The 56805-nt window shown below is 52.6% G+C and carries 58 protein-coding genes, 1 other RNA gene and 3 pseudogenes (2 of these 62 running past the window's edge); 39 read left to right on the top strand and 23 right to left on the bottom strand.

Annotated elements, in window-relative coordinates:
• From DBY86_RS05715 to DBY86_RS05725, 3 genes are all read right to left on the bottom strand, one after another.
• On the bottom strand, positions 1-58 hold the 5' end (the start) of the coding sequence (locus DBY86_RS05715; protein WP_107819252.1) for a TrmH family RNA methyltransferase. 728 nt of this gene lie to the left of the window's left edge; 58 of the gene's 786 nt are visible here — the first part of the coding sequence; it begins with the start codon at positions 56-58; the stop codon falls past the left edge of the window.
• A 73-nt stretch (positions 59-131) separates the two neighbouring features.
• Complete coding sequence (gene tilS / locus DBY86_RS05720) at positions 132-1442, bottom strand: tRNA lysidine(34) synthetase TilS (RefSeq protein ID WP_199901057.1); 1311 nt, start codon at positions 1440-1442, stop codon at positions 132-134.
• Positions 1443-1509: 67 nt separating this feature from the next.
• The gene (locus tag DBY86_RS05725; protein ID WP_061733144.1) at positions 1510-2469 is read right to left on the bottom strand and encodes an acetyl-CoA carboxylase carboxyltransferase subunit alpha; all 960 of its coding nucleotides are present in this window, start codon (positions 2467-2469) and stop codon (positions 1510-1512) included.
• 211 nt (positions 2470-2680) lie between these two features.
• On the opposite strand from DBY86_RS05725, the gene DBY86_RS05730 reads away from it, so the two are divergent.
• Positions 2681-3082, top strand: a complete 402-nt coding sequence (locus DBY86_RS05730) for an RNA-binding S4 domain-containing protein (protein ID WP_014582432.1) — start codon at positions 2681-2683, stop codon at positions 3080-3082.
• Positions 3083-3149: 67 nt separating this feature from the next.
• Here DBY86_RS05730 and iscX read toward each other — a convergent pair whose 3' ends face one another.
• Positions 3150-3347, bottom strand: a complete 198-nt coding sequence (iscX, locus tag DBY86_RS05735) for a Fe-S cluster assembly protein IscX (protein ID WP_002248850.1) — start codon at positions 3345-3347, stop codon at positions 3150-3152.
• 212 nt (positions 3348-3559) lie between these two features.
• Between iscX and DBY86_RS05745 the strand changes: the two genes are divergently transcribed.
• Complete coding sequence (locus DBY86_RS05745; protein ID WP_107819254.1) at positions 3560-4147, top strand: amino acid permease; 588 nt, start codon at positions 3560-3562, stop codon at positions 4145-4147.
• A 76-nt stretch (positions 4148-4223) separates the two neighbouring features.
• On the opposite strand, the pseudogene DBY86_RS13665 reads toward DBY86_RS05745, so the two are convergent.
• The 5 genes and pseudogenes from DBY86_RS13665 to hscA form a co-directional block, all read right to left on the bottom strand.
• Positions 4224-4404: pseudogene (locus DBY86_RS13665) on the bottom strand (IS5/IS1182 family transposase); the annotation flags it as partial.
• A 30-nt stretch (positions 4405-4434) separates the two neighbouring features.
• Positions 4435-4776 carry an ISC system 2Fe-2S type ferredoxin gene (gene fdx, locus DBY86_RS05755; protein WP_002219289.1) on the bottom strand — a complete coding sequence of 114 codons (342 nt, stop codon included), beginning with the start codon at positions 4774-4776 and terminating at the stop codon, positions 4435-4437.
• A 54-nt stretch (positions 4777-4830) separates the two neighbouring features.
• On the bottom strand, positions 4831-5592 hold the full coding sequence (locus DBY86_RS05760) for a DUF2314 domain-containing protein (protein ID WP_107819255.1): 762 nt from the start codon (positions 5590-5592) through the stop codon (positions 4831-4833).
• Positions 5593-5627: 35 nt separating this feature from the next.
• Positions 5628-6284, bottom strand: a complete 657-nt coding sequence (locus DBY86_RS05765) for a GIY-YIG nuclease family protein (RefSeq protein ID WP_107819342.1) — start codon at positions 6282-6284, stop codon at positions 5628-5630.
• Positions 6285-6360: 76 nt separating this feature from the next.
• On the bottom strand, positions 6361-8223 hold the full coding sequence (hscA, locus tag DBY86_RS05770; protein ID WP_107819343.1) for a Fe-S protein assembly chaperone HscA: 1863 nt from the start codon (positions 8221-8223) through the stop codon (positions 6361-6363).
• A 170-nt stretch (positions 8224-8393) separates the two neighbouring features.
• Between hscA and hpnD the strand changes: the two genes are divergently transcribed.
• The 10 genes from hpnD to DBY86_RS05825 all read left to right on the top strand — a co-directional run bounded on the left by hpnD (position 8394) and on the right by DBY86_RS05825 (position 17274).
• Positions 8394-9266 (top strand): presqualene diphosphate synthase HpnD, encoded by an 873-nt coding sequence (hpnD, locus tag DBY86_RS05775; protein ID WP_107819256.1) that lies wholly within the window; start codon positions 8394-8396, stop codon positions 9264-9266.
• A 78-nt stretch (positions 9267-9344) separates the two neighbouring features.
• Positions 9345-10658 carry a hydroxysqualene dehydroxylase HpnE gene (hpnE, locus tag DBY86_RS05780; RefSeq protein WP_107819257.1) on the top strand — a complete coding sequence of 438 codons (1314 nt, stop codon included), beginning with the start codon at positions 9345-9347 and terminating at the stop codon, positions 10656-10658.
• A gap of 83 nt (positions 10659-10741) precedes the next feature.
• Positions 10742-11461 (top strand): SDR family oxidoreductase, encoded by a 720-nt coding sequence (locus DBY86_RS05785; protein WP_107819258.1) that lies wholly within the window; start codon positions 10742-10744, stop codon positions 11459-11461.
• A 190-nt stretch (positions 11462-11651) separates the two neighbouring features.
• Positions 11652-12323: a CsgG/HfaB family protein gene (locus tag DBY86_RS05790; RefSeq protein ID WP_025458375.1), complete on the top strand. Its 672-nt coding sequence runs from the start codon at positions 11652-11654 to the stop codon at positions 12321-12323.
• Between the two features lie 9 nt (positions 12324-12332).
• Positions 12333-12701 carry a DUF4810 domain-containing protein gene (locus DBY86_RS05795; RefSeq protein ID WP_025458374.1) on the top strand — a complete coding sequence of 123 codons (369 nt, stop codon included), beginning with the start codon at positions 12333-12335 and terminating at the stop codon, positions 12699-12701.
• On the top strand, positions 12698-13345 hold the full coding sequence (locus tag DBY86_RS05800) for a DUF799 domain-containing protein (RefSeq protein ID WP_025458373.1): 648 nt from the start codon (positions 12698-12700) through the stop codon (positions 13343-13345). The genes DBY86_RS05795 and DBY86_RS05800 overlap by 4 nt, the downstream gene beginning before the upstream one ends.
• A gap of 287 nt (positions 13346-13632) precedes the next feature.
• Positions 13633-15402, top strand: coding sequence for an ABC transporter ATP-binding protein/permease (locus DBY86_RS05810; RefSeq protein WP_107819259.1), 1770 nt, complete (start codon positions 13633-13635; stop codon positions 15400-15402).
• Between the two features lie 104 nt (positions 15403-15506).
• Positions 15507-16199: a DnaA regulatory inactivator Hda gene (gene hda, locus DBY86_RS05815; protein WP_107819344.1), complete on the top strand. Its 693-nt coding sequence runs from the start codon at positions 15507-15509 to the stop codon at positions 16197-16199.
• A 111-nt stretch (positions 16200-16310) separates the two neighbouring features.
• The gene (locus DBY86_RS05820; RefSeq protein ID WP_107819260.1) at positions 16311-16979 is read left to right on the top strand and encodes a histidinol-phosphatase; all 669 of its coding nucleotides are present in this window, start codon (positions 16311-16313) and stop codon (positions 16977-16979) included.
• A 4-nt stretch (positions 16980-16983) separates the two neighbouring features.
• The gene (locus DBY86_RS05825) at positions 16984-17274 is read left to right on the top strand and encodes a ubiquitin-activating enzyme (RefSeq protein WP_107819261.1); all 291 of its coding nucleotides are present in this window, start codon (positions 16984-16986) and stop codon (positions 17272-17274) included.
• 435 nt (positions 17275-17709) lie between these two features.
• Here the strand turns inward: DBY86_RS05825 and argB are convergent, their stop codons facing one another.
• Positions 17710-18606, bottom strand: coding sequence for an acetylglutamate kinase (argB, locus tag DBY86_RS05830; protein WP_107819262.1), 897 nt, complete (start codon positions 18604-18606; stop codon positions 17710-17712).
• Positions 18607-18775: 169 nt separating this feature from the next.
• On the opposite strand from argB, the gene DBY86_RS05835 reads away from it, so the two are divergent.
• Positions 18776-19906, top strand: coding sequence for a M14 family metallopeptidase (locus tag DBY86_RS05835; RefSeq protein ID WP_107819263.1), 1131 nt, complete (start codon positions 18776-18778; stop codon positions 19904-19906).
• 75 nt (positions 19907-19981) lie between these two features.
• Positions 19982-20830: a prolipoprotein diacylglyceryl transferase gene (gene lgt, locus DBY86_RS05840; protein WP_107819264.1), complete on the top strand. Its 849-nt coding sequence runs from the start codon at positions 19982-19984 to the stop codon at positions 20828-20830.
• Between the two features lie 70 nt (positions 20831-20900).
• Here lgt and DBY86_RS05845 read toward each other — a convergent pair whose 3' ends face one another.
• Entirely contained in the window at positions 20901-21563 is a 663-nt protein-coding gene (locus DBY86_RS05845) for a YecA family protein (RefSeq protein ID WP_107819345.1), read from the bottom strand.
• 97 nt (positions 21564-21660) lie between these two features.
• Complete coding sequence (locus DBY86_RS05850) at positions 21661-23454, bottom strand: 2-isopropylmalate synthase (RefSeq protein ID WP_159068554.1); 1794 nt, start codon at positions 23452-23454, stop codon at positions 21661-21663.
• A 238-nt stretch (positions 23455-23692) separates the two neighbouring features.
• On the opposite strand from DBY86_RS05850, the gene proB reads away from it, so the two are divergent.
• Complete coding sequence (gene proB / locus DBY86_RS05860) at positions 23693-24802, top strand: glutamate 5-kinase (protein WP_107819265.1); 1110 nt, start codon at positions 23693-23695, stop codon at positions 24800-24802.
• Between the two features lie 12 nt (positions 24803-24814).
• Positions 24815-26077, top strand: a complete 1263-nt coding sequence (locus DBY86_RS05865; RefSeq protein WP_107819266.1) for a glutamate-5-semialdehyde dehydrogenase — start codon at positions 24815-24817, stop codon at positions 26075-26077.
• A gap of 222 nt (positions 26078-26299) precedes the next feature.
• Here the strand turns inward: DBY86_RS05865 and DBY86_RS05870 are convergent, their stop codons facing one another.
• Complete coding sequence (locus tag DBY86_RS05870) at positions 26300-29368, bottom strand: DNA translocase FtsK (RefSeq protein ID WP_107819267.1); 3069 nt, start codon at positions 29366-29368, stop codon at positions 26300-26302.
• Positions 29369-29532: 164 nt separating this feature from the next.
• Here DBY86_RS05870 and DBY86_RS05875 point away from each other — a divergent pair, with 164 nt between their 5' ends.
• The gene (locus DBY86_RS05875) at positions 29533-30213 is read left to right on the top strand and encodes an energy-coupling factor ABC transporter permease (RefSeq protein ID WP_107819268.1); all 681 of its coding nucleotides are present in this window, start codon (positions 29533-29535) and stop codon (positions 30211-30213) included.
• A 28-nt stretch (positions 30214-30241) separates the two neighbouring features.
• Complete coding sequence (locus DBY86_RS05880) at positions 30242-30601, top strand: fluoride efflux transporter CrcB (protein WP_107819269.1); 360 nt, start codon at positions 30242-30244, stop codon at positions 30599-30601.
• Positions 30602-31253: 652 nt separating this feature from the next.
• Here the strand turns inward: DBY86_RS05880 and DBY86_RS05890 are convergent.
• The gene (locus tag DBY86_RS05890; RefSeq protein ID WP_107819270.1) at positions 31254-31790 is read right to left on the bottom strand and encodes an NUDIX hydrolase; all 537 of its coding nucleotides are present in this window, start codon (positions 31788-31790) and stop codon (positions 31254-31256) included.
• Positions 31791-31823: 33 nt separating this feature from the next.
• Complete coding sequence (locus DBY86_RS05895; protein ID WP_002251344.1) at positions 31824-32180, bottom strand: dihydroneopterin aldolase; 357 nt, start codon at positions 32178-32180, stop codon at positions 31824-31826.
• 55 nt (positions 32181-32235) lie between these two features.
• Between DBY86_RS05895 and plsY the strand changes: the two genes are divergently transcribed.
• Together plsY and DBY86_RS05905 are read left to right on the top strand one after the other, a co-directional pair.
• A complete protein-coding gene (gene plsY / locus DBY86_RS05900) occupies positions 32236-32838 on the top strand; it encodes a glycerol-3-phosphate 1-O-acyltransferase PlsY (protein WP_107819271.1) in 603 nt (200 codons plus the stop codon).
• Positions 32839-32925: 87 nt separating this feature from the next.
• Complete coding sequence (locus tag DBY86_RS05905) at positions 32926-33771, top strand: 23S rRNA (adenine(2030)-N(6))-methyltransferase RlmJ (RefSeq protein WP_107819272.1); 846 nt, start codon at positions 32926-32928, stop codon at positions 33769-33771.
• A gap of 108 nt (positions 33772-33879) precedes the next feature.
• Here the strand turns inward: DBY86_RS05905 and DBY86_RS05910 are convergent, their stop codons facing one another.
• The 3 genes from DBY86_RS05910 to DBY86_RS05920 are packed head-to-tail and all read right to left on the bottom strand — an operon-like array spanning position 33880 to position 34723.
• Complete coding sequence (locus tag DBY86_RS05910) at positions 33880-34212, bottom strand: NGK_0946 family protein (RefSeq protein WP_107819273.1); 333 nt, start codon at positions 34210-34212, stop codon at positions 33880-33882.
• 50 nt (positions 34213-34262) lie between these two features.
• A complete protein-coding gene (locus DBY86_RS05915; protein WP_107819274.1) occupies positions 34263-34505 on the bottom strand; it encodes a hypothetical protein in 243 nt (80 codons plus the stop codon).
• Positions 34502-34723: a hypothetical protein gene (locus DBY86_RS05920; protein ID WP_107819275.1), complete on the bottom strand. Its 222-nt coding sequence runs from the start codon at positions 34721-34723 to the stop codon at positions 34502-34504. The genes DBY86_RS05915 and DBY86_RS05920 overlap by 4 nt, the downstream gene beginning before the upstream one ends.
• A gap of 24 nt (positions 34724-34747) precedes the next feature.
• Between DBY86_RS05920 and DBY86_RS05925 the strand changes: the two genes are divergently transcribed.
• Positions 34748-35722 carry a class 1 fructose-bisphosphatase gene (locus DBY86_RS05925; protein ID WP_107819276.1) on the top strand — a complete coding sequence of 325 codons (975 nt, stop codon included), beginning with the start codon at positions 34748-34750 and terminating at the stop codon, positions 35720-35722.
• Positions 35723-35880: 158 nt separating this feature from the next.
• On the opposite strand, the gene DBY86_RS05930 is transcribed toward DBY86_RS05925, so the two are convergent.
• On the bottom strand, positions 35881-36099 hold the full coding sequence (locus DBY86_RS05930; protein WP_003754814.1) for a YdcH family protein: 219 nt from the start codon (positions 36097-36099) through the stop codon (positions 35881-35883).
• 210 nt (positions 36100-36309) lie between these two features.
• Here DBY86_RS05930 and glyA point away from each other — a divergent pair, with 210 nt between their 5' ends.
• Positions 36310-37560 (top strand): serine hydroxymethyltransferase, encoded by a 1251-nt coding sequence (gene glyA, locus DBY86_RS05940; RefSeq protein WP_107819277.1) that lies wholly within the window; start codon positions 36310-36312, stop codon positions 37558-37560.
• A 72-nt stretch (positions 37561-37632) separates the two neighbouring features.
• Here glyA and DBY86_RS05945 read toward each other — a convergent pair whose 3' ends face one another.
• A complete protein-coding gene (locus tag DBY86_RS05945) occupies positions 37633-38022 on the bottom strand; it encodes a helix-turn-helix domain-containing protein (RefSeq protein WP_107819278.1) in 390 nt (129 codons plus the stop codon).
• 133 nt (positions 38023-38155) lie between these two features.
• Here DBY86_RS05945 and DBY86_RS05950 point away from each other — a divergent pair, with 133 nt between their 5' ends.
• The 15 genes and pseudogenes from DBY86_RS05950 to DBY86_RS06025 all read left to right on the top strand — a co-directional run.
• Positions 38156-38878, top strand: a complete 723-nt coding sequence (locus tag DBY86_RS05950) for a hypothetical protein (protein WP_234403400.1) — start codon at positions 38156-38158, stop codon at positions 38876-38878.
• Between the two features lie 84 nt (positions 38879-38962).
• Positions 38963-39754, top strand: a complete 792-nt coding sequence (locus DBY86_RS05955) for an outer membrane beta-barrel protein (RefSeq protein WP_107819279.1) — start codon at positions 38963-38965, stop codon at positions 39752-39754.
• A gap of 163 nt (positions 39755-39917) precedes the next feature.
• On the top strand, positions 39918-40562 hold the full coding sequence (locus DBY86_RS05960) for a DedA family protein (RefSeq protein WP_107819280.1): 645 nt from the start codon (positions 39918-39920) through the stop codon (positions 40560-40562).
• 18 nt (positions 40563-40580) lie between these two features.
• Complete coding sequence (locus tag DBY86_RS05965; protein ID WP_107819281.1) at positions 40581-42491, top strand: ATP-binding cassette domain-containing protein; 1911 nt, start codon at positions 40581-40583, stop codon at positions 42489-42491.
• Between the two features lie 23 nt (positions 42492-42514).
• Positions 42515-42880: a hypothetical protein gene (locus DBY86_RS05970; RefSeq protein WP_107819282.1), complete on the top strand. Its 366-nt coding sequence runs from the start codon at positions 42515-42517 to the stop codon at positions 42878-42880.
• Between the two features lie 110 nt (positions 42881-42990).
• Entirely contained in the window at positions 42991-44466 is a 1476-nt protein-coding gene (gene trpE / locus DBY86_RS05975; RefSeq protein ID WP_107819283.1) for an anthranilate synthase component I, read from the top strand.
• Positions 44463-45008: a DUF1643 domain-containing protein gene (locus DBY86_RS05980; protein ID WP_107819284.1), complete on the top strand. Its 546-nt coding sequence runs from the start codon at positions 44463-44465 to the stop codon at positions 45006-45008. The genes trpE and DBY86_RS05980 overlap by 4 nt, the downstream gene beginning before the upstream one ends.
• Positions 45005-46141 (top strand): 5-(carboxyamino)imidazole ribonucleotide synthase, encoded by a 1137-nt coding sequence (locus DBY86_RS05985; RefSeq protein WP_107819285.1) that lies wholly within the window; start codon positions 45005-45007, stop codon positions 46139-46141. Before DBY86_RS05980 ends, DBY86_RS05985 begins: the two co-directional genes overlap by 4 nt.
• 46 nt (positions 46142-46187) lie before the next feature.
• Complete coding sequence (locus DBY86_RS05990) at positions 46188-46670, top strand: GNAT family N-acetyltransferase (protein ID WP_107819286.1); 483 nt, start codon at positions 46188-46190, stop codon at positions 46668-46670.
• A 104-nt stretch (positions 46671-46774) separates the two neighbouring features.
• Positions 46775-47829, top strand: a pseudogene (locus tag DBY86_RS05995) (sulfate ABC transporter substrate-binding protein).
• A gap of 128 nt (positions 47830-47957) precedes the next feature.
• Positions 47958-48365 (top strand): hypothetical protein, encoded by a 408-nt coding sequence (locus DBY86_RS13670; protein WP_234403401.1) that lies wholly within the window; start codon positions 47958-47960, stop codon positions 48363-48365.
• Between the two features lie 43 nt (positions 48366-48408).
• The gene (locus tag DBY86_RS06010; RefSeq protein ID WP_107819287.1) at positions 48409-49014 is read left to right on the top strand and encodes a Smr/MutS family protein; all 606 of its coding nucleotides are present in this window, start codon (positions 48409-48411) and stop codon (positions 49012-49014) included.
• Positions 49015-49076: 62 nt separating this feature from the next.
• Positions 49077-49439: a transfer-messenger RNA gene (ssrA, locus tag DBY86_RS06015) on the top strand.
• 447 nt (positions 49440-49886) lie between these two features.
• On the top strand, positions 49887-50072 hold the full coding sequence (locus DBY86_RS06020) for a hypothetical protein (protein ID WP_234403402.1): 186 nt from the start codon (positions 49887-49889) through the stop codon (positions 50070-50072).
• Between the two features lie 161 nt (positions 50073-50233).
• Positions 50234-50650, top strand: a pseudogene (locus tag DBY86_RS06025) (DUF2513 domain-containing protein); the annotation flags it as partial.
• A gap of 52 nt (positions 50651-50702) precedes the next feature.
• Here the strand turns inward: DBY86_RS06025 and DBY86_RS06030 are convergent.
• The 3 genes from DBY86_RS06030 to DBY86_RS06040 are packed head-to-tail and all read right to left on the bottom strand — an operon-like array spanning position 50703 to position 53631.
• Positions 50703-52157 carry a LutB/LldF family L-lactate oxidation iron-sulfur protein gene (locus tag DBY86_RS06030; RefSeq protein ID WP_107819289.1) on the bottom strand — a complete coding sequence of 485 codons (1455 nt, stop codon included), beginning with the start codon at positions 52155-52157 and terminating at the stop codon, positions 50703-50705.
• Entirely contained in the window at positions 52154-52855 is a 702-nt protein-coding gene (locus tag DBY86_RS06035; protein ID WP_107819290.1) for a LutC/YkgG family protein, read from the bottom strand. Before DBY86_RS06035 ends, DBY86_RS06030 begins: the two co-directional genes overlap by 4 nt.
• On the bottom strand, positions 52852-53631 hold the full coding sequence (locus tag DBY86_RS06040) for a (Fe-S)-binding protein (protein WP_107819291.1): 780 nt from the start codon (positions 53629-53631) through the stop codon (positions 52852-52854). The genes DBY86_RS06035 and DBY86_RS06040 overlap by 4 nt, the downstream gene beginning before the upstream one ends.
• A gap of 283 nt (positions 53632-53914) precedes the next feature.
• On the opposite strand from DBY86_RS06040, the gene DBY86_RS06045 reads away from it, so the two are divergent.
• Positions 53915-55321 carry an MFS transporter gene (locus DBY86_RS06045; protein ID WP_107819292.1) on the top strand — a complete coding sequence of 469 codons (1407 nt, stop codon included), beginning with the start codon at positions 53915-53917 and terminating at the stop codon, positions 55319-55321.
• Positions 55322-55430: 109 nt separating this feature from the next.
• Positions 55431-56805 carry the 5' portion of a phospholipase D family protein gene (locus tag DBY86_RS06050; protein WP_107819293.1) on the top strand. 140 nt of this gene lie beyond the right edge of the window, so the window shows 1375 of its 1515 coding nt (coding positions 1-1375); the start codon lies at positions 55431-55433; its stop codon lies off the right edge, out of view.

A 56805-nucleotide genomic window follows, 5' to 3' on the forward strand; every position in this document is an offset into this window, starting at 1 on the left:
ACAACAGGCGGTGCAGGTGCCTGATGTGTTCATTATTGGTCGAACTGATGTGTTTCACTTCACAAGCCTTTTAGAAATATGCAACCAGACAATACCCGACTGAACGCCGCCGAAATCTGTTTGCGATATTATCAAAATAAAATGGGAAAGTCAGGATGGATGGGCAAAATGCCGTCTGAAACCGAGATTTGAAAATCCGCACAACAGTTTGCCAACGCCAATGGACGGTTTCCGCTGTCGGCAACAAGCGGCCAGATTGGGCGCAGGGCAGGCAAAACCCGTTTCCCCTGAAGGATTTTTTTCACATTTTTATGGATGCCGCCCACGGCCAACGTATCCGATGCCGCTACCGTCCTCAAAATCCCGTCCTGTTCCAAAAGATGCCCGGGAAGCCCGAACGGATGGCGTTTTAAAACAAATCCCTGATCCGTCAATATTTCCCTTAAATTTCCGCTTACCTGCCTGTCTTTCAAAAACCGTAATTTATCCGTTTTTTCCAATCGGAACACAAACAGCCTGTCCGCATAATGATGCAGCTCAAAACCGGACAGCATCCATCGGCCTGTCTTCGCCTCCGTCAAAACGCGGGCAATGTCGGCAAGGGCATTCTGATTCGGAACGGGAATGCCGTTTTCCTTCAGAAAATGCCGCAAAATATGGGTTTTCCGGCGCGGGGAAAATGCCTGCCAACGCACCGTATCGAAACTGCCTTCCTCACAGACCCAACGGCAGTCCTGAACGACGACCTCGTCCAGCAAAGCCAAATCTTCCTGCAAAGCGCGGACATTGTTCAGCACATGCCGCCCGAAATGGGGAATCTGCGCCGAGAGTTCGGGCAAAATACGGTGTCGGAAGCGGTTTCGCAAATAAGCCGTATCGCTATTGCTTTCGTCCTCGATATTCGGCAAACCGTGTTTTTTTGCATAATCCTGCACATCTTGCCGTGAAAAAGGCAGCAAAGGCCGCCAGATGATGCCGTTTTCCCCAAAAGGACGGACGGCGGGCATAGCCGCCAAAGCGCGCAAACCGCCGCCGCGCGCGACCGCCAACATAAAGGTTTCGATTTGATCGTCCCTGTGATGCGCCAACGCCAAAACGTCAAAGCCTTTTTCGGCAAACGCGGCATAACGCTTTTGCCGCGCCGCCGCCTCGATGCCCAAACCGTTTTTTTCCACGCAGACCTTAACCGTTTCCAGCCCCACCCCGAGCATATCGCAATAGTTTTGGCAGAAATCCGCCCAATCGTCGGCACGGGGGCTCAAGCCGTGATGGATGTACAATGCCTCCGGCACAAATCCTGCCCGTTTCCCGGCGCGGACAAGCAGATGCAGCAAAACGACGGAATCCAATCCGCCGCTTAATGCCACTGCTGTTTTTTTTCCATTCAGACCTTGAGGAAAACAATCCCTCAAGCATTGCTCAAACGCATCTAAAGTCAGCACGGCTCCGTCCCGATAAAGAAAAAGCAAGCAGTTTCAGACAAACTGCTTGCTGCTTGTTCTACCCGAATTATTGTTCCGAAAATTTGCCGTAAGCCATAATGCGGTCGAAACGGCGTGAAAGCAAATCGGCGAGCGGCATACTTTGCGCTTCGTGCAGTTGTTTTTCCAAAACGGTTTTCACGTTTTTCATGGTTTGCCCGAAATCCCGATGCGCGCCGCCCAATGGTTCTTTGATGACGGTATCGACCAAGTCCAGCTTTTGCAGGCGGTCGGCAGTAATACCCAAAGCCTGTGCCGCATCAGCCGCCTTTTCGGCGGTTTTCCACAAAATAGACGCGCAGCCTTCGGGGGAAATAACGGAATAGGTCGAATATTGCAGCATATTGACGTAATCGCCTACAGCAACCGCCAATGCGCCGCCCGAACCGCCTTCGCCGATGACGGTACACAAAACGGGAACGCGCAGGCGCGTCAGTTCGTACAGGTTTTTGCCGATGGCTTCCGACTGCCCGCGTTCTTCCGCGCCGATACCGGGATACGCGCCCGGCGTATCGATAAAGGTCATGACGGGCAAGCCGAATTTCTCAGCCGTTTTCATCAGGCGCAGGGCTTTGCGGTAGCCTTCAGGACGGGGCATACCGAAGTTGCGGCGGATTTTTTCTTTGGTGTCGCGCCCTTTCTGATGCCCGATAACCATCACGCTTTGTCCGTTGAAACGCGCCAATCCGCCGACAATCGCATGATCGTCGGCAAAGTGGCGGTCGCCGTGCAGCTCTTCAAAATCGGTAAACAGCGCGTCAATGTAATCCAAAGTATAGGGACGCTGCGGATGCCGGGAAACCTGTGAAATCTGGGCGGGCGTAAGTTTGCCGAAAATAGACTTGGTCAGGTCGTTGCTTTTTTTCTGCAAACGGTGTATTTCGTCCGAAATATCGACGGCAGACTCGTCTTGGACGAAACGCAGCTCATCGATTTTGTTGGTCAGTTCGGCTATGGGTTGTTCAAAATCCAAAAAAACAGGTTTCATAAAATGAAGCTCTCATCAACAGATTCTGCCGCTATCATACGCTATTTGTGCATATTCCGCAGTTAATTTATTGTCCAAAACGGCTTTTCCACACCCTCTTTTTGTGTTCGGACAGCATGGGAAACAGAGGATTAGTGCATATATACTAGTTATAAGGCGGCTTATCTTATGCTAAACTCGAAACAAATTCAATTATTTCAAACAAAATCGTATGAAAGACAAGCACGATTCTTCCGCCATGCGGCTGGACAAATGGCTTTGGGCGGCACGTTTTTTTAAAACCCGTTCCCTTGCGCAAAAGCACATCGAACTGGGTAGGGTTCAAGTAAACGGCTCGAAGGTCAAAAACAGTAAAACCATAGACATCGGCGATATTATCGACCTGACGCTCAATTCCCTTCCCTATAAAATCAAGGTTAAAGGTTTGAACCACCAACGCCGCCCGGCATCCGAGGCGCGGCTTCTGTATGAAGAGGACGCAAAAACGGCAGCATTGAGGGAAGAGCGCAAACAGCTCGACCAATTCAGCCGCATCACTTCCGCCTATCCCGACGGCAGACCGACCAAGCGCGACCGCCGCCAACTGGACAGGCTGAAAAAAGGAGACTGGTGAAACCGTTCACGCCGCAAACAGAAGCACGAACCGCGTACCGCCGTATTTCAGACGGCATTCGCGAAACTTATTCTGCCTCGTCTATCCATGCCTGCTGCACGGCCTCGAGTATGCGTTCGCCGCAACGGGCGGGATCGTCGTCAAATTCGGGCAATGCCATAATCAGGTCGCGCAGTTGGGTAAAGCGCACGGTTTTGGGATCGATGGTTTCGCCGTGCAGGTCGTAGAGTTCTTCGGCGATGCGCCGGGTGTCGGTCCATTTCATATGAATTTCCTTTTATCGTCCGGCATTGAAGCCGTGTAGAATATGTTTCGGCAAAACTGCCGCCCTTTGAGGATGGCTGAATGTTTCAACTCACCGGACAACACATCAAACACTACCCTATGTGTCGTCCCGATCCGGGAGGAGTTGCCCCTCCCAAACAAATCTGATTCTACCGCCCCGAAGAGCGGGGTTTCAACCGACAAGGAAGATTGATGAACAATCCGTTGGCCGCAAAATTGTCCAAACTGGTTTATACCGCTTCCGACCATCCCGACTCCCTGTCGGAGATGGAGGAGTTTGACCGTCTGATTCTGCTGATACGCAAACTGTATCAAATATTGGACGGACAACATACCCTCTACAGAGTAACGGTTTGCCTTCACTACCGGAACAGGCGCGGTCTGATTGCCTTGGATAAAGCGGCTTCCGGTTGCAATGCGGCAATGTTGCGCGCCCGGCGTTGGCGCATCTACACGCAGATTGCGGAACGCCTTTCCGGGTCGGGCGGCGGCTTCACGGTTACGGCAGAAAGCGTGTCCGCCGCCTGCCCCGAGCTTGAAGGACGCTATCTCGACCTTGTCCGCCGCGCCGCCGCCTCTTTCGGTTTCGCGCAAGGATGGGAAAATCCGGCAGGCAGACAGGAAGAAACGCAAGCCGTCTCGGATGCCGCATCGGGCTGTTCCGTCAGAAAACCAATCAAAATCAATATAGATGCGAAAGTGGAACGCTATCCGGCATACTGCCCGACCGCCGCCCTGAAAGTAACCCGCCGACGGTTTTTCCGGCTGCAAAACCAGTAAATACCCGTGCATCGCGTCCGAGTAATCGGTCTCGGATGCCGCACCAATCCGTTCCGTCAGAAAACCGATAAAAATCAATATATAGTGAATTAAATTTAAACCGGTACAGCGTTGGCTCGCCTTGCCGTACTATTTGTACTGTCTGCGGCTCGCCGCCTTGTCCTGATTTAAATTTAATTCACTATAGAATCGAAAGTTCCGCATGTACGAATGCCTGTTTTCGGGCGATTGCGCCTTATCCGCGCAACAATGCCGTCTGAAGCGCGCCGGCTTCAGACGGCCTGTTTTCAGTGTTCTTCGCGCGCGTGGTTGATGGTGTATTTGGGGATTTCCACAATCAAATCCTCGCCGGCGACAACCGCCTGACAACTCAGGCGCGAATCGGCTTCCAAACCCCAAGCCTGATCGAGCAGGTCTTCTTCCAATTCGGTCGGTTCTTCCAAACTGTCGAAACCTTTGCGGATGATGACATGGCAGGTGGTGCAGGCGCAGGATTTTTCGCAGGCGTGATCGACTTCGATGTCGTGGTCGAGCAGCACATCAAGGACGGTTTTGCCTTCGGGCGCGTCTTCGATGACCGCGCCTTCGGGGCATAATGTCGTGTGTGGAAGTACGGTGATTTTGGGCATTTTTATTGTCTTTCTGTAAAAGTGGTTGTGTCCGTTTTTAGGAAAACTGTCTGCCTAATGTCGCGGTTCGAGCAGGTCGGCAACATTTTGCCAGCCTATCAGGCGGGCAAAATCGAGGGCGGTATAGCCTTCCGATGTCTTTGAGGCAGGATTTGCGCCGTATTCAAGCATGGCTTGAACCATAAGTGCATTTCCTGCGATGGCTTCATGATGAAGCGGCGTATAGCCGTCTTCGTCCTGCTCATGCAGAAAATCCGGATTTTGGGACAACTGTTGCCGAAAATCGTCAATACAGTTCCGGCACATCGGATGCTCTTCCAGATTTTCGGGGTGTTCTTTTTCTTCATACACCAGCAATATCTGCCCGGGATCGCCGAAATCGATTCCCCATGCGGCATCGTGTTCTGCGCACTCCTCTTCCGTCATCTGTCCGCGCATTGCCTGTATGGTAAAGCCGCCGTAGGGGATACCGTTGCACACGAACATCCAGTCGCTGATGTCGCCAACCGGAACGCAAACGCTTTCGCCTTGTTCGACATTGGTCAGTTCGCCGGGTTCATTGTTCAGCACACCATAAATGTAAAGACCGTCAAAATAAATATCGTCGATCCACATATGTTCGCAAATCTCGCCGTCTACGCCGTCTTGGAAAAAAGGGGCTTTGACCATGGCAAAATCCAGGGCGGGAATAATGCGGCGGCGTTCCCAAAAAAGCTCGCGCCAGAAATATTTGAATGTTTTACGGGCGCGTTCGCCGGCACGGTTTACCGGTTCGTCTGCCTGTTCTACATAATAAATGACGGAATCGCCCATCATACTGCTCCTCAACGTGTACGGTATTTGTTTGCACCTTACCGCGGTTTTCTGCCTTCGGCATCCGATTCGGATTTGAAAAGTTCCAAATATTCGAAATAGGCTTTTTCCAAATCCGCCCGCGAAAAACAGGTGTAAATATGGATGCCGTCTGCAATTTCGTCCGTCAGCCTCCTGCCGTTTTTGCGTAAATATGCTTCTTTAAAAAGGCGGATTTTCGATTTTTTCGGCTTGTAGGATGCCGCGCCCGCCAAAAGCCGGGGCAGCGCGTAAGGGTATTCCCGGTGTCCGCGCCGTACCAAATCAAGCAGTTGTTTGCGACCGGATCCGGCATTCCCTTCCTGCCTGCGTTCGTGGACGCTTTTTTCAAATTCCGATTCCGCCGTTTCGTTTTTCGGGAACACGATTTCGCCGCGAAGCGATAAAAACAAACGTTTTACAAGATTCTCGTCCACGGCGAACAATTCGGTATCGCCGATCCTGCTTTTGCTGAAAATTTCATGGAGCAGGTTTTCTTTTTCTTTGTAATTGTCGGTTTTGACGGCGAGGATGCGTTCCAATCCGGCAACGTTCGCATAGCCGTTGTTTTCCAAATGGCGCATTCTGCCTTCAAAATTGCTTACGTCCGAAATGCCGATTTTATACACACCTTTGATGACGGTCTTCATCAGATAGACAATGCCTGACTTTTCCATATCGATGTTTTTCAAGTGTTTTCGAGCCTTCAGACGGCATCAGGTTATATCTATGCCGTCTGAAACCGGTTAAGTATCAAATATTATCGACACTCTGCCCTGTCAACGCGCGTTGGATGTTGCGGTTCATGCGTTTGGCGGCGAAATTGTCGGTAATACTGCCGAGTTTGGCGGCGGCGGCACGGATGTCTTCGGCTTTTCCGTCTTTCACACGGCCTTGCAAATCGGCGATGCCTTGCCGAATCTGTTGCAATTCTTCGGCTTCCAGCAAATCGCTGTCCAACTCGAGGGCGGCGTTGACGGCATCGGTCAGGCTTTCGGCTTCGACCACGGCTTCGGCTCGGGCACGTGCCGCCATGTCTTCGGCGGCGTTGCTCATGCTGTCTTTGAGCATTTGGGTGATGGTGTCGTCGTCCAAGCCGTAGGAAGGTTTGACTTCGATTTGCGCCTGTACGCCGGTGCTTTGTTCTTGGGCGGAAACGGACAGCAGACCGTCCGCATCGATTTGGAAGGTTACGCGGATACGCGCCGCACCCGCCGCCATAGGCGGAATGCCGCGCAGGGTGAATTTGGCAAGGCTGCGGCAGTCGGAAACGAGCTCGCGCTCGCCTTGTACGACGTGTATCGTCATCGCGGTCTGACCGTCTTTGAAGGTAGTAAAGTCCTGCGCGCGCGCGGTGGGGATGGTGGAATTGCGCGGGATGATTTTTTCCGCCAAGCCGCCGTAGGTTTCCAAACCGAGCGACAAAGGTGTAACGTCCAGCAGCAGCCATTCGCCGTCGGTTTTGTTGCCTGCGAGGACGTTTGCCTGTATGGCGGCGCCGAGCGCGACGACTTCGTCGGGATTGAGGTTGTTCAGCGGGGTTTGTCCGAAGAAGGTGGCGACTGCCTGTTGGACGTGCAGCATACGGGTCGAACCGCCGACCATAATCACGCCTTTGACTTCGTTTTTACCGACACCGGCATCTTTCAACGCCTGTGTGACCGGTTCGAGCGTTTTCATCACCAAATGCTGCGTCAGGTTGTGGAACTCGGCGCGACTGATGCTTGTGTCGATTGGCATGCCGTCTGAAAGCGTCGCCTGAATGCGCGCTTCGGTTTGCGTGGTTAATTGTTCTTTGGCGGCGCGGACGAGCGAGAGCAGGAGTTGGCTGTCTTGTTCGTTGAGTTGGGAGAGTCCGTTTTGTTCGAGCAGGCGGCAGAACAGGCGGTGGTCGAAATCGTCGCCGCCCAACGCGCTGTTGCCGCCGGTGGCTTTGACTTCAAACAGTCCTTTGGTCAGTTGCAATACGGATACGTCGAATGTGCCGCCCCCTAAGTCGTACACGACAAACGTGCCTTCCGAGGCGTTGTCCAGCCCGTAGGCGATTGCGGCGGCGGTGGGTTCGTTGAGCAGGCGCAATACGTTCAAACCCGCCAGACGCGCGGCATCTTTGGTGGCCTGGCGTTGGGCATCGTCGAAATAGGCGGGGACGGTAATCACCACGCCGACCAAATCGCCGCCCAAGGTTTCTTCGGCACGCGCCTTGAGGGTTTTGAGGATTTCCGCCGACACTTCGACAGGCGTTTTCACCCCCTGCCGCGTATGCAGTTCGATAACGCGTTGATTGTCACCGAAACGGTAAGGCAGGTAATGCGTATTTTGATGCAGATCGGCAAGCGTCCGCCCGATAAGGCGTTTGGCGGAGCTGACGGTGTTCAGCGGATCGGATTTTTGGGCGGACAGGGCGGTTTTGCCGACTTCAATGCCGCCGTTTTCCAGATAGCGGACGACGGAAGGCAGGGTAACGCGCCCTTCGGCATCGGGCAGACAGGTGGCACTGCCGCTGCGGACGGTGGCAACCAAGCTGTTGGTCGTACCCAAATCGATGCCTGCCGCCAAACGGTGCCGGTGCGGGGCGGCGGACATACCCGGTTCTGAAATCTGCAAAAGAGCCATAAATTCTGCCTGTCGGTGCGGTGTGTAAAGGAAGGAAAGCGGCATTTTAACAGAATTTGCGCCGATAGTTGAGCAAACCGCTAAGGATTGGGCCGTGCCGCCGAAATTGCCCTCTACCGCCAAATGCCGATAAAATCCGCCTTTCCCGCCCATCATTAGGAATATAAATCGTGAAAGGACTCGACTATTGCCGCCAAAAAGCAGAAGAAAGCCGCTCCAGTTTTTTGTCGGGCTTCCGTTTCCTGACTCAGGAAAAACGGGATGCGGTAACGGTTCTGTATGCCTTTTGCCGCGAATTGGACGATGTGGTTGACGAATGTTCCAACCCCGATGTTGCACAGGCGACATTGAACTGGTGGCGCGGCGATTTGGACAAGGTGTTCGGTGGCGAGATGCCGGAACACCCCGTCAATCAGGCCTTGCGGCAGGTTAAAGAAACCTTCAAGCTGCCGAAATATGAACTGGAAGCCTTAATCGACGGGATGCAGATGGATTTGGTTCGGGCGCGTTACGGCAGTTTTGAAGAATTGAAACTGTATTGCCACCGCGTCGCAGGCGTGGTCGGCTGCCTGATTGCGCGGATTTTGGGGTTTTCAGACGGCAAAACGCTGGAATACGCCGACAAGATGGGTCTTGCGCTGCAACTGACCAACATCATCCGCGATGTCGGCGAAGATGCACGCAGGGGACGGATTTACCTGCCGATGGAGGAAATGCGGCGGTTTGACGTACCCGCAAGCGTGATTTTGCAATGCAGCCCGACGGACAATTTTGCCGAATTGATGGCGTTCCAAATCAAACGCGCCCGCGAAACCTACCGCGAAGCCGTATCGCTGCTGCCGGCCGCCGACAAAAAAGCCCAAAAAGTCGGACTGGTCATGGCGGCGGTTTATTACGCGCTGTTGAACGAAATCGACCGAGACGGCGCGCAAAACGTCCTCAAATACAAAATCGCCCTCCCTTCGCCGCGCAAAAAACGCATTGCCCTGAAAACCTGGTTATTCGGATTCAAACCGCGCCCCGGCACGCCGGAACGGGCATAAGGCGCATACCGCCCGCCCTTCAGGAAAACCCAACCCCCGCCGCCCCGAAAAACGGGGTTTCAACCATTGGAGGAATAAATGATGAACACGCCGCATCCGCGCCCGAAAATCGCCATCATCGGCGCAGGCTGGGCCGGCTTGTCCGCCGCCGTCACCTTGGCGCGGCACGCCGACGTTACCCTGTTTGAAGCCGGCCGACAGGCGGGCGGCAGGGCGCGCACACTGACCGGAAATACCGACGGTTTCGGTTTTTTGGACAACGGGCAGCACATTTTGCTCGGCGCATACCGGGGCGTGTTGCGCCTGATGAAAACCATCGGTTCAGACCCCCGTGCCGCCTTTTTGCGCGTACCGCTGCACTGGCATATGCACGGCGGTTTGCAGTTCCGCGCCCTACCCCTACCCGCACCGCTGCATATTTTGGGCGGCGTGCTGCTTGCCCGGCGCGCACCGACCGCATTCAAAGCCAAACTGCTTGCCGATATGTCCGATTTGCAGAAGTCCGCACGCATCGGACAGCCCGACGCGACAGTGGCGCAATGGCTGAAACAGCGGAACGTGCCGCGTGCCGCCGTGATGCAGTTTTGGCAGCCCTTGGTTTGGGGCGCGCTCAACACGCCTTTGGAAACCGCAAGCCTGCGCGTGTTGTGCAACGTTTTGTCCGACGGCGTGCTGACGAAAAAATCCGGCAGTGACTATCTCCTACCCAAACAGGATTTGGGCGCAATCGTCGCCGAACCCGCCTTGGCAGAGCTTCAACGGCTCGGCGCGGACATCCGCCTCGAAACGCGCGTATGCCGTCTGAACACCCTCCCGGACGAGAAAGTGCTCGTCAACGGCGAAGCTTTCGATGCCGCCGTCCCCGCCACCGCGCCCTACCACGCCGCCGCGCTCCTGCCCGAAGGCACGCCCGAACACGTTCAGACGGCATATCAAAACCTTCGCTACCACGCCATCACCACCGTCTATCTGCGCTACGCCGAACCCGTCCGCCTGCCCGCCCCGCTGACCGGCCTTGCCGACGGCACGGTGCAATGGCTGCTTTGCCGGGGCAGGCTCGGACTGCCTGAAAACGAAGTGTCCGCCGTCATCAGCGTTTCCGACCGCGTCGGCGCGTTTGCCAACCGGACGTGGGCGGACAAAGTTCACGCCGACCTCAAACGCATCCTTCCGCATTTGGGCGAACCCGAAGCCGTGCGCGTCATCACCGAAAAACGCGCCACAACCGCAGCCGATGCCCCGCCGCCGGATTTGTCGTGGTTGCACCGGCACCGTATCTTCCCCGCCGGCGACTACCTCCACCCAGACTACCCCGCCACGCTCGAAGCCGCCGTACAATCAGGTTTCGCGTCGGCGGAAGCCTGCCTGCAAAGCCTGAGCGATGCCGTCTGAAAACGCCGGTCGGCATCAGGACGCTTTACAAGGTGCGGCAAAACGCTAAAATACCCCCGACCGACCACCAAAAAGGAAAAAGTATGGCGACACTGACCGACAAAACCATCTTAGTTACCGGCGCATCGCAAGGCCTGGGCGAACAGGTCGCCAAAGCCTATGCGGCAGCAGGCGCAACTGTGATTTTGGTTGCCCGTCATCAGAAAAAACTGGAAAAAGTGTATGACGCGATTGTCGAAGCCGAATACCCCGAACCATTCGCCATCTGCTTTGACCTTATTAGCGCGGAAGAAAAAGAATTTGAACATTTCGCCGCCACCATTGCCGAAGCCACGCAAGGCAAACTGGACGGTATCGTCCATTGCGCCAGCTATTTCTACGCACTATCGCCCCTGGATTTCCAAACCGTCGCCGAATGGGTCAACCAATACCGTATCAACACCGTCGCCCCGATGGGGCTGACCCGCGCCCTCTTCCCGCTGCTGAAGCAGTCGCCCGACGCGTCCGTCATCTTCGTCGGCGAAAGCCACGGGGAAACCCCAAAAGCCTACTGGGGCGGTTTCGGCGCATCAAAAGCCGCACTGAACTATCTGTGCAAAGTTGCCGCCGATGAATGGGAACGCTTCGGCAACCTTCGCGCCAATGTCCTCGTCCCCGGCCCTATCAATTCCCCGCAACGCATCAAATCCCATCCGGGCGAAGCCAAAAGCGAACGCAAAAGCTACGGGGACGTACTGCCCGCATTTGTCTGGTGGGCAAGTGCCGAAAGCAAAGGGCGGAGCGGCGAAATCGTTTACCTCTAAATCCCCCAAAGGGCAGGTTCCACACCCGCCCTCCTTTTCAGACGGCATCAAAAAGCACGCCATATCCGCCAATATGCCGACACAGACAAATCTTTCGACACCCTGACAGACAAAAACACCTTGACTAAAAATTACATGCAAATAATAATAACAACCTCTTTATTCCTCTAACAATTTTGGAGTAGGTTTCATGAAAAAAATTTCCGCCGCCATCGCTTTTGCCGCCGCTGCCGTTTCACTGACCGGCTGTGCGACCGAATCCTCACGCAGCCTCGAGGTAGCAAAAGTCGCCTCCTACAATACGCAATATCACGGTGTTCGCACCCCGATTTCCGTTGGAACATTCGACAACCGCTCCAGCTTCCAAAAAGGCATTTTCTCCGACGGGGAAGACCGTTTGGGCAGCCAGGCGAAAACCATTCTGGTAACGCACCTGCAACAAACCAACCGCTTCAACGTACTGAACCGCACCAACCTTAGCGCATTGAAACAGGAATCCGGCATTTCCGGCAAAATGCAAAACCTGAAAGGCGCAGATTATGTCGTTACCGGCGATGTAACCGAATTCGGGCGCAGAGATGTCGGCGATCATCAGCTCTTCGGCATTTTGGGTCGCGGCAAATCGCAAATCGCCTATGCAAAAGTGGCTCTGAATATCGTCAACGTCAATACTTCCGAAATCGTCTATTCCACACAGGGCGCGGGCGAATACGCACTTTCCAACCGCGAAATCATCGGTTTCGGCGGCACTTCCGGCTACGATGCGACTTTGAACGGCAAAGTTTTGGACTTGGCAATCCGCGAAGCCGTCAACAACTTGGTTCAGGCTGTCGACAACGGCGCATGGCAACCCAACCGTTAAGGACAAATGATGAATCCGAAAACCTTGAGTCGTTTGTCGCTGTGTGCGGCGGTCTTGGCTCTGACCGCCTGCGGGGGCGGCGGGCATAAAAACCTGTATTATTACGGCGACTATCCCGATACTGTCTATGAAGGTTTGAAAAACGACGACACTTCGTTGGGTAAGCAGACCGAAAAGATGGAAAAATACTTTGTGGAAGCCGGCAACAAAAAAATGAATGCCGCCCCGGGTGCGCACGCCCATTTGGGACTGCTGCTTTCCCGTTCGGGAGACAAAGAGGGCGCGTTCCGCCAGTTTGAAGAAGAGAAAAGGCTGTTTCCCGAATCGGGCGTATTTATGGACTTCCTGATGAAAACCGGTAAAGGAGGCAAGCGATGAAACCTTTGATTTTAGGGCTTGCCGCCGCGTTGGTGCTATCTGCCTGCCAAGTTCAAAAAGCGCCCGATTTCGACTACACGTCATTCAAGGAAAGCAAACCGGCTTCAATTTTGGTGGTTCCTCCCCTGAACGAATCGCCCGATGTCAACGGCACTTGGGGGATGCTGGCTTCGACCGCCGAGCCGCTTTCCGAAGCCGGCTATTACGTCTTCCCCGCCGCAGTCGTGGAGGAAACCTTCAAACAAAACGGCTTGACCAATGCCGCCGATATTCACGCCGTCCAGCCAGAAAAACTGCATCAGATTTTCGGCAATGATGCGGTTTTGTACATTACAATTACCGAATACGGCACTTCATATCAAATTTTAGACAGCGTAACGACCGTATCCGCCAGAGCACGGCTGGTCGATTCCCGCAACGGGAAAGTGTTGTGGTCGGGTTCGGCCAGTATCCGCGAAGGCAGCAACAACAGCAACAGCGGCCTGCTGGGTGCTTTGGTCAGCGCAGTGGTCAACCAGATTGCCAACAGCCTGACCGACCGCGGTTATCAAGTTTCCAAAACCGCCGCATACAACCTGCTGTCGCCCTATTCCCGCAACGGCATCTTGAAAGGTCCGAGATTCGTCGAAGAGCAGCCCAAATAAGCATATGCCGCCTGAACCTCTCCGAGCTTCAGACGGCATATGCGAATTTTGATACTTGCAAGCCGTACCACCCAAAATCGGGCAGCCGGTTTCAATATCCGAACAAGGTTCGGGTTCTGTATTTTGCAGAACCCGAACCTTTTATTCAAATTTAAACTTAATTCCGGAGTGGTTGTATGGTAAATTAACAAGCAATATGCCCTGACCAGAAAAACTTCCCAAACTTCATCAAAAAATCAACTGTACCCGTCTTTTTCAGACGGCATTGATACCGTAAGAGATTTCCCATGCAAAAATGGCAAACCGAGCTTTATTCCACACCGCTTTGGCTTTTACAGACTCTCTTGATAGTTTCTGCCGCTTCAGCGGTGATTCTGTTTTTGACACGGAAAACGCGCTTCGGGCGGGAGTTTGCCTATATCCTGCGCCTTTGCCTGACACCGAAAAGCGCGGTCAAAGTCTTGCTGCTGATTACGGCGATGATTACGCTGCTGTTAACCGAAGTGCGGCTGAATGTGTTGAGTACCTTCATGTCTAAAGGACTTTACGACTCGATGCAGGATTTGAATGCTTCGGCATTTTGGATGTTTGCCGCAATGAACGCGGGCGTGGTGCTGATACGGGCGTTTAACAACGTCGTCAACGACTTTCTTGATCAAGGCTTGGCGATTAAATGGTCGGAGCGGCTCAACGAAGTGCTGACAACGCGCTGGCTTGCCGACAAAAACTACTACCGCCTGCAAATGCGCCGCCACGCGCCGGACAACATCGACCAGCGTATCCAACAGGACGCGCAGGAATTTATCGCCTCAACCATAGAATTTGTGCGCGGTATGATCAATTCGGTCGTTACCTCGCTGGAATTTGCCGTTGTTTTGTGGGGCTTGGCAGGCATCCTGACCGTGTTCGGCTTCGACATTCCGCACGGCATCGTTTGGTTTGTCTATATATTTGTGATTTTGGCAACCTTTATCGCCATGTGGATAGGCAACCCTTTGATTCGTTACAACTATGAAAACGAAAAACTCAACGGCGACTACCGTTATTCCCTCATCCGCGTACGCGACCACGCCGAAAGCGTGGCGTTTTACAGCGGCGAACAACACGAACACGGCCGGCTTTCCGACCGCTTCAAAGCCATTATCCGCAACCGTTGGCGCATTGCGCGGCAAAGCGTCTGCTTAAGCGGCTTTAACGATATGTTCACCAACGGCATCAAACTCTTCCCGATTATTTTGCAAGCTCCGCGCCTGTTTGCCGGACAAATCAAAATCGGCGACATCCAGCAGACCGTCCAAGCCTTCGCGCGACTGCAAAACGCGCTGTCTTTCTTCCGAATGTTCTACAACAAATTCACCGCCTACCGCGCCCGATTGGAGCGTCTGTACGGCTTTTTGCTGAGTACCGAAGAACAACACAGCGCGCAGCAACCCGAGATTAGCGAAGTTTCAGACGGCATTGCACTGGAAAACGTCGCCCTGTTCCGCCACAACGGCGAAGTTTTATTAGACGGTATCAATATCAACCTCAAAAGCGGTGATTCCCTGCTGATACGCGGCCCGAGCGGTTGCGGTAAAACCTCGCTGCTGCGCGCGCTGGCTGGGCTTTGGCCGTTTGGCAGCAGCGGCAAAGTCAGCCATCCGCCTCATCAAGACATCCTCTTCCTGCCGCAACGCCCGTACACGGCACAGGGCAGCCTGCGCGACGCGGTTTGTTACCCCGATATCGACAAACAGCATCCCGAGTTAGCCGAAGCCATGAACACCTGCCGCTTGGGTTATCTGATTGACAAATTGGATAAAACAGACGACTGGCAGCACAAGCTCTCCCCGGGTGAACTGCAACGCGTCGCCTTCGTCCGCGCCCTGCTTTCCAAGCCCAAAATCGTCCTGCTCGACGAAGCCACCGCCGCCTTGGACGAACCGGCCGAAGCCGCGCTCTACCGCGCCTTAAGGCAAAAACTGCCCGACAGCATCATCATCAGCATCGGACACCGCAGCACGCTCAACGCGTTCCACAATATACACCTCGATGTCGGCAACGTTGCCTGCGGCTGAACGATGCCGTCTGAAGCCGTTTTCAGACGGCATCGTTCAAATTGGAAAGGCGCGCGAAAACAACGTACAATAAACCTATCTGCCAACCTCTGAAATGCTGCACCGTGAACCAGCTTATTTTTGATTTTGCCGCACACGACTATCCGAGTTTCGACAAATTTCTCGGCACGGAAAACGCGGAACTGGTCTATGTCCTCCGACACAAACACGGACAGTTCATCTATGTTTGGGGCGAGGAAGGCGCGGGCAAAAGCCATCTTTTGCAGGCGTGGGTCGCACAGGCGCTCGAAGCCGGCAAAAACGCCGCCTATATCGATGCCGCCTCCATGCCGCTGACCGATGCCGCATTTGAGGCGGAATACCTCGCCGTCGATCAAGTCGAAAAGCTGGGCAACGAAGAACAAGCCCTGCTTTTTTCCATCTTCAACCGCTTCCGCAACAGCGGCAAAGGCTTTTTGCTGCTCGGTTCGGAATACACGCCCCAGCAGCTCGTCATCCGCGAAGATTTACGGACGCGTATGGCGTACTGCCTCGTTTACGAAGTCAAACCCTTAACCGACCAAGAAAAAATCGACGCGCTCGCCAGTATGGCGGCGGCACGCCAAGTAACCGTCGATTCCGAAATTTTCGAATACCTGCTCAAACACTGGCGGCGCGATATGGACAGCCTGATGATGATGCTCGACACGCTGGACAACTACGCCGTAACCATGGGCAAACGCATCACCCTGCCGCTGCTTCGCCAGCTTTTGAAACAACAGGAAACCCAATGTTCCAACACACAGGACGACACATAAAGCGTTGCCCTATATGTTGCCCTGATTTCACCCTTCCCAAACAAAGTCTGCTCCCGCCGCCACGAAGGACGGATGTCCGAGTGTCAGGGTTTCAACCATTAAGGAAATACGATGAACAACCTCGCCATCTTCGACCTCGACAACACCCTCATCAACACCGATTCCGACCACGCCTGGCCGCAATACCTCATCAAAAAAGGGTTGGTTGACGCTGCCGAAACCGAAACGCAAAACGAAAAATTCTACCGCGACTACCAAAACGGCTGCCTCGACATCGACGCATTCCTCAAATTCCACCTTGCCCCGCTTGCCCGTTACAGCAAAGAAGAGCTGGCGGAGTTTCACCGCGAATTTATGGCGGAATACATCATCCCCCACATCTCGCCTATGCAGCGTATGCTGGTGCAGAGCCACCAAATGGCAGGCGACGAAACCCTCGTCATCTCATCGACCAACGAGTTTATCATCACGCCCGTCTGCCGCCTTTTCGGCATCACCAACATCATCGGCACGCAACTCGAAACCGGTGCCGACGGCCGCTACACCGGCAACTACATCGGCACGCCCAGCCTCAAAGAAGGCAAAATTACCCGACTGAACCAATGGCTTGCCGAACGCGGCGAAACGCTCCAAAGCTACGGCAAAACCTATTTTTACAGCGACTCCAAAAACGACCTGCCGCTGCTGCGCCTCGTCAGCGAACCCGTCGCCGTCAACCCCGATGCCGAGCTGGAAAAAGAAGCCAAAGAAAAAGGCTGGCCGGTTTTGAATTTCAAATGACGCAATGCCGTCTGAAGCCCGATTCGGCGTTCAGACGGCATTGAGGCTGAAATCCCCAAAACTCAAGGCCACAGGAATTTATCCGGAAAAACAAAAAACACAGGAATTTATCGGGAAAAACAACAATCTTTCCACCGTCATTCCCACGAAAGTGGGAATCTTGATCCGTCCGCACGGAAACTTATATTTCGTCATTCCACCAATCCCACACCACCCTTACCGGTTCAAATCCGCACAAAAACCCACATCCCGTCATTCCCACGAAAGTGGGAATCTAGGACGTATAGTGGATTAACAAAAATCAGGACAAGGCGACGAAGCCGCAGACAGTACAGATAGTACGGAACTGATTCACTTGGTGCTTCAGCACATTAGAGAATCGTTCTCTTTGAGCTGAGGCGAGGCAACGCCGTACCGGTTTTTGTTAATCCACTATAAAATCTAAAGAAACCTTTTTTCCCGATAAGTTTCCGTGCCGACAGGTCTGGATTCCCGCCTGCGCGGGAATGACGAAATTTCAAAGTTACGGCGTTATCGAAAAACAGAAAATCAAAGCCGCGAGAATTTATCCGAAACAACCGGATTTCAAAAAAACATATTCCCGGCGGGAATGACGGATTTTAGGTTTCTGTTTTCTCGGGAAGAACAACTTAGAAATTGCCCGAAACCCCAAAAACAGAAACCGGACAAACCGGGTTTTCCGCCAAAGCCGGCATTTTCCGACTTTGCTTCAGGCATCTTCCCCTCCGCCCAAAATCATCGACCCGATACCGGCATCGGTAAAGATTTCCAGCAAAAGCGCGTTGGGCAACCTGCCGTCGATGATGTGCGTGGCTTTCACACCGTTGACGGCGGCTTCGACCGCAGAAGCGATTTTCGGCAGCATACCGCCATACAGCGTGCCGTCGGCAATCAGCTCATCAATCCGTTTCGGCGTGAGTTTGGTCAGCAGATTGCCCGTTTTGTCCATCACACCGGCGATATTCGTCATCATCAAGAGTTTTTCGGCGTTCAATTCTTCCGCCAATTTGCCTGCCACCAAATCGGCGTTGATGTTGAACGCTTCGCCTTTTTCACCTACGCCGACGGGGGCGACGACGGGAATGCAGCCGCGTTCTATCAGCCCTTTAACCAAACCGGTATCGATGCTTTCCACCGTACCGACCTGTCCGATGTCCACGCCATTCTGTTCGGGCGTATCGACCAAAAGTTTCTTCGCCTTAATGAAATGGTCGTCGCGCCCGCTCACGCCGACCGCGTGCCCGCCATATGTGTTAATCATCGACACGATTTCCTTGTTGACGTGCCCGCCCAACACCATTTCGACAATATCCATCGTCTCTTTGTCGGTTACGCGCATCCCTTGGACAAACTCGCCCTTTTTGCCGACTTTTTCAAGCATCGCATTGATTTGCGGCCCGCCGCCGTGAACGATGACGGGATGAATGCCCACCAGCTTCAAAAGCACGACATCGCGGGCAAACCCTTCTTTCAAGGCAGGTTCGGTCATGGCGTTGCCGCCGTACTTGATAACGGCGACCGAACCGGAAAACCGGCGGATGTAAGGCAGTGCTTCGGCAAGGATGCGTGCCTTGTCGGAGGCGGAAATAATGTTTTCAAACGCCATAACGGCTCCATATTGTTGACAATTTCGGCTTATGTTAACGCCAAACGCCGTCTGAAACAATCTTCAGACGGCATCCGGCACACCTTCGGGCAGGTTGAAGCCTTGCGATACGGGCGGTAAAATCACGGCTAATCCGGTTTGAGCAACCGGCGACAGCAAGGACTTTCCCATGATTAAAATCAGCACCCGCTTCGATGCCGGCTCGGTCGTTGTCAAAGATCTGACCGATCCTTCCAACATCCGCCTCGCCCTGCGTCCCGACAACGCCTCCGATTTCGCACAATGGTTCTACTTCCGGCTGCAAGGCGCGGCCTATCAAAACTGCATCATGCATTTTGAAAACGCGGCAGAAGCCGCCTACCCGAAAGGTTGGGAAGGCTATCAGGCATGTGCATCATACGACCGCCGCAACTGGTTCCGCGTACCGACTTCCTACGAAAACGGCGTACTGACCGTCAATCATACCCCGCTGTCCAACAGCGTGTATTACGCCTATTTCGAACCTTACTCCGAAGAACAGCATCTGAACCTCTTGGGCGACGCGCAAGGCAGCGGTCTGTGCCGTATCGACGACTTGGGCAGCACCGTGCAAGGGCGCGACATCAATCTGCTGACCATCGGCAACCAAGTCGAAAGCGATTTGAAAATCTGGATTACCGCCCGCCAGCATCCGGGTGAAACGATGGCGGAATGGTTTATCGAGGGGCTGCTCGGCAGGCTGCTCGACCCGCAAGACCCGACAGCACGCACCCTGCTCGACCGCGCCACGTTCTACATCGTGCCAAACATGAACCCCGACGGTTCGGCACTGGGCAACCTTCGCACCAACGCCGCCGGTGCGAACCTCAACCGCGAATGGGAAAATCCAACTGTGGAAAAAAGCCCCGAAGTGTTCTTCGTGCGCGAAAAAATGCTGGAAACCGGCGTGGATTTGTTTTTGGACATCCACGGCGATGAAGGTTTGCCCTTTGTCTTTGTTGCAGGAACTGAAGGTGTGCCGAACTACAATCCGCGCATTTCCGCGTTGGAAGCGCAGTTCAAAACCGCTCTTTTGAACGCCAGCCCCGATTTCCAAGACGAATACGGTTACGAAAAAGACGCGCCGGGCAAAGCGAATATGACCTTGGCGACCAACTGGGTCGGCAACCGTTTCAACTGCCTTGCCTACACGCTGGAAATGCCGTTCAAAGACAATGCCAACCTGCCCGACGACGATTTCGGCTGGAACGGCCAGCGTTCGCTGCGTTTGGGCGAAGCCGCGTTGTCCGCCATCCTCAACGTCATCGGCGATTTGCGCTGAAACCCTTATTGCAGAAATGCCGTCTGAAGCATCATGCCTTTCAGACGGCATTTGAAATTGAAATCAAGGAACATCATGATTACCCATCCCCAATTCGACCCCGTCCTCATCAGTATCGGCCCGCTTGCCGTCCGCTGGTATGCCCTAAGCTACATCCTCGGATTTATTCTTTTTACCTTTCTCGGCAGAAGGCGCATCGCGCAAGGCTTGTCCGTTTTTACCAAAGAATCGCTTGACGACTTCCTGACATGGGGCATTTTGGGCGTGATTTTGGGCGGACGCTTGGGCTATGTCCTGTTTTACAAGTTTTCCGACTACCTCGCCCATCCGCTTGATATTTTCAAGGTATGGGAAGGCGGGATGTCTTTTCACGGCGGATTTTTAGGCGTGGTTGCCGCAATGTGGTTGTTCAGCCGCAAACAAAACATCAGTTTCCTCAAACTGATGGACACGGTCGCCCCGCTCGTTCCCTTGGGACTTGCTTCGGGACGTATCGGCAACTTCATCAACGGCGAACTTTGGGGACGCGTTACCGACATTAACGCATTCTGGGCAATGGGTTTCCCGCAGGCGCATTACGAAGACCTCGAAGCCGCCGCGCACAATCCGCTTTGGGCAGAATGGCTGCAACAATACGGTATGCTGCCGCGCCATCCCTCGCAGCTTTATCAGTTTGCACTTGAAGGCATCTGCCTGTTTATCGCCGTGTGGCTGTTCTCGAAAAAACAGCGTCCGACCGGACAAGTGGCCTCGCTCTTCCTGGGTGGCTATGGCGTATTCCGCTTTATTGCCGAATTTGCGCGCCAACCCGACGACTATCTCGGGCTGCTGACCTTTGGTCTGTCGATTGGGCAATGGCTGAGCGTCCCGATGATTGTTTTGGGTGCGGCAGGCTTCGTCTTCTTCGGCAGCAGGAAGCATTAAACCTTTCCGACAAAAATGCCGTCTGAAACACAAACTGCTTTTCAGACGGCATTTTATTCCGCTCGAACCATCAATTTTTACCGCAACACGCCTTGTATTTTCTGCCGCTGCCGCACGGACAGGGATCATTCCTGCCTGTTTTTTCTCCCTCCCTGCGGACGGTTTGCGGTTTATTGATGACCGCCTGCCAGTAGCGGTAGATATCCGCCAATGCATAAGGCAACTCGGATTCCAGCTCCGCTAGCTCGCCTTCTGTGAATTGCAGACGGATAGAGCCGTTGTCCTCTTCATCGTAAATACCGCCCAATGCCATGATGGGATAAAACAACTCTTCAAACTCTTCATCATCGACGGCTTCAAACCAATCGGTCGGCACAATATCCAAACCGTAAAGATAAGCATTGCACCATGTGTAAAAATCGCTGCTGCCGTCTTCGTTTTCATACAGCCACAAATCGGGCAGTTTTTTATCCGATATGGAGCCGACCGTATCCATCGCCATTGTCAAAACCAAACGTTCTACTTCAGAACGTTCGCTGGCTGTAAATTGCGACTCGTCGCCCAACACTTCGGGCAGCCAATCGAGCGGTGTCAATTTGTCCGGCCCGCTCAATAGGGCCATCATAAAACCTTGAACTTCGTCACAGCGCATGGTATTGCCCTGTTCGCTTTTGGCATCCAACAATTCGCTCAACCGCTGTTTGGACGCTTCGGTAAATTTTTGGGAATCCATCATTTAACCTTTTAAAATGGGTTTAATGCCTAATTATAATCGCAATATGCCGTCTGAAGCGTTTTCTACTTCAGACGGCATAACTTTCGCCCAACCGTTAAATCGTACCGCTGCCTTGCGCCTTCGGTTTGGCAGCACTAAATTCCAGTTTGCTCAAGGCGGAGAGGTAGGCTTTGGCAGTGGCGACCAAAACGTCGGTATCCGCACCTTGTCCGTTGACGACGCGGTTGCCGCGCGCCAAACGGACGCTGGTTTCGCCTTGGCTTTCCGTACCTTGCGTTACGGCATTGACGGAATAAATCTGCAAAGCCGCGCCGCTTTGCGCCACGCTCTCAATCGCTTTGAAAATCGCATCGACGGGACCGGAACCGCTGGCCGAAGCGCGTTTTTCTTCACCTTTGATGCTGAACACGATGTCGGCGCGCGGTTCTTCGCCGGTTTCGGTGCTGATTTTTTGGGAGATGAATTTGTAGCTTTCGGCGTTCATGCTGCCCATTTCGTCGGACACCAACGCGTGCAGGTCTTCGTCGAAGATTTCGCGTTTTTTGTCGGCGAGTTCTTTGAAGCGGGCAAACGCGGCATTCAGCGCCTCTTCGCTTTCCAATTCGATGCCCAAATCCGCCAGTTTGCTGCGGAACGCGCTGCGGCCGGAGAGTTTGCCCAAAGTCAGGCGGTTGGTTGACCAGCCGACCGATTCGGCAGTCATGATTTCATAGGTTTCAGGGTGTTTCAACACACCGTCTTGGTGGATGCCTGATTCGTGTGCAAAGGCGTTTGCTCCGACCACCGCCTTGTTGGGCTGAATCGGATAACCGGTAATGGTGGAGACCAATTTGGATACCGGCACGATTTGCGTAGTATCAATGCCGGTTTCCAAGCCGAACAAATCATGACGCACTTTCAACGCCATCACGATTTCTTCAAGGCTGGCATTGCCCGCGCGTTCGCCCAAACCGTTGATGGTGCATTCCACCTGGCGCACGCCTGCCTGAACAGCGGCCAGTGAGTTGGCAACCGCCATACCCAAGTCGTTGTGGCAGTGGGTCGACCAGACTACTTTGTCGCCGTTGGGTACGCTTTTGATGATGTTGCTGATACGTTCGTACCACACGGAAGGGATGGAGTAGCCGACAGTATCGGGAATATTGATGGTGGTCGCACCCGCTTCGATAACCGCCGTAAAGATTTTGGCGAGGAAGTCCAAATCCGACCGCACGGCGTCTTCGGCGGAAAATTCCACATCGTCGGTGTATTCTTTGGCGATTTTCACCGCTTTGACCGCTGCATCGATGACCTGCTGCGGCTTCATTTTCAGTTTGTGCTCCATGTGAATGGGGCTGGTGGCGATGAAGGTGTGGATGCGTTTTTTCGGCGCGGGGGAAACGGCTTCGCCCGCTTTGCGCACATCGTTTTCAACAGCACGCGCCAACGAGCAGACCGTGGATTTGGTGATGATTTTGGCAATCGCATTGACCGACTCGAAATCGCCGGGGCTGGCGGCGGCAAAACCCGCCTCAATCACATCCACGCCCATTTTCTCCAACTGGCGGGCAATGCGGATTTTCTCCTCTTTGGTCATGGATGCACCAGGCGACTGTTCGCCGTCGCGCATGGTGGTATCGAAAATGATAACGCGGTTGGTCTGTGTCATTTCTGTTCTCTCCAGAGATTCGTTTTTTTGTAAAAAAGCATTCAAATCCAGCGGCCTGCCTTGCGATTCGGCAAGTGCAGTCAATTTTTGCAGCTGCGCCAAAGGCAGCGAGCCGCGCGTGCGCCATTTGTAGATGGCGGCAGTTGTCGCGGCATTTTCGGGATCGTGCCGTTTCAACGCTTCGGCAAGCGCGTTCACGCCGCCGAAATAGGCGACCAGACGGTCTATATCTAATTGCATGGTAGTCCTTGTCTAAAATCAATCTGCCCGCAGCAGAAATATGGACAGGATTATACGCATTTTGGACAAAACGGCAATATCAATTTGAAAAAATCTCAATAACCCATCATAGATTTTATTAATTTTATACATTTTGTCCATTTTATTGCAGATGCGGCGTGATTGTTGACAATTACGGCAGAACAGGGCAAATTCGACAGCAACAAACCAAACGCTACAAACGCAAAGAACAGAAACAATGAAATACAAGAGAATCGTATTTAAAGTCGGCACATCTTCGATTACCCATTCGGACGGCAGCCTCTCGCGCGGCAAAATCCAAACCATCACCCGCCAGCTTGCCGCATTGCATCATGCGGGACACGAGCTGGTCTTGGTGTCTTCCGGCGCGGTTGCGGCAGGGTTCGGTGCGCTGGGTTTCAAAAAACGCCCGGTCAAAATCGCCGACAAACAGGCTTCCGCCGCCGTCGGGCAGGGGCTGCTGATGGAAGAATATACGGCAAACCTGTCTTCAGACGGCATCGTGTCCGCGCAAATCCTGCTCAACCGCACCGACTTTGCCGACAAACGCCGCTACCAAAATGCCGGCGGCGCACTTTCCGTGCTGCTGCAACGCCGCGCGATTCCCATCATCAATGAAAACGATACAGTTTCGGTTGAGGAGTTGAAAATCGGCGACAACGACACATTGAGTGCGCAAGTGGCGGCGATGATACAGGCAGACCTTTTGGTGCTGCTGACCGACATAGACGGGCTTTACACCGGCAACCCGAACAGCAATCCCGATGCCGTACGGCTGGACAGAATCGAACACATCAACCATGAAATCATCGAAATGGCAGGCGGCGCGGGCTCGTCAAACGGCACGGGCGGAATGCTGACCAAAATCAAAGCGGCGACGATTGCGACCGAGTCCGGCGTACCGGTGTATATCTGTTCCTCGCTCAAACCCGATGCACTTGCCGAAGCGGCAGATAATCAGGCGGAAGGCTCGTTTTTCGTCCCCCGTACCAAAGGTTTGCGGACGCAGAAGCAATGGCTGGCGTTCTATTCCGAAAGCCGGGGCGGCGTTTATGTGGACGAAGGTGCGGAACACGCTTTGTCCGAACAGGGAAAAAGCCTGCTGATGTCGGGCATTGCCGGAATCGAAGGGCATTTCTCCCGTATGGACACCGTAACCGTGTACAGCAGCGCAAGCAAACAGCCTTTGGGCAAAGGGCGCGTCCTGTTCGGCTCTGCCGCCGCCGAAGACCTGCTCAAATCGCGTAAGGCGAAAGGCGTATTCATCCATCGGGACGACTGGATTTCCATCACGCCCGAAATACGCCTGTTGCTGACCGAATTCTAGAAAAGGAAACCTATGTCAAACACACAAAAACAGCTTGCCCTTGCCAAAGCGGCAAAAAAATCCGCCAACACGGCGGATACGGCAGAAAAAAACCGCGCGCTGCTTGCTATGGCGGACAGTCTGGAAGCGGCGGCGGCAAATATTTTGGCGGCAAACCGTTTGGATTTGGAAGCGGCGGCAGGCAAAATTCCCGAAAGCATGACCGACCGCCTTTTGTTGGACGGCAAACGCATTTGCGCGATGGCGGACGGCATCAGGGCGGTTGCCGCGCTGCCCGACCCCGTTGGCGAAATACTGGAAACCTCGACTTTGCCCAACGGCTTGGAAATCGTCAAAAAGTGCGTGGCGATGGGCGTTATCGGCATTATTTACGAAAGCCGCCCGAACGTTACTTCCGATGCGGCGGCTTTGGCACTGAAAAGCGGCAGCGCGGTCGTACTCCGCAGCGGCAAAGATGCATTCCAATCCGCACGCGCCATCGTTGCCGCACTCAAAGCCGGTTTGGCGCAAACCCGCATCGACCCCGACGCGCTCCAGTTGATTGAAGACACAGGGCGTGAGGGCAGTTACGAAATGATGAGGGCGAAAGATTATCTAGATCTGCTGATTCCGCGCGGCGGGGCGGGGCTGATACGGGCGGTGGTTGAAAATGCCGTCGTGCCGGTCATTGAAACGGGGACGGGCATCGTCCACATTTATATCGACAAGGACGCGGATTGGGACAAGGCGCTCCGTATCGTGTACAACGCCAAAACTGGCCGCCCGTCCGTGTGCAACTCGATGGAAGTGCTGCTGGTGCATGAAGACATTGCTGCCGACTTCCTGCCCAAGCTCGAACGGCTGTTGGTTCGCGACCGTATAGAAGCCGGACTGCCGCCCGTCCGCTTCCGTTTAGATCCGCAGGCGGCGCGGCATATCGGCGGCGAAGCGGCGGGTGCAGACGATTTCGATACCGAGTTTTTAGACTACATCCTCGCCGTGAAAACCGTCGCTTCGGTTGAAGAGGCGGTCGGGCACATCGAAGCCCACGGCACGCACCATTCAGACGGCATCGTTACCGAAAACCGCCACACTGCGGATTATTTCACGACCCATATCGATTCTGCCGCCGTGTATGTCAACGCGTCCACGCGCTTTACCGACGGCGGCGAATTCGGCTTGGGTTGCGAAATAGGCATCTCCACGCAGAAACTCCACGCCCGGGGCCCGATGGGTTTGAAAGAGCTGACGAGTTACAAATACATCGTACAAGGCACGGGACAGGTTAGGGAATAATCCGAATTCAAACGTCTGTATAGTGGATTAACAAAAACCAGTACGGCGTTGCCTCGCCTTAGCTCAAAGAGAACGATTCTCTAAGGTGCTGAAGCACCAAGTGAATCGGTTCCGTACTATTTGTACTGTCTGCGGCTTCGTCGCCTTGTCCTGATTTTTGTTAATCCACTATAAAAATGCCGTCTGAAACAGTCTTCAGACGGCATTTCCATTTGCAAAAAATCAAGCATTGTCCAAGGGGACGAGAATCGTACGGTTGCCGTTGTGTTCCGGTGCGGACACAATGCCTTCCGCCTCCATCTGGTCAATCAGACGCGCGGCGCGGTTGTAGCCGATACGCAAGGCGCGCTGTACGCCCGAAATGCTGGCTTTGCGCGTTTTCAGGACAACGGATACGGCCTCGTCGTACATCGGATCGGCTTCGCCGTCGCCGCTGCGCCCGATGCCGGGCAGCTCTTCGCTGCCGCCGCCGCTCAAAATATCGTCAACATAGTCCGGCTCGCCAAACTGCTTCAAATATTCAACCACGCGGTGCACCTCTTCATCCGAGGCAAACGCGCCGTGAACGCGTTGCGGATAGGCCGTACCCGGCGGCAGGAACAGCATATCGCCCTGACCGAGCAGGTTTTCCGCGCCCATTTGGTCGAGAATCGTGCGGCTGTCGATTTTGCTGGACACTTGGAACGCGATACGCGTCGGGATGTTCGCCTTAATCAACCCTGTAATCACATCGACGCTGGGGCGTTGTGTGGCAAGAATCAGATGGATGCCTGCCGCGCGGGCTTTCTGGGCGAGGCGGGCAATCAGTTCTTCGATTTTCTTGCCTGCCGTCATCATCAAATCGGCAAACTCATCGACCACGACCACGATAAACGGCAGTTTTTCCAAAGGTTCGGGATCGTCGGGCGTGAGGCTGAACGGGTTGGCAATTTTCTCCCCCCTTGCTGCGGCTTCGGCGATTTTTTGGTTGAAGCCCGCAAGATTACGCACGCCCATAAAGCTCATCAGGCGGTAGCGTTTTTCCATTTCGTTAACACACCAGTTCAGCGCGTTTGCCGCCAGCTTCATATCGGTAACGACAGGGGCAAGCAGGTGAGGGATGCCTTCGTAAATGCTCAATTCCAGCATTTTCGGATCGATCATAATCATACGCACGTCTTCCGGCGCGGCTTTGAAAAGCATAGACAGAATCATCGCGTTGACACCTACCGATTTACCCGATCCGGTGGTACCTGCAACCAACAAATGCGGTGCTTTGCCTAAGTCGGTAACGACGGGCTGGCCGGTAATGTCCTGACCGAGGGCAAGCGTCAGCTTGGATTTGGATTCTGCAAATGCGGGCGAATTGAAAATTTCGCTCAGACGTATCATTTGCCGCTTAGGATTGGGCAGCTCCAAGCCCATGCAGGTTTTGCCGGGTATGGTTTCGACAACGCGAATAGACGCAACACCGAGCGAACGCGCCAAATCTTTTTCCAGATTCAGAACGGAATTACCGCGTACGCCGACATCCGGCTCGATTTCATAACGTGTAATGACAGGGCCGGAATATGAATCGACAACTTTAACCTTAACCCTGAACTCAGCCAGTTTTTCTTCAATGGTAATGCTGTTTTCAAGCAGCTCCTCTTCCGTCTGGGTTGCTCCAGGATCAAACAGCGGCGGTAAAAGCAGGTCGGTCGTCGGCAGGTGTTCGGATGCCGCACCGGTTTCTTCCGATTGGAACGCCTCTTCATCCGCTTCCGTATCCGATGCCCGGCGGGACGGGCGTTCAGACGGCACATCTTCAAACGGACAAACCGCCCGACTGTCATGCCCGAACGCTCCGTCATCGGACAAATATTGCCCGCTTGACCGCTCTGCCACACCCTCACTGCCGTCATCTGCAATAGCGGCGGTTTCCTCCTGCCAACCTCCATTCAAAACATCATCGGCAAGATGGTCGGTTTCGGCAATGCGGCTGCGTTGCACCTGCTCGAATCCTGCCGGCGGTTCATAGGTACGGTTGTAGATTTCCGAAACGGGCGGCGGCGGTGGAATATCGATTGCGGGCGTAAAAACTTTCGGCACTTCGGGCGGCTCGACCACCCAAGCATCGGGCGCGGCAGGCTCTTCAATATGGATATCGGCAGTTTCATCATAAACCGACCCCCCGTATCCCACAGACGAAACAGTTTCCGTGAAAACATTTTCGGTTTCAGACGGCATTTCGACATCCCGTTTCCCGACAACCGTCTGACTTTCCGGAATCAGGCGCGAAATCCGCGCCTCCGCAGAAACCGTTGCTTTGTTCGGTTCTTTCAAATTGACGGAAACGCGGCGGCGGGCATCGCGGACGGCTGTGCCGTCTGAAACGGACTGTCCTTGGGAAACATCCGTGGATTTTGCCTCCGCCTGCCCTTTCCCCTGCCCTGCATGACGGCGGAACGGCGCATTCCGTGCATTTTCGGCTTTGACCGCAGAAAAGGCAGACGGATGCTGCTTCTCAAAATACGGCTCAAATCCGTAATCCGCAGACTCGGAAAACGCTTCTTTGTCCGCATCGAACATACGGGAATACGTGCGTTGAAGCACAGGGTCGTCCAAACCGATAATCTGCAGCCCTTCCATCGGGGTATCGGACACGCGGACTTTGGGGACGGCTGTTTCGTTTTTCTCAAATGCATCGATATAGCGTTTTTTCGTTTCCCTTAAAGCCGCGCTGTTTAAAGCACGCCTTGCTTCTTCCAAAGTGATTTCTTTAAAAACCGGACGGACGGGCGAAGTTTCGCTTTCAGACGGCATCAACCCTTCAGCAATACTCCGGTCGAATGGGATGCGGCGGTTGTCGATTACGGCGGTTGCAATGTCTTCCGTATCGGCAGCCTCTTCCTCCGCAGTTTCTGTTTCTGCTTCTGCTTCTGCTTCTGCTGCTTCCGTTTCCGCCTCTTCCTTCCCGTTTCCGCTGTCTGAATACCCGTCGGATGCGGTCGGAACATCCTCACGGTTTGCAGAAACAGGCGGAACGGGCCTGTCCGGTTCGGATTCGTGTGCCAGATAATTCCGGCAAAAACGGACAATATTAACGGAAAGCCAGCATACCGCCGCTTTGACCGCATGAAAAATCATCAGGCCAAGCTCGAGAAAATTAGGCATCCTGTCTTGGATTTCAGGTAATTCCGCCTGTTGCTCCCCTTTATTTTCCTGCCATTCAGAAACTTCACGCACCCATTCCCGTTCGGATTGTGCTCGGATGAAAAACAAACCCGCAATAGCAAGCAACAAAATAATGATCAGAACTATCCAAAACATATGCAGTTTCCCGCAAAGCAAACGATTAAATAGGTATATTTTAACGTGTTTCCATTACAAACAAAACAACCTGACCGACAATTCGGTCAAAATCATTACAGCTTTCTGTTTGCCGCAGGCAGCACTATAATAGATAATCTCTTATTCATCTTTACGGTATTGGCATGATTTTCCAAACAGTCTGGTTTTCAGATATGCTGCTGGGGGCTTCATGGATTGCACTCATCCTCCTATTGGCAGCTTCCGGACCGTCCGCATACCGTTCGCTTGTCCGCTACCGTTCCGCCGTACCGCTCTGTATCGTTATTTTTTCTGCGGCATGGAGTTTGAACACCGCTGCCGGAGGCGGACAACTTGCCCAAATGAGCTATCACCTGCTCGCCGTCAACCTGGTCGCTCTGATGGTGGATACCTCTGCCGCCCTTTGGCTTGCCTCGATTCTAATGCTTCCATACTGCCTGCTGTTTGCCGGCTCTTCCGGTGCGTATCCTGCAAACGTATTGGTTCTGATTTTGCCCGCACTTGCCGTCAACCGCCTGTCGCGTGTGCTGGTCGACCGCCTGCCGCCCAATATTTTCATCTTTATTTTCGTCAACGGCTTTCTCGCTTCCGCCGCCGGCATTCTGCTGACCGGGCTGGTGCTGACCGGTATTTTGGATGCCGCAAACGCTTTTCCGTCCGAAATATTATGGACGACCGCCCTGCCCGTCTTTATTCTGCTGGCGTGGGCGGAAGCCTTCCTCAGCGGCATTTCAACTGCCATATTTGTTGCACTGAAGCCCCATTGGATCAACACTTTCGACGACAACCGCTATCTGAAGTCCGACCGCGGCATATGGCGGTAACCTTCAGACGGCATAAGCAGGCAAAACCATGCTTTCCAACATCCTCCCCATCTCCGTCGGTGCGGCACTCGGTGCGACTGCGCGTTGGCTACTCAACCTCGCCGTCCCCGCGTCGTTATCGCCTGCCACAGGCAACCTGTTTGCCAACTGGACGGGCGCACTGCTCATCGGCATCTTTGCCGAAACCGTCAACCACCCGCAATGGAAGCTGCTGCTGATTACCGGTTTTCTCGGCAGCCTGACCACGCTTTCCGGATTTTCACTGGAAACCGTAACCCTGCTCCAATCGAACCGTCCCGCTTCGGCACTTGCCAATATTTTCCTGCACACGGCAGGTTCGCTGCTGCTGACTTGGCTCGGGCTGAAGATAGGGACGGCAGTCAAATAACCGCAAAAAATTGCTTCCTTTGGTTTTGACATAATCTATAAATTGGCTTCGCTTGTTTAAATACTGCCTGTGCGAATTACCGTTCTCAAATTCAAATTGGGCTTTTAGGTCTGTATAGTGGATTAACAAAAATCAGGACAAGGCGACGAAGCCGCAGACAGTACAGATAGTACGGCAAGGCGAGGCAACGCTGTACTGGTTTAAATTTAATCCACTATACCGTTCTCAAATTCAAATTGAGCTGTTAGGCCTATAACAAAGAAAAAGCCTTGGAAGGATAAACCTACCAAGGCTTTTTATTAAAAAAACTCTCTATTACTGCGTCTAAAAATGCAAAAAAAGTAACCATCATAACCCTTTTGCCAAAATTAATATTATCTATTAATTCATCATGCCATGGATTAATAGATGGTATATAAGAAAGAACCAATAAACTAATAAAACAGTAAAAAAATTAGTAACAAAGATATTCATTATTAACCATTCTTAAAAATTATCACGTTCTTTTGGGTAATTATCATCCCCTTTTCTCTCTTATTACTAAAACACGAATGACTTTAAAGGACGCGCCCAGAGACAAGCCGAAAAGACATATCCCATCCGCCAAACAAAATACCCGCCGATCTACTCCGGCGGGCAGTTCAACACCCTGTCAATCCTTCATCAGCCAGTATTGCAAACCGATTAATGTTTTACCGTCTTTAATTTCATCGTTGGCAAGGGCTTGGCGGACTTCTTCCTTCGACATCAATACGGTTTCCGTAATCTCGTCTTCGTCATTGGCAAGCGTACTGCCCAAGCGCACGCCTTCCGCCTCGAACAGATACATTTTTTCGTTGCAAAAACCGACCGCCGTATAAAAACTGTAAAGCAGGCGCACGCTGTCGGCAACATAAGGCGTTTCCTCCGCCAGTTCTCGCAGCGCACACGCTGCCATATCCTCACCCGCCACATCCAGCTTGCCCGCAGGAAGTTCCAATGTCGCCTGATTTGCCGCATAACGCCACTGCCGCACCAAAACGATCTTTTCATCATCCGTAACCGCCAAGACACATGCTGCACCGGGATGACGGATGACGATACGCTGCCCTTCATTGCCGTTGGGCAACCTGACCTTATCCCTGCTGATGCTGACGAAACCGCCCTCGTAAATGGTTTCGCCGCCTAATTTTACTTCCCTCAAATCCACTTCATATCTCCTTTCCGTTTCCTATTCTGCCGTTCAATCTTCACGCTTGCCGCGCTCGATTTCCACGCCAACCTCGCGCACGCCTTCCAAAATACCCGGCTTGACGATTTTCACGCGTACCCACACCGCGCCGAAATATCCCAAAACCAAATCGGCAATATATTCCGCCAATGCTTCCAAAAGCAGGAAATCCTGTTCTTTCAGATGTCGGCGCAACGTTTCGCATACCTCGGCATAATGCACCGTATTGGCAATATCGTCGTCCGAACCCGCTTTCTCGGGAATGCCGATGTCCAAATCGACAATCAGGGTCTGCAACCGTTCGCGCTCCCAGCCGTACACGCCGATAAGCGTATCCGCCTTGATGCCGTGCAAAAAGATTTTATCCATAATCCGCCCCGTTTTTTGCTAAAATAACCGCACCATTCTAAGTAAAGTACCGCAAATGTTCAACATACCGGCTGTTGCCGTTTCCTATCTGATCGGCTCACTTTCTTTTGCCGTCATCGTGTCCAAGTATTACGGCATGGACGACCCGCGCACCTACGGATCGGGCAATCCCGGCGCGACCAATGTTTTACGCAGCGGCAAAAAAAAGGCAGCCGCGCTGACGCTCTTGGGCGATGCTGCCAAAGGTTTGGTTGCCGTTTTGCTTGCACGCGTGTTTCAAGAACCGCTCAGTTTATCCGACAGCGCAATCGCTGCCGTCGCACTCGCCGCGCTGGTCGGGCATATGTGGCCGGTGTTTTTCGGATTTAAGGGCGGCAAAGGCGTGGCAACGGCATTGGGCGTGCTTTTGGCACTCTCTCCCGCAACTGCCTTGGTCTGCGCGTTGATTTGGCTTGTTATGGCATTCGGCTTCAAGGTGTCCTCCCTTGCTGCATTAACCGCCACAATCGCCGCCCCCCTTGCCGCACTGTTTTTTATGCCCCACACTTCTTGGATTTGGGCGACGCTCCTTATCGCCCTGCTGGTGTTGTTCCGCCACAAAAGCAATATCGGCAACCTGCTTAAAGGCAAAGAAGGCAAAATCGGCGAAAAACGCTGATTCAGCATTTGTTTTCCATTACGTCATGCCGTCTGAAACCATATTTCCGCGTTCAGACGGCATTTCCGCACAAACGGCTTTCATACCATGCTCAGTTACAGACACGCATTCCACGCCGGCAACCACGCCGATATACTCAAACACTTCACCTTGTTTTTAGTGCTGCAATATTTCAACCGCAAAGACAAGCCCTACTGGTACATCGACACGCACGGCGGCGCGGGTTTGTACAATCTCGAAGGCAGCGAGGCACAAAAAGTCGGCGAATACCGGCAAGGCATCGCCCTGCTCCGACAGGCGCAAGACCTGCCTGCCGAACTCTCTGACTTTGCCGCGCACATACAAAAAATCCTGCCCTCGCCCGAACTTTACTGCGGTTCTCCGTGGCTGGCGCAATCGCTGACCCGCGTCGGCGACAAATTGCGCCTGTTTGAACTGCACCCCGCCGACTTTGCCCATCTGAAAAACAATATGGACGAAGCGGGATTGGGCAAACGCGGACAAGTATTGCGCGAAGACGGTTACAAAGGGCTGATTTCCCTGCTGCCGCCCCCGCCGCGCCGCGCCGTTGTCCTCATCGACCCGCCTTACGAGGAAAAACAGGACTACCGGCGTGTAACGGAAACGCTGAAAGCCGCTTTAAAACGGTTTGAGTCCGGCTGTTATCTCATCTGGTATCCCAGCCTCAGCCGTGAAGAAAGCCGCAAACTGCCGGAAGAACTGAAAAAACTCGTTCCCGACAACTACCTTCACGCCGAACTGCACGTCCACGCGCCAAAAGCCGACGGTTTCGGTATGCACGGCAGCGGAATGTTCGTCATCAATCCGCCCTATCTGTTGGCGGAACAATTGGCGGCAAACCTCCCCGCCCTGACGCGGCTGCTCGCACAAGACGAAGGCGCGCGCTACCTGTTGGACAGCAAAATCCGCTGACCCCGATGCCGTCTGAAACCCTTCATACGGCATCTCCCGTCAAACAAACAAAACCGGACGATACGTTGCCCATATCGTCCGGTTCTGCATAAAACCAGTATTCAAAAATCAGAACACGCTTTTCATCACTCCGACCGTACCGACCACTCCGTTCAACAACATCAGACCGCCGGCAACCGTACCCATACCTTGACGGATTGCGTCATGCTTGTTGGCACGTTTTTCACGTTCCAAAGCCAACTCCTCGGAAACATTTTTACGTTGGCGGCGGTGTTGCGCCAGTTCCGCACGGCTGATTCGCGCTTCGGCACGGTTACGCCCTGCCTTGATTACGGCCGAATCGTCGCCGATGGCATAGTTGGCCACAGAATTTTCAGAAGCGCAGGCAGCAAGTAAAACGGCACACATCGCAACAACGGAAATATTTTTCAGGTTTTTCATACTTGTCCTATTATCTCAAAATAAAGGAAGAAACCAATCTGATTGGCGTGTTATCGGATAAAGTAAATATTGGGTGAATTTTCATTTGCCTTTTTGATGGCGCGCGCCGCATCCATCATTTCCTCCCGACGCTCCTTACGGTATTCGGCACGCTCGGCACGCTCGCTTGCTTGAATAGCGCGGCTCCTCGCCTGTATTTCCGCACCAGATTCTTGAGGTACAAAACGGCGGTCTGCGTAAGTACACGCCGCCATCAATATCGCAGCCGCCGGCAACAAAATCAGTTTTCTCATTTTATCGTCCACCTGTAATTTAACGGTTTATCTATACAACCTTTTATCAATATATATATATATATAAAGTCAATACCTTTAAGAATAAATATCCCCTCATCCGCCTGCCGCGTTCCGACTTGCCCCGCGCCGTTTTTTTCCACTACAATCCCACACAATATTTGGCGGAACGCGCCAAAGGAATACGCCGCAATAACCTGCCGCCTTTCAGACGGCACAAACCTTTCCGAAACGAGCAAACTATGGACACACTGACCCGATTCCTTCCCGAACACCTGCAACAAAACCAACTGCCCGAATCACTCGGCAGCGTTTTACTGTCCGTCGTTTCCGCCTGCACCGAAATCAACGCCAAAGTCCGCCTCGGCGCACTTGCCGGCGTATTGGGTATGGCGGGCACGGGCAATATTCAGGGCGAAGACCAGAAAAAATTAGACGTTATCGCCAACAACATTATGATTGACACCCTCAAAGCCAACCCTGCCGTTGCCGGTTTGGCAAGCGAGGAAGAAGACACTTTCGTGAGTGCCGGTGAAAACGGACTCTACCTCGTCCTATTCGACCCTTTAGACGGATCGTCCAATATTGATGTCAACATTTCCGTCGGTACGATTTTCTCCATCCTTGAAAAACCCGAAGGCGCATTGGCAACCGAATCATTCCTTCAAACGGGCAGACAGCAGCTTGCCGCCGGTTACGTTCTTTACGGGCCTCAAACCCAGCTCGTATTCACATTCGGACACGGCGTATATATGTTCACGCTCAATGCCGAAAACGAATTTGTGCTGACCAAAGAAAACCCGAAAGTACCCGAAAGTACCAAAGAATTCGCCATCAATATGTCCAACCGCCGCCACTGGCTGCCCCCCGTCCAACAATACATCGACGAACTCTTGGCAGGCGAAACCGGCACGCGCGGCAAAAACTACAATATGCGCTGGGTAGCCAGTATGGTTGCCGAAATCCACCGCATCCTGATGCGCGGCGGCGTGTTCACGTATCCGCAAGACAAACGCGACCCGTCCAAACCCGGCAAACTGCGCCTGATGTACGAAGCCAACCCTATGAGCCTGATACTCGAACAGGCGGGCGCATCGGCAAGCAACGCATATCAGACCATGCTCGACATACAGCCCGAAAGCCTGCACCAGCGCGTCGCCGTCATTATGGGCAGCCGCGAAGAAGTGGATTACCTCGACCGCCTGCATTCAAAATAAACAGGCTGCCTGACCGATAAAGAAGGGCGGCAGCGCGCATCCGACGCTGCCGCCGATATTTCGTACACAGCCTTAAAAAGATAGAAAACCTCCTTTCCGGACGGAAAAAATGCCGTCTGAAAACTTTTCAGACGGCATTTCAAAAACTCAAACCCGAATTATTTGCCCGCTGCTTTTTGCAGAATGGCGTACAACTCGTCTTTCAGTTTCAATTTGGCTTTTTTCAGCTCATCGATGTTTTCCGCGCCGCTGGTAACCGGATTGTTGACCAGACCGGTAATTTTATCGTCCAGCTCGTTGTGTTCGTCGAACAGACGGGCAAAGTGGGAATCTTCCTGTTTCAATTTGGAAATCAAATCACGGTATTCTGGGAACATATCGCTTTCCTCTCTTGGTTTACGGTTAAAAAGTCAAACTGAATCTTTACATTAATTATAACAAAGATAATATTTTTATCCAGTGTTTTGTTACACACGGCAACACCGCCCGCAGAAAACCGCCCCACCGTCCGACAAAATCGTTGACAATCCTCCGCTTTACGCATAAATTTTCAATAATTAACCCTGACCACACAAAGGAATTAAGAGATGTTTTCAAAAAGCGTAACCATCACCCAATATGATCCCGAACTGGCGGCCGCCATTGCCCAAGAAGACCAACGCCAGCAAGACCACGTCGAGCTGATTGCCTCTGAAAACTACGTCAGCTGCGCCGTGATGGAAGCGCAAGGTTCCCAGCTGACCAACAAATACGCCGAAGGCTACCCCGGCAAACGCTACTACGGTGGCTGCGAATACGTCGATATTGTCGAACAATTGGCAATCGACCGCGTCAAAAAACTGTTCGGCGCGCAATACGCCAACGTCCAACCCCACTCCGGTTCCCAAGCCAACCAAGCCGTATATGCTTCCGTTTTAAAACCGGGCGACACCATTTTGGGTATGTCTCTGGCGCACGGCGGACACCTGACCCACGGCGCGAGCGTTAATATTTCCGGCAAACTCTACAATGCCGTTACTTACGGCTTGGATGAAAACGAAGTCCTCGATTATGCCGAAGTCGAACGCTTGGCTCTTGAACACAAACCCAAAATGATTGTGGCCGGTGCGTCTGCCTACGCGTTGCAAATCGACTGGGCAAAATTCCGCGAAATCGCCGATAAAGTCGGCGCATATCTCTTTGTCGATATGGCGCACTACGCCGGACTGGTTGCCGGTGGCGAATATCCCAACCCTGTGCCGTTCTGCGACTTCGTAACCACCACCACCCACAAAACCCTGCGCGGTCCGCGCGGCGGCGTGATTCTGTGCCGCGACAACACGCACGAAAAAGCGTTAAACTCCGCCATCTTCCCGAGCCTGCAAGGCGGTCCGTTGATGCACGTTATCGCTGCCAAAGCCGTAGCGTTTAAAGAAGCATTGCAACCTGAGTTCAAACAATACGCAAAACAAGTGAAAATCAATGCTGCCGCCATGGCGGAAGAATTGGTTAAACGCGGTTTGCGCATCGTTTCCGGCCGTACTGAAAGCCACGTTTTCCTCGTTGACCTGCAACCGATGAAAATCACCGGCAAAGCCGCCGAAGCCGCTTTGGGCAAAGCGCACATCACTGTCAACAAAAACGCCATCCCGAATGATCCGGAAAAACCGTTCGTTACCTCCGGCATTCGCATCGGCTCCGCCGCGATGACCACGCGCGGATTCAACGAAGCCGACGCGCGCGTATTGGCGAACTTGGTTGCCGACGTATTGGCAAATCCCGACGACGAAGCGAATCTGGAAAACGTCCGCACACAAATCACCGAGCTGTGTAACAAATACCCCGTTTACGGAAACTAAACGCACGACGTTTCCATACAAAATGCCGTCTGAACATTTTTCAGACGGCATTTTTTGTTTCCGGCAACATTGCTATTTTTTCTCTTCCAGCAAAGTGCACAACTTTTTCAATACTGCGATTTCACTGTCTTTCTGCCTGATCAATTCATCCTTTGCATCCAGCAGCGACCTCAATTTTTCATTTTCAAACACCAGCATTTCATCAGAGCCGATAATATTATGATGGTTATTGGTATTGTCGCCGATAGAGAAGAAAAACGATCGGTTCTGCTCTGCCAGCAGCTCAACCACATCGATATTGAAAATCTGGGCAATCTGGCGCAGCTTGTCGAGATTGATGCCGCTTTTCCCGCGTTCTATTTTCGAATACCCATTAACCGACATTTCCAATTTTTCCGCCATCTCCTCCTGCGTCCACTGATTGACTTCCCTTAACGTCCGAATCTTGTCATGCACTTCCATCCTGCCCTCCAAGGTTAATTTTCACCACTCAAACAACCGTAACCGGTATCTTCAGTTGATGGTCGGATATTTTAAAAATAAATAACATAACACAATAGTATTTTGATAAAAATTTACCTAACGAGGTACAGATATGTATCCAGAAAACAAGCCTAAACGCACCATAAAAATGAAAAAACTACTGGCAGCCTGCACCCTTTCCCTGTCCCTTTCTGCCTGTACTTCGACTCAAGTAACTTCTTTTGTCGAGGGACTCTCCGAAGGACTCGTAGATGTCAGCGAAGCCTTTATCACAACAAAGGCAGAATCATATTCTGACCCGTCTCTTCAGGATAAGCAAATTTTCATAAATCGCGTCTCAAAACGAGCACAAGAAAATTACAAAGAAAGAAGGAAAAAGAAAGAAGCAGACTTACTAAATTCAGCATCGTCATTAAATGAATCAACATCAGAAGCCCTATCTGCCCTTAAAAAGGCTATCGTAATTCCTAAACGCCCTAAACGCTCCTTGGGCAAAAAATATAAAAACGGTTTTCATCCTGTAAATACGTGTGCGGATGTGGAAGCCCGGTGGGCAAACGGAGCAATGAGAGATGTTAGAGACATAGAAAGACTAATAAGCCGAAACGTCCCTTTACGTCGTATCGGAGACGCCATTCAAAACATGTGCATGGAAGCCAATGTGTCCATTAGGATGTATCGCCAAGAGTGTCGTTCAGAATCGTCAGATTTTTATGACGAAATGCTTGAGCATCACGAGAATTTCATAGGATCCGCCAAATCATTCGCATCATCACTTCTTCCCCTTAGCGTTACAAACTTTACAACAGACATGGCGTGTACTCCCGAATTTTAATCTAATCACACTCCACAACTCCCTATCAATATAACTGCTACTTTTCTGAGTAGTATCAACCAACCCTTAACAAAGGACTAAAAAATGAAAAAAGCACTGCTTGCACTGACTATTGCCGCCATCTCTGGTACTGCTATGGCCCAGTTGCCCGACTTTCTGGGTAAAGGCGAATATACCGTCCGTACAGACATTTCCAAACAAACGCTGAAAAATGCCGATTTGAAAGAAAAACACAAAGTACAAAAAAACATCGGTTTCCGTGCCGATATGCCGTTTGACGATATTCACGGCATGCGTTTCGAAGTATCCCACAGCCGAGACAAGAAAGACATGTACGATGTGACCGAAAGTACGACTAAACCATTCGGTAAAGACGTTAAAGAAAAACGCACCGATGTGTATGCCGGTTACACCTACACCCAACCGCTCAGTGAAGCCACCAAACTGCGTGCCGGTTTAGGTTTGGGCTATGAAAAATACAAGGACATGGGAATTAATGAGAAAGGAACAGAGCTCAACGTCGAGCGCGAAGCCTTCTATACCAAAGCGCACGCCGATCTGACTTCCGATTTGGGCAGCGGCTGGTATCTGAATCCTTGGGCAGAGGTTAAGGTTGACCTGAACGCCAAATTGAAACAAAACTCAACCGCAGCCGGTGCCTCTGCCGACATTAACGCGAAAACACGCGGATGGGGCGTGGGCGTAGGTGCGAATATCGGCAAACAAATTACCGATACCGTCGGCATCGAAGCAGGCCCGTTCTACAAACACCGCCACTTCAAAGCATCCGGTGACTTCGTTTTGGACGGCGAGAACACCCGAGTCGATCCTACCAAAATCAACGAATACGGTGTTCGTGTCGGCGTGAAATTCTAATCGCGGCGATATGCCCCAAACACAAAACCGCAAGCCTTTTGGTTTGCGGTTTTTGATGTTGTAGCAGACCATAATGCCGTCTGAACATTTTTCAGACGGCATTTTTTCCAAATTGTTTCCAATCGGTTAAAATACCGCCTCGACATTGTCTTTTGGAAAACCCGTGGTTGCATCTGCCATCGACTTCATCCTCCATATCGACCGACACCTGCTTGCGCTGTCGGCGCAATACGGCATTTGGATTTACGCCATTTTATTTACTATCGTGTTCTGCGAAACCGGCCTGATTGTTACCCCATTCCTCCCCGGCGATTCGCTGCTGTTTGCCGCCGGCGGGATTGCCGCTCTGGGCGGTATGGATATTCATCTGATGGTTATGCTGCTATTTGTTGCCGCCATACTCGGCGACGCGCTCAATTTTACCGTCGGTAAGTATTTCGGCGGCAGGCTGTTCGCCAACCCCGATTCTAAAATCTTCCGACGCGAATATCTCGATAAAACCCACCGTTTTTACGAAAAACACGGCGGGAAAACCATCATCATTGCCCGTTTTGTGCCCATCGTCCGCACCTTTGCCCCCTTCGTCGCTGGTATGGGGAAAATGCACTATGCCAAATTTATCCGCTACAACATCATCGGCGGCTTCTTGTGGGTTATCCTGTTTTCTTATGCAGGCTATTTCTTTGCCAACTTCCCCGTCGTAAAAAACAATCTGGGCTTGGTGATGGGCGGCATCATTATTGTTTCCATCCTGCCCGGCATCATCGAAATTGCCCGCGCCAAACTTGTAGCAAAATCCAAACGGTAACTGTTGGGAATTGACATTATGAATATATTATCCGTAGAAAACGCTTCCTTTGCCGTCGGCCATGTCGCCTTGCTCGACAAAACGTCCTTCCAACTCGACAGCGGCGAGAAAATCGGCTTAATCGGCCGCAACGGTGCAGGTAAGTCTTCGTTTCTGAAAATCCTCGCCGGTGTACAGAAGCTCGACGATGGGCAGATTATCATTCAAAACAACCTCAAAATCGTTTATGTGCCGCAGGAGTCCTTTTTTGATAAGGATGCAACCGTATTTGATACCGTTGCCGAAGGTTTGGGCGAAATTCGCGATTTATTGCGCCGTTATCATCATGTCAGCCATGATTTGGAGCACAATTCAGACGACGTTTTATTAAAAGAACTCAACGAATTGCAGCTTGAAATCGAAGCGAAGGACGGTTGGAAGCTGGATGCGGCGGTAAGGCAGACTTTGGGCGAACTCGGTTTGCCGGAAAATGAAAAAATCGGCAACCTTTCCGGCGGACAGAAAAAGCGCGTCGCTTTGGCGCAGGCTTGGGTGCAAAAGCCCGACGTATTGCTGCTGGACGAACCGACCAACCATTTGGACATCGACGCGATTATCTGGCTGGAAAACCTACTCAAAGCGTTTGAAGGCAGCTTGGTTGTGATTACCCACGACCGCCGTTTTTTGGACAATATCGCCACGCGCATCGTCGAACTCGATCGCGGTATTCTGCGTTCCTATCCCGGCTCGTTCTCCAAATACAGCGAGAAAAAAGCGCAAGAGTTGGCAGTCGAGGCGGAACATAACCGCCTGTTTGACAAATTCCATGCTCAGGAAGAAGCATGGATACGCAAAGGCATCGAAGCGCGCCGTACCCGCAACGAAGGCCGCGTGCGCCGTTTGGAAGAGCTGCGCCGCCAACGCGCCGAACGCCGCAACGTGCAGGGGCAGGTCAACTTCAAGCTCGACAGCGGCGAAAAAAGCGGCAAAATCATCGCCGAGCTGGAACATGCTTCGTTTGCCTATGGCGACAAAGTTATCATGGATAAATTCTCCGCGATTTTGCAGCGCGGCGACAAAATCGGCTTAATCGGTCCAAACGGCATCGGCAAAACCACCTTCCTCAAGCTGATTTTGGGCGAATTGCAGCCGACCTACGGCAGAATCCGTATCGGCAGTAAGCAGGAGGTTGCCTATTTCGACCAGTTCCGCAGCGCGTTGAACGAAAACGACACCGTGTTTTACACACTCGGACAGGGCAATGATTACGTCGAAATCGGCGGCAAGAAAAAACACGTCATGAGCTATTTGGAAGATTTCCTGTTCCATCCAGCCCGCGCGCAAAGCCCCGTCTCATCGCTCTCCGGCGGCGAACGCAACCGCCTTTTGCTGGCAAAACTTTTTACCCGTCCTGCTAATATTTTGGTCTTGGACGAACCGACCAACGACTTGGATATCGACACCCAAGAGCTGCTTGAAGACTTGCTGCGTGATTACCAAGGCACGGTATTTCTTGTTTCGCATGACCGTACGTTCCTCGACAATGTAATTACCCAAAGCATTGTATTTGAAGGAAACGGAAGGTTAAAAGAATACATCGGCGGCTATCAGGACTACATCGACGCAAAATTACGCGAAGAGAAGATTCAGACGGCATCCGCACCCAAAGCATCCGATGCCGAACCCGCCAAAGAAAAACCCAAAGCCAACCGCACGGTCAAACTTTCCTACAAAGAACAGCGCGAACTCGATGCCCTGCCTGATGAAATCGCAGCTTTGGAAACTGAGCAGGCTGAAATCAATACCCAGCTTTCCGATCCTGAAATTTTTAAAGATTACGAAAAAGCAGGTGCATTGCAAAACCGCGCCGAAGAAATCGAAATGCTGCTTTTGGAAAAGCTGGAACGCTGGGAGCTGCTGGAAACCAAACAGAACGGCAATACCGTCTGAAGCCTAAAACCGAAGGAGAAAAAATGTTCAAACGACCTGAAGAAATCATCGTCCTGATACTTGCCGTCCTCTGGATTGCCGGTACGTATTTTCTCGCCGCCCTGTTTGGAGCGGATACTTATACCGTGTTAAAAATCACTGCCCTTACCCTGCTTTGGTCTGCCGCATCATTCCTCCTTTGGCAAAAAAACCTCAGTCGGCATATCTGGCCGCTGCTGCTTGGCTGCCTGACTGCCTGTTGGTGGCCGTATCTGAATCAATCGGTCGCACCCGGTTCTTTACCTTGGTATGCATCATGGACGTTCAAAACCATCCTAGCCCTGATTCCCGTAACCGCAGGTTATCTGTTTAAATGGAAACAATACCGGCAGCGTAAAACAAAGCCGTAAGCCCGTCTTTTTCAGACGGCATCTCCGGTCAGACTGTCAACAATTCCGATAAAATGCTATACTCGCACCCCTTATCATGCCGTCTGAAACCGTCTTTTGGGAAAGCAGAAATGATCAGCAAACAAGAATACCAAGCCCAAGCCGCCCAAGGCTACAACCGCATCCCGCTCGTTCAAGAACTCCTTGCCGACTTGGATACGCCGCTTTCCCTCTATCTCAAACTCGCCAACCGCCCCTATACCTACCTGCTCGAATCTGTTGTCGGCGGCGAACGTTTCGGCCGCTATTCCTTTATCGGACTGCCTTGCAGCCACTATCTCAAAGTCAGCGGCAAACACGTCGATGTGTATCAAAACGGCGAAATTGTCGAGCAACACGACGGCAACCCCCTGCCCTTTATCGAAGCCTTCCACAACCGCTTCAAAACGTCTGAAATCCCAAGCCTGCCTCGCTTTACCGGCGGATTGGTCGGCTACTTCGGTTACGAAACCATCTACAATTTCGAACACTTCGCCCACCGCCTGAAAAACACCGCCAAAGCCGACCCGCTCGGCACGCCCGACATCCTCCTGATGCTGTCGCAAGAGTTGGCGGTGATCGACAATTTGAGCGGAAAAATCCATCTCATCGTTTACGCAGATCCCTCGCAGCCCGACGGCTACGAACGCGCCCGCGAACGCCTCGAAGACATCCGCACCCAGTTGCGCCAAAGCTGCGCCATCCCACTCTCGCTCGGCAGCAGGAAAACCGAAGCCGTCAGCGGGTTCGGAGAAGAGGCGTTCAAAGCCTGCGTCGATAAAATCAAAGGTTACATCTTCGCAGGCGACTGCATGCAGGTCGTCCCCAGCCAGCGCATGAGCATGGAATTTACCGACAGTCCGCTCGCCCTCTACCGCGCCCTGCGCACGCTCAACCCTTCGCCTTATCTCTTCTACTACGATTTCGGCGATTTCCACATCGTCGGTTCCTCGCCCGAAATCCTCGTCCGCCGCGAACGCGACGATGTCATCGTCCGCCCCATCGCCGGTACACGCCTGCGCGGCAAAACCCCCGCCGAAGACCTTGCCAACGAACAAGATTTGTTAAGCGATGCCAAAGAAATCGCCGAACACGTCATGTTGATTGACTTAGGACGCAACGACGTCGGACGCATCAGCAAAACGGGCGAAGTCAAAGTCACCGACAAAATGGTGATTGAAAAATACTCCCACGTGATGCACATCGTCTCCAACGTCGAAGGCCGTCTGAAAGAGGGCGTTACCAATATGAACATCCTCGCCGCCACCTTCCCCGCAGGCACACTCTCCGGCGCGCCCAAAGTCCGCGCCATGGAAATCATCGAAGAAGTCGAACCGAGCAAACGCGGCATCTACGGCGGTGCGGTCGGCGTATGGGGCTTCAACAACGATATGGATTTGGCAATCGCCATCCGTACAGCCGTGGTGAAAAACAACACGCTATATGTCCAAAGCGGCGCAGGCGTGGTTGCCGACTCCAATCCTGAATCAGAATGGCAGGAAACACAAAACAAAGCCCGAGCCGTTATACGCGCCGCACAGATGATGCAGGAGGGGTTGGATAAATGACTTATGAAAAACTTTATGAGCTTCGCCAAACACTCAGACCGACTACCAAAGATGGTCTCTATACAGATAATGAAAAAAATCGAGAAATCCTAACGGTTAGATGGAGCGGCAACACAGAAAATCCTAAAAATTTCTCAGCTGTTGCTATAGGAATTAATCCAAGTAAAGCAAATGATGAAAGAAGCGACAAAACCCTTACCCAACTTGCACGTTTCTTGGATATGTACGGTTTTACCAACTTCAAAATGTTAAATATTTTTTCCAGTTACTCTACACAGCAAACAGGAATTAGGGCAAACACCCAAACCGATTTTTCCAAATTTAAAGGATGTTTGGAAGATGCTGATATGATTATTCTTGCATGGGGTACAGACCGCGGTGCTTATAAGGATGAAAAAAACAGAATACTGGAATTTCTAAAAACAGAAAAATTTATGGAAAAAGTATTCTGTATTTCTGAAACTGGTAATTCCAGCGATACAAGACATCCGTCAAGAATTAGTTATAGATATCAACTTGTACAATTTGAAGAATCAGCATGAAAAACATATCTCTTTCTCCGCCCGCAATGCTCGGCATCCTCGGCGGCGGACAATTAGGCAGAATGTTTACTGTTGCTGCCAAAACCATGGGCTACAAAGTAACCGTACTCGATCCTGACCCGAATGCGCCGGCAGCGGAATTTGCCGACCGCCATTTATGCGCGCCGTTTGACGACCAAGCCGCTTTAGACGAGTTGGCAAAATGCGTGGCGGTTACTACTGAATTTGAAAACGTCAATGCCGATGCGATGCGTTTTCTCGCCAAACACACCAATGTTTCCCCCAGCGGCGACTGCGTTGCCATCGCGCAAAACCGCATTCAGGAAAAGGCGTGGATACGAAAAGCGGGATTGCAAACCGCACCGTATCAAGTGGTTTGCCATTCAGACGACATCAGCGAAGCAAGCGCGCAATTTTTGCCCGGCATCCTGAAAACGGCTACGTTGGGCTACGACGGCAAAGGTCAAATCCGTGTAAAAACATTGGATGAACTCAAAGCCGCATTTGCCGAACACGGCGGCGTGGATTGTGTTTTGGAAAAAATGGTGGATTTACGCGGCGAAATTTCCGTTATCGTATGCCGTCTGAACAATGACAACGTGCAAACCTTTGACCCCGCCGAAAACATCCACGAAAACGGCATCTTGGCTTATTCCATCGTCCCTGCGCGACTGAGTGCCGACGTGCAGCAACAGGCGCGGCAGATGGCGCAGCGTTTGGCCGATGAATTGAACTACGTCGGCGTATTGGCAGTAGAAATGTTTGTTGTCGGCGATACACATGAATTGGTCGTCAACGAAATCGCGCCGCGTCCGCACAACTCCGGCCACCATACCATCGACGCCTGCGCGGCAGACCAATTCCAGCAACAGGTCCGCATTATGTGCAACCTGCCGCCTGCCGACACCAAATTATTATCGCCTTGCTGTATGGCGAATATTTTGGGCGACGTTTGGCAGGAAGACGGCGGCGAACCGGATTGGCTGCCCTTGCAAAGCCGGCCGGACGCACACCTGCACCTATACGGCAAAAAAGCCGCACGGAAAGGGCGGAAAATGGGGCATTTCACCGTTTTAACCACCGATTCGGACACCGCATTTCAAGAAGCAAAAAAACTGCATCAGTCCCTATAATCCGACCAACGGCACAGATGCCGTCTGAAGCCGCCGACATACCGCCATGAGCCTGCTGACACTGTTACGCCCCGCCACCGTGCAAGACTGCAAAGACATCTTCAAAGTCCACCTGCACTCCGTCCAATACACCTGCATCCTCAGCTACAACGAACACGCCCTAAAAGTATGGGAAGGCCTGTTAAACACAGAAAGCTACCTGCCGACCATTTCAGATCCCGATAAAGCACTTTGGGTTGCCGAATACAAAGGCAACATACAGGGATTTTTCCAAATCGACTGCCAAGAAGCACAACTCGATGCGCTTTACGTCCACCCCCTGTTCCACAACCTCGGACTGGGCACTGCCCTGCTCCGTCAGGCGGAAACCATCGCCCACAAATCCGGTTTGAGCTTTCTGAAACTCTACGCATCGCTCAACTCCGTCCCGTTTTACTTCCTCAACCGCTACGAATCGCTCGGTTCGGCAGTATTGCAGCTTGACCCCTGCATCAAAATCAAATGCGAACTGATGCGCAAACACCTCTGACCCGTCCTTATAACCAAAACTGATAATCTTCAAATCAAACATTATTTCCACAAGCGCAGACAGCCGTATAAAGTTGCCCCATCTACCAACCGACAGGACAACATATGAAAACCTACGCACCGGCACTCTATACCGCAGCCCTGCTCACCGCCTGCAGCCCCGCAGCCGATTCAAACCATCCGTCCGGACAAAATGCCCCGGCCAATACCGAATCCGACGGAAAAAACATTACCCTGCTCAACGCCTCATACGATGTGGCACGGGATTTTTACAAAGAATACAACCCTTTATTTATCAAAGCATACCAATCCGAACACCCCGGCACATCCGTCAGCATCCAACAGTCCCACGGGGGTTCCAGCAAACAGGCATTATCCGTAGCCAACGGCCTTCAAGCCGATGTCGTCACCATGAACCAATCCTCCGACATCAACCTGCTCGAAAAAAAAGACTGGTAGAAAAAGGCTGGCAACAAGCCCTCCCCGACCACGCCGCGCCCTATACCAGCACTATGGTTTTCCTTGTCCGAAAAAGCAACCCCAAACAAATCCGCGATTGGAACGACCTTGCCAAAGACGGCGTTAACATCGTCATCGCCAACCCCAAAACCTCGGGCAACGGACGCTACGCCTTCCTCGGCGCATACGATTACGGTCTGAAAGCCAACAGCGGCAACGAACAGGAAGCCCAAAAACTCGTCGCATCCATCCTCAAAAACACCCCCGTTTTTGAAAACGGCGGACGCGCCGCCACCACCACTTTTACACAACGCAACATCGGCGACGTACTCATCACTTTTGAAAACGAAGCCAACTACGTCAGTAAAAAACTGACCCAAGGACAGTTTGAAATCGTCTATCCGAGCTACACCATTTCCGCCGAAAGCCCCGTTGCCGTCGTCAACAGCGTCGTCGCGAAAAAAGGCACGCAAAAAGTCGCCCGATCCTATCTCGAATACCTTTGGAGCGAACCGGCGCAAGAACTCGCCGCATCGCTCTATCTGCGCCCGCGTAACGCCGAAGTATTGGCACGGCACAAAGCCGACTTCCCGAACTTGGACACCTTCTCTCCCGAAGAAAAATTCGGCGGCTGGGACAACATCATGAAAACCTACTTCGCCGACGGCGGCATATTCGACCGCCTGACCGCACAAAAATGACCACTATGCCGTCTGAACTGCCTTTCAGACGGCATTTCACACATCAAAGCAGAAAAACCGCACCCAAAATCATCATCGCAAGACACAACGGCAAACCGGATACAAAACCCAACACCGCCTCCGCCAAAATGCCGTCTGAAGCCGTCAGCGCAACCATCCTTATCCAGGGCGCGCTTCATCAAAGGGGCGCATTACTTTCCTTAACCATCCCTTTTGACAGCCAAATAAACAGTGCTTTTGCCTGTCAGAAACAAAACCAATATTTTGCGGTTCGTATCGGAACATTTATAAAACATCAGATTTCCATGTTTCGCGTTTCCGGCAATTCAAGATTGGCAAAACCATTAACCTGCTTCGCAAGGCAGGTTTTTAAAACTTTATCAGGCGTTCGGGCATATCGGTTCGACCCGCATTTCCGGCAATCAACACTGCCGACGGTTGCCGCATTTCTTTTTGATATACAATCACACTTTCAAAAAACATACGCCGGCAACAAAATCATCCGCTCCCGCTTGGCAAACATTCCGACAAATTAAAACCCCGCCCGAAACAGCCATCGGACAAATAACAGGAAAAAACATGAATACCGACTTCCAAAACATCCTCAAACAACTGGGCAAACAGTCCAAAAAAGAAGCGGCAGAAAAACAGGCAGCCGAAAAAAACAAGCAAAAACAAGAACAGGATTTGGATTTTTCACAAGCAATCGGACAAGTCTCCCCATTAAAAAACCGGCAACAATATTATGCGCCGCCCGACAAAACCCCCATCAAAGTCCGTCCCAAAGACAACCGCGCCTACGAAGAAAACTACTTCTACATCGGCAGCACATACAACGACCCGCCTGCCAGCTTCAGCAAAAACGGACAGGGAAAAAACGACATCCAACGCCTGAAGAACGGATACTATCCCGTCGTTACCGATGTCGACCTACACGGCTACAACCAAGAAGAAGCCCAAAAAGTCCTCAACGAATTCATCGAGTTCACCCAAAAACGCGGTGTATGCGGAGAAATTATCCACGGCAGCGGATTGGGTTCCAAAGGCTACACACCCGTACTCAAAAACATGGCCCGCAACTGGCTGATGCAGCACCCCGACGTACTCGCCTACGTCGAACCCCGGGAAGGCAACGACGGCTGCGTCCGCATCCTGCTCAAACGCAAATTAAGGCAGCAAGACTGACAAATTTCTCCGACAGACTTGGCAGCACCGCACAATATCCGTATAATCCACAAACCATTTCTGGGGGCGACCTTGGTTTCGACGGGGGTTGCGAAGCAGATGCGGGCATACCGGGGTCTCAGATTCCCGTAAAACACTGAATTCAAATAGTCGCAAACGACGAAACTTACGCTTTAGCCGCTTAAGGCTAGCCGTTGCAGCAGTCGGTCAATGGACTGTGTGGCGAAAGCCACCGCAACGTCATCTTACATTGACTGGTTTCCTGCCAGGTTACTTGGCAGGAAATAAGACTTAAGGTAACTGGTTTCTAAAAGGCCTGTTGGTCGGCATGATGGAAATAAGATTTTCAAATAGACACAACTAAGTATGTAGAACGCTTTGTAGAGGACTTTCGGACGGGGGTTCGATTCCCCCCGCCTCCACCATACCCTATTTTCAGCAGTATCCTGAAGTATGCATAGAGCCTTGAAATATAACAGTTTCAGGGCTTTTTTGTTGCCTTGGATACGACGGGCTATACCTGAATTCTCATCATTTATGGGGGAAGCTTGCCACAAGTTACCTTAAAACAGAAGAAAATGCCAAAGCCAACATTACTGCCGACAAATCGGCAATGCAAAAAGCTGCAAGCTTCCAGCCAATCATCAGACTGTTACACACTTTTGTGCTTACACAAGCTATCCGCAAACACGCGCCCTGTTGCAGTTCCCCCATGTATGCGCCCGCCCGTATGAATTGCGCCTATATATACCGGTATAAAATCAACCGGGTGGTGGGATAATACTGCAAAGACATTGTTGCGGTATGTGTTATCATTGCCGCAAGAACAGCGGGATAAAGTCTGCTTATTGATAAAAATATCGGAGTAGGTCATGCCGTCTGAACTGTATGTCAGCCGAGAAATAAAAGTATTTTTAAGTAGGAAAACCGCCCCGTCCGAATTGTTCGACTATCTGTCGGCTGGAATTGACAGGGAGGCAGCCGAGCAGATGCAGAGCGAGTTGTGGGCAGCGTATTTTCGATTGCGGATTTGTCCGTGTGTGCGAATGGATACTTGAGGCGGCTGAAAAGTCCGAGTGGGTCAAACCGTACAAGTCCGATTTGAAAACCGCTCCGGAAGCAGCCCCGGGATTAAAATCCGCATAACCAAAAGGCCGTCTGAAACCGTTTCAGACAGCCTTTAAAACATCTTCAAGGATAAAAAGCGAAACGCGACTGGAATTTGATACGCCATATCCTGACCAAATTGGAAAATGAACCCAACCCCGACCGCTGGCTCGTTTCCACCTGTATCGAAGGTTGGACAAAGGAAGCAGCCGCATATCATCTGTGGCTCTTGATACAGGACGAACTGATTGCGGGCAAATGCAACCGCGAACAGCCGGGCAATGGGTTTGCCTGTTACGGCATCTGCCTGACGTGGGCGGGGCATGAGTTTCTCGCTTCCATCCGCAGCGATACGGTTTTGTGTCGCATACGCAGCCTGTTGAAGGAAAAGGCGGTGGATTTGTCGTTTAAAGCCACCAAAGCCGCCGCGCTGAAACTGTTGGAGGTGCGAATGCAAGGGTTTGAACGGCGGCATGGCAATGCCTCCCTACGGCTGTCGGAAGCCGACCCAAAATTCAAAGCCGAATAACCAAGCAAATGCCGTCTGAAAAGATTTCAGACGGCATTTCATACACAATCGCTTATGCTTTTTCTTTTTGGCGCATTTTTTCCGCCATCAGTTCGTGCAGGGTTTTCTTCGCCGGTTTCATCGGTACGCGGTTTTGCGTCCAACCCAACTGTTTGCGAGGGGTCAGGTTGCGGAACTTGGTGGCTGCCCAACCGAAGGCGCGGTAGGTTTTGCTGCCGCTGAAAATACCGTTGAATGTGCGCCACGCCATTTGTTCGCCGAAGGTATGCGATGCGCCTTGCCCTCGGATGGGGTGCGGCACGGTTTCGGTCGGCGAACGTTGTGCTTCAACGCGCAAACGTTGCATTTGTTCGGTAATCGGGATGCGTACCGGACAGACTTCCACACACGCACCGCACATGGTACAGGCGGTCGGCAGGTCGCGGGTGGCATCCAGACCCAACAAGTGCGGGGAAATAATCTCGCCAATCGGGCCGGGATAGGTTGTGCCATATGCCGCGCCACCAATACGGGTATAAACCGGACAATGGTTCATACACGCGCCACAACGGATACATTGCAGGGTGCGGCGCATTTGGTCTTCGGCATAAGCCTGGCTGCGGCCGTTGTCGAGCAGAACCAAGTGCATTTCCTGCGGGCCGTCTAATTCCTCACTGCGGCGCGGGCCGGTAATCATGTTGAAATAAGTAGTAATGTTCTGACCGATGGCGGAACGCGGCAGCAGGCTGTACAAGGGTGGGATGTCAGACAATTTCGCCACCACTTTTTCAATACCGGTAATAGCGATATGCACGGGCGGAACGGTGGTACTCAAGCGGCCGTTGCCTTCGTTTTCGACCAGACACAGCGTACCCGTTTCGGCAACGGCGAAGTTTACGCCGCTCAAACCGACATCGGCAGTGCTGTAAATATCGCGCAGGGCTTTGCGGGCGAAGCCGGTCAGTTGGTCCACGTCGTCTGTAAGCGGTGTGCCGAGGTTTTGGTGGAACAGTTCGCTCACCTGTTCTTTGGTTTTATGGATTGCGGGCATCACGATATGGGTCGGTTTTTCGCCTGCCATTTGGACGATGAACTCGCCCAAGTCGCTTTCCACCGCTTTAATGCCTTTTGCTTCAAGATAATGGTTCAGCTCGATTTCTTCGCTGACCATTGATTTGCCTTTGACCATCAGCTTGCCGTTTTTGGCTGTGATGATGTCGTGGATAATTTGGCAGGCTTCGGCAGGGGTTTCCGCCCAGTGTACTTTCACGCCCAGATTGGTCAGGTTTTCTTCCAACTGCTCCAACAGCGCGGGCAATTTGGACAGGGAACGCTGACGGATGTGTTCGCACAAATCGCGCAGGCTTTGCAGCTCTTCTTCGTCGGTCAAAACGGCTTTGCGCTTGGTCATCAGCATATCCATCGCGGTACGCAGGCTTTTGCGCAAAGGCTTGTCTTGAAGGGAAATTGCGGCGTTTTGTTTGAAAGTTTCCGGCTTCATGTGGAACTTGATGGTTTGCGTAGTCATGCGTTTTCCTCCAAATCGGCAGGGGAAATGTGGTCGGGCAGGATGGCGAGGATGACCAAATCGCGCGGGCCGTGCGCGCCGTAAGCAAGCGTCAGTTGGATGTCTGCGGTTTTGGACGGGCCGGAAATCAGGAAAACATTGGTCGGCATACCGTTTTCCACCAGTTTTTCGCCTTCGACGGCGTTATGAAATTCGTTATACATTTTTGCCGTATCAAACAGGCAGAAATGCACGGGCGGAACGAGGCTCAAAGTACGCGGTTCTTCGGGGCTGGAAAACAGCATCAGCGTACCGGTGCGGGCGATGCCGCATTGCGCGCCGCTGAAGCCCGCATCGATGTTCGCGAAGAACTCGGTTTTCCAAGTATCGATTTCACGCTCGAAAGCAATCGGTTCGATATTGCTGCCCGCCAACGCGGCACGGGCGATTTGTCCGTGCTCGGTTGCGAGAGGCAGAAGGATGTTTTTCAAACCCTTGCCTTCTGCCGCTTCGCGGAAAACCTGCATCCAATTGCTTTTCGTCACCCAATAGATTTCGGTTTTGACCGCGCGCATTGCGGCAGCCCAATGTTTCAGACGCTCGGCTTCGCTGTCCCAGGAAACACCCTTTTCGCGGTAATAATCGAAAACCGCAGGCTCTTCCATCGGCAAGGCATCGGCTTTTTTCAGTTTTGCCAAAATATTTTCGCGCGCGCTCATACTTTACCTCCGGTGCGTTCCAACAGGAAGGATGCGATATGTTTCGGACGCGGCATATTCGGTTCGTCCTTAGCGATTTTGCCGCCGATGTTCATCATGCAGCCGCAGTCCGCGCTGATGATTTCGGTCGCACCGGTTTCTTTTAGCGCAGCAACTTTGTCTGTTACCATCGCGCCGGAAATATCCGCTTGTTTGACAGAGAATGTACCGCCGAAGCCGCAACACTCGCTTTCGTGGTCGTGGACGACGCGCTCGACGTTTTTCATGCCGTCAATCAACTGCCAGCCCGAGAGATGGACATTCATTTCGCGGCGGGCGGCGCAGGAAGTATGAACGGCGACTTTGACTGGCTCGCCTTTGTCTTCAGGTTTATAGCCGATGGCAAGCAGGAAGTGGGTAAACTCGATGATGCGGCTGGCGCAATCCACAGCCCTTTCCTCGTACTCGCTGCCTTTAAACAGCGTCGGCCAATGGTGTTTCATCATACCGCCGCACGAACCGGACGGCACGACAATCGGCCACTCCTCGGGGAAAAGGTCGAGTTGCGCTTTGGCGACATCAAAGGCTTCGGTCGGATGGCCGGATGAATAGGCAGGCTGGCCGCAGCAGCTTTGCGCCATCGGGAAATGGACGCGTATGCCCTGCTGCTCGATTAGGGTAATGGCATCCATACCGGCTTCGGGCATAAAGAGATCGAGGACGCAGGTGCCGAAAAAATAGACATCTGTCGGATTGCTGTCGTATCGGATGATTTTTGGGGGAGTGGTTGCGCTCATTTTTTTTGATAACGGGAAACCCGTTTTTTTCTGTAGAAAGGTAAGCGTTTACTTTAAGTAATTGACTGTTGCGGGTCAAGTCTAATTTTAAAAAATAATCCGGTTTTTCTTACAAACTGCCCTATAACGCTTACCGTACCTTACTCTAATGGTTTTCGATAATAATTATCATTACAATGCAATGCCGGTTCGTTTGCTTGTGAACATTCAAGATGCCGACTCTGCCGGCATTCAGACGGCATCTGAAAACAATAACGGCACAAGGATGGGGTACAATCGCCCTATGGAAAAAAACACCCTATCCGCCCGCGCACCATCCCCTTGGCTGCCGCTTCTGCTGGCAATTGCCATTTTTATGCAGATGTTGGATGCGACCATTTTAAATACCGCCCTGCCCGAAATTGCCGCCGACCTGAACGAACCGCCTCTGGATATGCAACTGGCAGTCGTTGCCTATACGCTGACTGTTGCCCTGCTGATGCCTTTGAGCGGTTATTTGGCGGACAGGTTCGGAACGAAAAAAGTCTTTTTCGGTTCGATTGCCGTTTTTATGCTCGGATCGGCATTGTGCGCCGCATCGGGTTCGCTGTTTGAATTGACGCTTTCCCGTGTCGTTCAGGGCATCGGCGGTTCGATGCTGGTTCCGATACCGCGTCTGACCATCTTGCGTGTGTATGAAAAATCGAAGCTGCTCAATGCCATCAATTATGCGGTCATGCCCGCATTGATCGGGCCGGTTTTAGGGCCTGTGGCGGGCGGCTATCTTGCCGAATACGCTTCGTGGCACTGGATTTTCCTGCTCAACCTGCCCATCGGTCTGCTGGGTTTCATATTGGGACGCAACATCATGCCCGATGTCAAAGGCAACGATACCGCTTTGGATTTCAAAGGCTATCTGACCTTTTCCGCTGCCGCCTGCCTGCTGCTGCTTGCTGCAGAAAGCCTGTCGCACGCGCTGCCTCCTTATTTTGCACTGTTGCCGCTGTGCGGCGGACTGCTGTTTGCACGCCGTTATTTCCGACATATGAAAACCGCGTCCAAACCGATTTATTCCGCCGACCTGTTTCTGATACGCACCTTCCGTCTGGGGCTGGCGGGCAATCTGTTCAGCCGTATCGGCATCAGTTCGATCCCCTTCCTGATGCCGTTGATGTTTCAAATCGCTTTTGGTTTTAGTGCAAGCCTGTCCGGCCGGCTGGTCGCACCCGTCGCCCTGTCTTCGCTGCTGGTCAAACCGCTGATTGCGCCGCTGATGAGGCGTTTCGGCTACCGTGCGCTGCTGCTTTGGAATACCAAACTGCTTGCCGCTTTGATTATCCTGCTGGCGCTGCCCGGAAAGGACGCTCCGTTATGGGTTTGGATTTTGCTTTCGCTGGCAATCGGCGCGTGCAACTCTTTTCAGTTTTCCGCGATGAATACGCTGACACTTGCCGATTTGCGCCCGCAACAAACAGGCAGCGGCAACAGCCTGATGGCGGTCAACCAGCAGCTTGCCATCAGTATGGGGATTGTTTCCGGCGCGCTGATCCTTAAAAACTGGACATCGCTGATGCCCGAAGGCGGCAGCCCGCACCCCGCCTTCCGGATGACTTTGCTCTGCATCGGCGGCATTACCCTTGCATCATCGCTGGTTTTCAAGCGTCTGCACGTTTCAGACGGCGCAAACCTGACACGGAACACACCGTCCTAAAGCGGTCCGCACGCAAAACTTTTACCCGTTTCAACGTTTGGATTATGATGCCACACTTCCATGCGCGCCAACCCCAAAACACAGGCAATGCCGTCTGAACCGATTTCCTATGAAAACACGCAGCCTCCTCCTCTTTTTATGCGCTTGCGCCACCCTGCCCCCGCCGCTGGAAGAACGCACGGAAAGCCGCCATTTTGACACTGTTTCCCCCGTCCGTTTGGATAAAGTCCTGCACATCCGCCATTTCCCGCTCGGCAGCCGCCTGTCCGACATCTACCTGCTCGACGATCCCCACGAAGCCTTTGCCGCCCGCGCCGCCCTTATCGAATCCGCCGAACACAGCCTCGATTTGCAATACTACATTTGGCGCAACGACATTTCCGGCCGGCTGCTGTTCAACCTCATGTACCTTGCCGCAGAACGCGGCGTGCGCGTGCGCCTGCTGTTGGACGACAACAACACGCGCGGCTTGGACGACCTCCTGCTCGCCCTCGACAGCCACCCCAATATCGAAGTGCGCCTGTTCAACCCCTTCGTTTTCCGCAAATGGCGCTCATTAGGCTATTTGACCGACTTCCCCCGCCTCAACCGCCGTATGCACAACAAATCCTTTACCGCCGACAACCGCGCCACCATACTCGGCGGACGCAATATCGGCGACGAATACTTCAAAGTCGGTGAAGACACCGTTTTCGCCGATCTCGACATCCTCGCCACCGGCAGCGTCGTCGGCGAAGTATCGCACGACTTCGACCGCTACTGGGCAAGCCATTCCGCCCACAACGCCACGCGCATCATCCGCAGCGGCGACATCGGCAAGGGTCTTCAAGCACTCGGCTACGACGACGAAACGTCCAGACACGCGCTCCTACGCTACCGCGAAACCGTCGAACAGTCGCCCCTCTACCGGAAAATACAGACAGGACGCATCGACTGGCAAAGCGTCCAAACCCGCCTAATCAGCGACGATCCCGACAAAGGGCTGGACCGGGACAGCCGCAAACTGCCGATTGCCGTGCGGCTGCAAGACGCGCTCAAACAGCCCGAAAAAAGCGTCTATCTGGTTTCACCCTATTTCGTCCCTACAAAATCCGGCACAGACGCATTGGCAAAACTGGTGCAAAACGGCATAGGTGTAACCGTCCTGACCAACTCGCTGCAGGCGACCGACGTTACCGCCGTCCATTCCGGCTACGTCAAATACCGAAAACCGCTACTCAAAGCCGGCATCAAACTCTACGAGCTACAACCCAACCATGCCGTCCCCGCCACAAAAGACAAAGGCCTGACCGGCAGCTCCGTAACCGGCCTGCACGCCAAAACCTTCATTGTGGACGGCAAACGCATCTTCATCGGCTCATTCAACCTCGACCCCCGTTCCGCACGGCTCAATACCGAAATGGGCGTCGTCATCGAAAGCCCCAAAATCGCAGAACAGATGGAGCGCACCCTCGCCGATACCACACCCGAATACGCCTACCGTG

It is taken from the genome of Neisseria bergeri, assembly GCA_003044455.1.
GTDB classification, from domain to species: domain Bacteria; phylum Pseudomonadota; class Gammaproteobacteria; order Burkholderiales; family Neisseriaceae; genus Neisseria; species Neisseria bergeri.

Coding starts and splice junctions, on each gene's coding strand:
- DBY86_RS05725 (WP_061733144.1), bottom strand. CDS start 2,469: ATGAAACCTGTTTTTTTGGATTTTGAACAACCCATAGCCGAACTGACC.
- DBY86_RS05730 (WP_014582432.1), top strand. CDS start 2,681: ATGAAAGACAAGCACGATTCTTCCGCCATGCGGCTGGACAAATGGCTT.
- iscX (WP_002248850.1), bottom strand. CDS start 3,347: ATGAAATGGACCGACACCCGGCGCATCGCCGAAGAACTCTACGACCTG.
- DBY86_RS05745 (WP_107819254.1), top strand. CDS start 3,560: ATGAACAATCCGTTGGCCGCAAAATTGTCCAAACTGGTTTATACCGCT.
- fdx (WP_002219289.1), bottom strand. CDS start 4,776: ATGCCCAAAATCACCGTACTTCCACACACGACATTATGCCCCGAAGGC.
- DBY86_RS05760 (WP_107819255.1), bottom strand. CDS start 5,592: ATGATGGGCGATTCCGTCATTTATTATGTAGAACAGGCAGACGAACCG.
- DBY86_RS05765 (WP_107819342.1), bottom strand. CDS start 6,284: ATGGAAAAGTCAGGCATTGTCTATCTGATGAAGACCGTCATCAAAGGT.
- hscA (WP_107819343.1), bottom strand. CDS start 8,223: ATGGCTCTTTTGCAGATTTCAGAACCGGGTATGTCCGCCGCCCCGCAC.
- hpnE (WP_107819257.1), top strand. CDS start 9,345: ATGATGAACACGCCGCATCCGCGCCCGAAAATCGCCATCATCGGCGCA.
- DBY86_RS05785 (WP_107819258.1), top strand. CDS start 10,742: ATGGCGACACTGACCGACAAAACCATCTTAGTTACCGGCGCATCGCAA.
- DBY86_RS05790 (WP_025458375.1), top strand. CDS start 11,652: ATGAAAAAAATTTCCGCCGCCATCGCTTTTGCCGCCGCTGCCGTTTCA.
- DBY86_RS05795 (WP_025458374.1), top strand. CDS start 12,333: ATGAATCCGAAAACCTTGAGTCGTTTGTCGCTGTGTGCGGCGGTCTTG.
- DBY86_RS05800 (WP_025458373.1), top strand. CDS start 12,698: ATGAAACCTTTGATTTTAGGGCTTGCCGCCGCGTTGGTGCTATCTGCC.
- DBY86_RS05810 (WP_107819259.1), top strand. CDS start 13,633: ATGCAAAAATGGCAAACCGAGCTTTATTCCACACCGCTTTGGCTTTTA.
- DBY86_RS05820 (WP_107819260.1), top strand. CDS start 16,311: ATGAACAACCTCGCCATCTTCGACCTCGACAACACCCTCATCAACACC.
- DBY86_RS05825 (WP_107819261.1), top strand. CDS start 16,984: ATGCCGTCTGAAGCCCGATTCGGCGTTCAGACGGCATTGAGGCTGAAA.
- argB (WP_107819262.1), bottom strand. CDS start 18,606: ATGGCGTTTGAAAACATTATTTCCGCCTCCGACAAGGCACGCATCCTT.
- DBY86_RS05835 (WP_107819263.1), top strand. CDS start 18,776: ATGATTAAAATCAGCACCCGCTTCGATGCCGGCTCGGTCGTTGTCAAA.
- lgt (WP_107819264.1), top strand. CDS start 19,982: ATGATTACCCATCCCCAATTCGACCCCGTCCTCATCAGTATCGGCCCG.
- DBY86_RS05845 (WP_107819345.1), bottom strand. CDS start 21,563: ATGGATTCCCAAAAATTTACCGAAGCGTCCAAACAGCGGTTGAGCGAA.
- DBY86_RS05850 (WP_159068554.1), bottom strand. CDS start 23,454: ATGCAATTAGATATAGACCGTCTGGTCGCCTATTTCGGCGGCGTGAAC.
- proB (WP_107819265.1), top strand. CDS start 23,693: ATGAAATACAAGAGAATCGTATTTAAAGTCGGCACATCTTCGATTACC.
- DBY86_RS05865 (WP_107819266.1), top strand. CDS start 24,815: ATGTCAAACACACAAAAACAGCTTGCCCTTGCCAAAGCGGCAAAAAAA.
- DBY86_RS05870 (WP_107819267.1), bottom strand. CDS start 29,368: ATGTTTTGGATAGTTCTGATCATTATTTTGTTGCTTGCTATTGCGGGT.
- DBY86_RS05875 (WP_107819268.1), top strand. CDS start 29,533: ATGATTTTCCAAACAGTCTGGTTTTCAGATATGCTGCTGGGGGCTTCA.
- DBY86_RS05880 (WP_107819269.1), top strand. CDS start 30,242: ATGCTTTCCAACATCCTCCCCATCTCCGTCGGTGCGGCACTCGGTGCG.
- DBY86_RS05895 (WP_002251344.1), bottom strand. CDS start 32,180: ATGGATAAAATCTTTTTGCACGGCATCAAGGCGGATACGCTTATCGGC.
- plsY (WP_107819271.1), top strand. CDS start 32,236: ATGTTCAACATACCGGCTGTTGCCGTTTCCTATCTGATCGGCTCACTT.
- DBY86_RS05905 (WP_107819272.1), top strand. CDS start 32,926: ATGCTCAGTTACAGACACGCATTCCACGCCGGCAACCACGCCGATATA.
- DBY86_RS05910 (WP_107819273.1), bottom strand. CDS start 34,212: ATGAAAAACCTGAAAAATATTTCCGTTGTTGCGATGTGTGCCGTTTTA.
- DBY86_RS05915 (WP_107819274.1), bottom strand. CDS start 34,505: ATGAGAAAACTGATTTTGTTGCCGGCGGCTGCGATATTGATGGCGGCG.
- DBY86_RS05925 (WP_107819276.1), top strand. CDS start 34,748: ATGGACACACTGACCCGATTCCTTCCCGAACACCTGCAACAAAACCAA.
- DBY86_RS05930 (WP_003754814.1), bottom strand. CDS start 36,099: ATGTTCCCAGAATACCGTGATTTGATTTCCAAATTGAAACAGGAAGAT.
- glyA (WP_107819277.1), top strand. CDS start 36,310: ATGTTTTCAAAAAGCGTAACCATCACCCAATATGATCCCGAACTGGCG.
- DBY86_RS05945 (WP_107819278.1), bottom strand. CDS start 38,022: ATGGAAGTGCATGACAAGATTCGGACGTTAAGGGAAGTCAATCAGTGG.
- DBY86_RS05950 (WP_234403400.1), top strand. CDS start 38,156: ATGTATCCAGAAAACAAGCCTAAACGCACCATAAAAATGAAAAAACTA.
- DBY86_RS05955 (WP_107819279.1), top strand. CDS start 38,963: ATGAAAAAAGCACTGCTTGCACTGACTATTGCCGCCATCTCTGGTACT.
- DBY86_RS05965 (WP_107819281.1), top strand. CDS start 40,581: ATGAATATATTATCCGTAGAAAACGCTTCCTTTGCCGTCGGCCATGTC.
- DBY86_RS05970 (WP_107819282.1), top strand. CDS start 42,515: ATGTTCAAACGACCTGAAGAAATCATCGTCCTGATACTTGCCGTCCTC.
- trpE (WP_107819283.1), top strand. CDS start 42,991: ATGATCAGCAAACAAGAATACCAAGCCCAAGCCGCCCAAGGCTACAAC.
- DBY86_RS05980 (WP_107819284.1), top strand. CDS start 44,463: ATGACTTATGAAAAACTTTATGAGCTTCGCCAAACACTCAGACCGACT.
- DBY86_RS05985 (WP_107819285.1), top strand. CDS start 45,005: ATGAAAAACATATCTCTTTCTCCGCCCGCAATGCTCGGCATCCTCGGC.
- DBY86_RS05990 (WP_107819286.1), top strand. CDS start 46,188: ATGAGCCTGCTGACACTGTTACGCCCCGCCACCGTGCAAGACTGCAAA.
- DBY86_RS13670 (WP_234403401.1), top strand. CDS start 47,958: ATGCCGTCTGAAGCCGTCAGCGCAACCATCCTTATCCAGGGCGCGCTT.
- DBY86_RS06010 (WP_107819287.1), top strand. CDS start 48,409: ATGAATACCGACTTCCAAAACATCCTCAAACAACTGGGCAAACAGTCC.
- DBY86_RS06020 (WP_234403402.1), top strand. CDS start 49,887: ATGCCGTCTGAACTGTATGTCAGCCGAGAAATAAAAGTATTTTTAAGT.
- DBY86_RS06030 (WP_107819289.1), bottom strand. CDS start 52,157: ATGACTACGCAAACCATCAAGTTCCACATGAAGCCGGAAACTTTCAAA.
- DBY86_RS06035 (WP_107819290.1), bottom strand. CDS start 52,855: ATGAGCGCGCGCGAAAATATTTTGGCAAAACTGAAAAAAGCCGATGCC.
- DBY86_RS06040 (WP_107819291.1), bottom strand. CDS start 53,631: ATGAGCGCAACCACTCCCCCAAAAATCATCCGATACGACAGCAATCCG.
- DBY86_RS06045 (WP_107819292.1), top strand. CDS start 53,915: ATGGAAAAAAACACCCTATCCGCCCGCGCACCATCCCCTTGGCTGCCG.